Origin of the sequence: Planotetraspora sp. A-T 1434, from assembly GCF_025420585.1 — a bacterium.
GTDB lineage: Bacteria > Actinomycetota > Actinomycetes > Streptosporangiales > Streptosporangiaceae > JAOEGB01.
Window position 1 is genome coordinate 1 of the sequence record NZ_JAOEGB010000012.1, and the last position, 55,265, is coordinate 55,265.

Annotated in this window: 59 protein-coding genes, 2 tRNA genes and 1 pseudogene (1 of these 62 running past the window's edge); 27 read left to right on the plus strand and 35 right to left on the minus strand. The window is 68.9% G+C overall.

Annotated elements, in window-relative coordinates; translation table 11 throughout:
* Both N5079_RS16880 and N5079_RS16885 read left to right on the plus strand, forming a co-directional pair.
* The coding region (locus N5079_RS16880; protein ID WP_261584791.1) for a hypothetical protein at nt 1–217 on the plus strand (217 nt) is incomplete at its 5' end.
* Between the two features lie 89 nt (nt 218–306).
* Nucleotides 307–582, plus strand: a complete 276-nt coding sequence (locus N5079_RS16885) for an isoamylase early set domain-containing protein (RefSeq protein ID WP_261584792.1) — start codon at nt 307–309, stop codon at nt 580–582.
* Nucleotides 583–631: 49 nt separating this feature from the next.
* Here N5079_RS16885 and N5079_RS16890 read toward each other — a convergent pair whose 3' ends face one another.
* Nucleotides 632–1,282 (minus strand): winged helix-turn-helix transcriptional regulator, encoded by a 651-nt coding sequence (locus N5079_RS16890; protein WP_261584793.1) that lies wholly within the window; start codon nt 1,280–1,282, stop codon nt 632–634.
* Between the two features lie 123 nt (nt 1,283–1,405).
* Between N5079_RS16890 and N5079_RS16895 the strand changes: the two genes are divergently transcribed.
* Nucleotides 1,406–1,591 (plus strand): hypothetical protein, encoded by a 186-nt coding sequence (locus N5079_RS16895; RefSeq protein ID WP_261584794.1) that lies wholly within the window; start codon nt 1,406–1,408, stop codon nt 1,589–1,591.
* 16 nt (nt 1,592–1,607) lie between these two features.
* On the opposite strand, the gene N5079_RS16900 is transcribed toward N5079_RS16895, so the two are convergent.
* The 5 genes from N5079_RS16900 to N5079_RS16920 all read right to left on the minus strand — a co-directional run bounded on the left by N5079_RS16900 (nt 1,608) and on the right by N5079_RS16920 (nt 6,352).
* Nucleotides 1,608–2,456 carry a metal ABC transporter permease gene (locus tag N5079_RS16900; RefSeq protein ID WP_261584795.1) on the minus strand — a complete coding sequence of 283 codons (849 nt, stop codon included), beginning with the start codon at nt 2,454–2,456 and terminating at the stop codon, nt 1,608–1,610.
* Nucleotides 2,453–3,361, minus strand: a complete 909-nt coding sequence (locus tag N5079_RS16905; protein WP_261584796.1) for a metal ABC transporter permease — start codon at nt 3,359–3,361, stop codon at nt 2,453–2,455. The genes N5079_RS16900 and N5079_RS16905 overlap by 4 nt, the downstream gene beginning before the upstream one ends.
* Complete coding sequence (locus N5079_RS16910; RefSeq protein WP_261584797.1) at nt 3,358–4,128, minus strand: metal ABC transporter ATP-binding protein; 771 nt, start codon at nt 4,126–4,128, stop codon at nt 3,358–3,360. Before N5079_RS16910 ends, N5079_RS16905 begins: the two co-directional genes overlap by 4 nt.
* Nucleotides 4,125–5,084 carry a metal ABC transporter substrate-binding protein gene (locus N5079_RS16915; protein ID WP_261584798.1) on the minus strand — a complete coding sequence of 320 codons (960 nt, stop codon included), beginning with the start codon at nt 5,082–5,084 and terminating at the stop codon, nt 4,125–4,127. Before N5079_RS16915 ends, N5079_RS16910 begins: the two co-directional genes overlap by 4 nt.
* 158 nt (nt 5,085–5,242) lie before the next feature.
* A complete protein-coding gene (locus tag N5079_RS16920; RefSeq protein ID WP_261584799.1) occupies nt 5,243–6,352 on the minus strand; it encodes a glycerophosphodiester phosphodiesterase in 1,110 nt (369 codons plus the stop codon).
* A gap of 212 nt (nt 6,353–6,564) precedes the next feature.
* Between N5079_RS16920 and N5079_RS16925 the strand changes: the two genes are divergently transcribed.
* From N5079_RS16925 to N5079_RS16955, 7 genes are all read left to right on the plus strand, one after another.
* Nucleotides 6,565–7,929 carry an alpha-L-fucosidase gene (locus N5079_RS16925; protein ID WP_261584801.1) on the plus strand — a complete coding sequence of 455 codons (1,365 nt, stop codon included), beginning with the start codon at nt 6,565–6,567 and terminating at the stop codon, nt 7,927–7,929.
* Nucleotides 7,930–8,086: 157 nt separating this feature from the next.
* Nucleotides 8,087–8,644: a GNAT family N-acetyltransferase gene (locus tag N5079_RS16930; protein WP_261584803.1), complete on the plus strand. Its 558-nt coding sequence runs from the start codon at nt 8,087–8,089 to the stop codon at nt 8,642–8,644.
* Between the two features lie 284 nt (nt 8,645–8,928).
* Complete coding sequence (locus tag N5079_RS16935; RefSeq protein ID WP_410007797.1) at nt 8,929–9,954, plus strand: glycosyltransferase; 1,026 nt, start codon at nt 8,929–8,931, stop codon at nt 9,952–9,954.
* Entirely contained in the window at nt 9,954–10,118 is a 165-nt protein-coding gene (locus N5079_RS16940; RefSeq protein ID WP_261584805.1) for a hypothetical protein, read from the plus strand. Before N5079_RS16935 ends, N5079_RS16940 begins: the two co-directional genes overlap by 1 nt.
* Nucleotides 10,112–10,765, plus strand: a complete 654-nt coding sequence (locus N5079_RS16945; RefSeq protein ID WP_261584806.1) for a class F sortase — start codon at nt 10,112–10,114, stop codon at nt 10,763–10,765. The genes N5079_RS16940 and N5079_RS16945 overlap by 7 nt, the downstream gene beginning before the upstream one ends.
* A 246-nt stretch (nt 10,766–11,011) precedes the next feature.
* On the plus strand, nt 11,012–11,410 hold the full coding sequence (locus tag N5079_RS16950) for an STAS domain-containing protein (protein ID WP_261584807.1): 399 nt from the start codon (nt 11,012–11,014) through the stop codon (nt 11,408–11,410).
* Between the two features lie 83 nt (nt 11,411–11,493).
* A complete protein-coding gene (locus N5079_RS16955) occupies nt 11,494–11,721 on the plus strand; it encodes a hypothetical protein (protein ID WP_261584808.1) in 228 nt (75 codons plus the stop codon).
* Nucleotides 11,722–11,732: 11 nt separating this feature from the next.
* On the opposite strand, the gene glnII is transcribed toward N5079_RS16955, so the two are convergent.
* Nucleotides 11,733–12,746 carry a glutamine synthetase gene (gene glnII, locus N5079_RS16960; protein WP_261584809.1) on the minus strand — a complete coding sequence of 338 codons (1,014 nt, stop codon included), beginning with the start codon at nt 12,744–12,746 and terminating at the stop codon, nt 11,733–11,735.
* 239 nt (nt 12,747–12,985) lie between these two features.
* Here glnII and N5079_RS16965 point away from each other — a divergent pair, with 239 nt between their 5' ends.
* Entirely contained in the window at nt 12,986–13,546 is a 561-nt protein-coding gene (locus tag N5079_RS16965; RefSeq protein ID WP_261584810.1) for a hypothetical protein, read from the plus strand.
* A gap of 145 nt (nt 13,547–13,691) precedes the next feature.
* Here the strand turns inward: N5079_RS16965 and N5079_RS16970 are convergent, their stop codons facing one another.
* Nucleotides 13,692–14,465 carry a DUF72 domain-containing protein gene (locus tag N5079_RS16970; RefSeq protein ID WP_261584811.1) on the minus strand — a complete coding sequence of 258 codons (774 nt, stop codon included), beginning with the start codon at nt 14,463–14,465 and terminating at the stop codon, nt 13,692–13,694.
* A 96-nt stretch (nt 14,466–14,561) separates the two neighbouring features.
* Between N5079_RS16970 and N5079_RS16975 the strand changes: the two genes are divergently transcribed.
* Nucleotides 14,562–15,107 carry a type 1 glutamine amidotransferase domain-containing protein gene (locus N5079_RS16975; RefSeq protein WP_261584812.1) on the plus strand — a complete coding sequence of 182 codons (546 nt, stop codon included), beginning with the start codon at nt 14,562–14,564 and terminating at the stop codon, nt 15,105–15,107.
* Nucleotides 15,108–15,314: 207 nt separating this feature from the next.
* Nucleotides 15,315–16,193 carry a sugar kinase gene (locus tag N5079_RS16980; RefSeq protein WP_261584813.1) on the plus strand — a complete coding sequence of 293 codons (879 nt, stop codon included), beginning with the start codon at nt 15,315–15,317 and terminating at the stop codon, nt 16,191–16,193.
* An 86-nt stretch (nt 16,194–16,279) separates the two neighbouring features.
* On the opposite strand, the pseudogene N5079_RS16985 reads toward N5079_RS16980, so the two are convergent.
* Nucleotides 16,280–16,381 (minus strand): annotated as a pseudogene (locus N5079_RS16985) (glycine cleavage T C-terminal barrel domain-containing protein); the annotation flags it as partial.
* 220 nt (nt 16,382–16,601) lie between these two features.
* On the opposite strand from N5079_RS16985, the gene N5079_RS16990 reads away from it, so the two are divergent.
* Together N5079_RS16990 and N5079_RS16995 are read left to right on the plus strand one after the other, a co-directional pair.
* A complete protein-coding gene (locus N5079_RS16990; RefSeq protein WP_261584814.1) occupies nt 16,602–16,937 on the plus strand; it encodes a hypothetical protein in 336 nt (111 codons plus the stop codon).
* Between the two features lie 10 nt (nt 16,938–16,947).
* Nucleotides 16,948–18,498: an amino acid permease gene (locus tag N5079_RS16995; RefSeq protein WP_261584815.1), complete on the plus strand. Its 1,551-nt coding sequence runs from the start codon at nt 16,948–16,950 to the stop codon at nt 18,496–18,498.
* A 106-nt stretch (nt 18,499–18,604) separates the two neighbouring features.
* On the opposite strand, the gene lipB is transcribed toward N5079_RS16995, so the two are convergent.
* From lipB to N5079_RS17010, 3 genes are all read right to left on the minus strand, one after another.
* Nucleotides 18,605–19,246, minus strand: a complete 642-nt coding sequence (gene lipB / locus N5079_RS17000; RefSeq protein ID WP_261584816.1) for a lipoyl(octanoyl) transferase LipB — start codon at nt 19,244–19,246, stop codon at nt 18,605–18,607.
* A 129-nt stretch (nt 19,247–19,375) separates the two neighbouring features.
* Entirely contained in the window at nt 19,376–19,567 is a 192-nt protein-coding gene (locus N5079_RS17005) for a PspC domain-containing protein (RefSeq protein WP_261584817.1), read from the minus strand.
* Nucleotides 19,568–19,678: 111 nt separating this feature from the next.
* Nucleotides 19,679–20,704, minus strand: coding sequence for a YbhN family protein (locus N5079_RS17010; RefSeq protein ID WP_261584818.1), 1,026 nt, complete (start codon nt 20,702–20,704; stop codon nt 19,679–19,681).
* A 228-nt stretch (nt 20,705–20,932) separates the two neighbouring features.
* On the opposite strand from N5079_RS17010, the gene N5079_RS17015 reads away from it, so the two are divergent.
* The 3 genes from N5079_RS17015 (at nt 20,933) to N5079_RS17025 (ending at nt 23,452) form a co-directional block, all read left to right on the plus strand.
* The gene (locus tag N5079_RS17015) at nt 20,933–21,511 is read left to right on the plus strand and encodes a hypothetical protein (RefSeq protein ID WP_261584819.1); all 579 of its coding nucleotides are present in this window, start codon (nt 20,933–20,935) and stop codon (nt 21,509–21,511) included.
* Between the two features lie 491 nt (nt 21,512–22,002).
* Nucleotides 22,003–23,154, plus strand: coding sequence for a transcription termination factor Rho (gene rho, locus N5079_RS17020; RefSeq protein ID WP_410007798.1), 1,152 nt, complete (start codon nt 22,003–22,005; stop codon nt 23,152–23,154).
* Nucleotides 23,155–23,176: 22 nt separating this feature from the next.
* Nucleotides 23,177–23,452, plus strand: coding sequence for a hypothetical protein (locus N5079_RS17025; RefSeq protein ID WP_261584820.1), 276 nt, complete (start codon nt 23,177–23,179; stop codon nt 23,450–23,452).
* Nucleotides 23,453–23,777: 325 nt separating this feature from the next.
* Here N5079_RS17025 and N5079_RS17030 read toward each other — a convergent pair whose 3' ends face one another.
* From N5079_RS17030 to deoC, 3 genes are all read right to left on the minus strand, one after another.
* Nucleotides 23,778–24,668, minus strand: coding sequence for an aldehyde dehydrogenase family protein (locus N5079_RS17030; protein WP_261584821.1), 891 nt, complete (start codon nt 24,666–24,668; stop codon nt 23,778–23,780).
* Between the two features lie 179 nt (nt 24,669–24,847).
* Entirely contained in the window at nt 24,848–26,275 is a 1,428-nt protein-coding gene (locus N5079_RS17035) for an aldehyde dehydrogenase family protein (protein WP_261584822.1), read from the minus strand.
* A gap of 10 nt (nt 26,276–26,285) precedes the next feature.
* A complete protein-coding gene (deoC, locus tag N5079_RS17040) occupies nt 26,286–27,224 on the minus strand; it encodes a deoxyribose-phosphate aldolase (protein ID WP_261584823.1) in 939 nt (312 codons plus the stop codon).
* A 252-nt stretch (nt 27,225–27,476) separates the two neighbouring features.
* On the opposite strand from deoC, the gene N5079_RS17045 reads away from it, so the two are divergent.
* Nucleotides 27,477–27,641: a hypothetical protein gene (locus N5079_RS17045; protein WP_261584824.1), complete on the plus strand. Its 165-nt coding sequence runs from the start codon at nt 27,477–27,479 to the stop codon at nt 27,639–27,641.
* Nucleotides 27,642–28,003: 362 nt separating this feature from the next.
* Nucleotides 28,004–30,892: an ATP-binding protein gene (locus N5079_RS35365; protein WP_315967855.1), complete on the plus strand. Its 2,889-nt coding sequence runs from the start codon at nt 28,004–28,006 to the stop codon at nt 30,890–30,892.
* Between the two features lies 1 nt (nt 30,893).
* Here the strand turns inward: N5079_RS35365 and N5079_RS17060 are convergent, their stop codons facing one another.
* From N5079_RS17060 to N5079_RS17095, 8 genes are all read right to left on the minus strand, one after another.
* Entirely contained in the window at nt 30,894–31,463 is a 570-nt protein-coding gene (locus tag N5079_RS17060; RefSeq protein WP_261585076.1) for a TMEM165/GDT1 family protein, read from the minus strand.
* Between the two features lie 626 nt (nt 31,464–32,089).
* Nucleotides 32,090–33,139 (minus strand): UDP-N-acetylmuramate dehydrogenase, encoded by a 1,050-nt coding sequence (locus tag N5079_RS17065; protein ID WP_261584825.1) that lies wholly within the window; start codon nt 33,137–33,139, stop codon nt 32,090–32,092.
* 194 nt (nt 33,140–33,333) lie between these two features.
* On the minus strand, nt 33,334–34,971 hold the full coding sequence (locus tag N5079_RS17070) for a hypothetical protein (protein ID WP_261584826.1): 1,638 nt from the start codon (nt 34,969–34,971) through the stop codon (nt 33,334–33,336).
* Between the two features lie 62 nt (nt 34,972–35,033).
* The gene (locus N5079_RS17075; protein WP_261584827.1) at nt 35,034–35,462 is read right to left on the minus strand and encodes a MaoC family dehydratase; all 429 of its coding nucleotides are present in this window, start codon (nt 35,460–35,462) and stop codon (nt 35,034–35,036) included.
* 2 nt (nt 35,463–35,464) lie between these two features.
* A complete protein-coding gene (locus N5079_RS17080) occupies nt 35,465–35,914 on the minus strand; it encodes a MaoC family dehydratase N-terminal domain-containing protein (RefSeq protein WP_261584829.1) in 450 nt (149 codons plus the stop codon).
* A gap of 468 nt (nt 35,915–36,382) precedes the next feature.
* The gene (gene rpmG, locus N5079_RS17085) at nt 36,383–36,547 is read right to left on the minus strand and encodes a 50S ribosomal protein L33 (protein ID WP_203881979.1); all 165 of its coding nucleotides are present in this window, start codon (nt 36,545–36,547) and stop codon (nt 36,383–36,385) included.
* A 79-nt stretch (nt 36,548–36,626) separates the two neighbouring features.
* A tRNA-Met gene (locus tag N5079_RS17090) sits at nt 36,627–36,700 on the minus strand.
* 257 nt (nt 36,701–36,957) lie between these two features.
* Nucleotides 36,958–37,395 (minus strand): ester cyclase, encoded by a 438-nt coding sequence (locus N5079_RS17095; RefSeq protein ID WP_261584830.1) that lies wholly within the window; start codon nt 37,393–37,395, stop codon nt 36,958–36,960.
* Between the two features lie 225 nt (nt 37,396–37,620).
* Between N5079_RS17095 and N5079_RS17100 the strand changes: the two genes are divergently transcribed.
* Nucleotides 37,621–38,580, plus strand: coding sequence for a MerR family transcriptional regulator (locus N5079_RS17100; protein ID WP_261584831.1), 960 nt, complete (start codon nt 37,621–37,623; stop codon nt 38,578–38,580).
* Nucleotides 38,581–38,785: 205 nt separating this feature from the next.
* Here N5079_RS17100 and N5079_RS17105 read toward each other — a convergent pair.
* The 3 genes from N5079_RS17105 to N5079_RS17115 all read right to left on the minus strand — a co-directional run bounded on the left by N5079_RS17105 (nt 38,786) and on the right by N5079_RS17115 (nt 39,698).
* Nucleotides 38,786–38,861, minus strand: a tRNA-Thr gene (locus N5079_RS17105).
* Between the two features lie 103 nt (nt 38,862–38,964).
* Nucleotides 38,965–39,429 carry a hypothetical protein gene (locus tag N5079_RS17110; protein ID WP_261584832.1) on the minus strand — a complete coding sequence of 155 codons (465 nt, stop codon included), beginning with the start codon at nt 39,427–39,429 and terminating at the stop codon, nt 38,965–38,967.
* A gap of 59 nt (nt 39,430–39,488) precedes the next feature.
* Complete coding sequence (locus tag N5079_RS17115; protein WP_261584833.1) at nt 39,489–39,698, minus strand: transposase; 210 nt, start codon at nt 39,696–39,698, stop codon at nt 39,489–39,491.
* 154 nt (nt 39,699–39,852) lie between these two features.
* Between N5079_RS17115 and N5079_RS17120 the strand changes: the two genes are divergently transcribed.
* Nucleotides 39,853–40,557, plus strand: coding sequence for a hemerythrin domain-containing protein (locus N5079_RS17120; protein WP_261584834.1), 705 nt, complete (start codon nt 39,853–39,855; stop codon nt 40,555–40,557).
* Nucleotides 40,558–40,611: 54 nt separating this feature from the next.
* On the opposite strand, the gene N5079_RS17125 is transcribed toward N5079_RS17120, so the two are convergent.
* The 4 genes from N5079_RS17125 to pnuC form a co-directional block, all read right to left on the minus strand.
* Complete coding sequence (locus N5079_RS17125) at nt 40,612–43,902, minus strand: BTAD domain-containing putative transcriptional regulator (RefSeq protein WP_261584835.1); 3,291 nt, start codon at nt 43,900–43,902, stop codon at nt 40,612–40,614.
* A 56-nt stretch (nt 43,903–43,958) separates the two neighbouring features.
* Nucleotides 43,959–44,474: a C40 family peptidase gene (locus tag N5079_RS17130; RefSeq protein ID WP_261584836.1), complete on the minus strand. Its 516-nt coding sequence runs from the start codon at nt 44,472–44,474 to the stop codon at nt 43,959–43,961.
* 293 nt (nt 44,475–44,767) lie between these two features.
* The gene (locus N5079_RS17135) at nt 44,768–45,880 is read right to left on the minus strand and encodes an AAA family ATPase (protein ID WP_261584837.1); all 1,113 of its coding nucleotides are present in this window, start codon (nt 45,878–45,880) and stop codon (nt 44,768–44,770) included.
* The gene (pnuC, locus tag N5079_RS17140; protein ID WP_261584838.1) at nt 45,877–46,542 is read right to left on the minus strand and encodes a nicotinamide riboside transporter PnuC; all 666 of its coding nucleotides are present in this window, start codon (nt 46,540–46,542) and stop codon (nt 45,877–45,879) included. Before pnuC ends, N5079_RS17135 begins: the two co-directional genes overlap by 4 nt.
* 179 nt (nt 46,543–46,721) lie before the next feature.
* Between pnuC and N5079_RS17145 the strand changes: the two genes are divergently transcribed.
* Nucleotides 46,722–47,264: a GNAT family N-acetyltransferase gene (locus N5079_RS17145; protein WP_261584839.1), complete on the plus strand. Its 543-nt coding sequence runs from the start codon at nt 46,722–46,724 to the stop codon at nt 47,262–47,264.
* A 257-nt stretch (nt 47,265–47,521) separates the two neighbouring features.
* Here the strand turns inward: N5079_RS17145 and N5079_RS17150 are convergent, their stop codons facing one another.
* From N5079_RS17150 to N5079_RS17165, 4 genes are all read right to left on the minus strand, one after another.
* The gene (locus N5079_RS17150) at nt 47,522–47,854 is read right to left on the minus strand and encodes a YnfA family protein (RefSeq protein ID WP_261584840.1); all 333 of its coding nucleotides are present in this window, start codon (nt 47,852–47,854) and stop codon (nt 47,522–47,524) included.
* Nucleotides 47,855–47,958: 104 nt separating this feature from the next.
* On the minus strand, nt 47,959–49,338 hold the full coding sequence (locus N5079_RS17155) for a serine hydrolase domain-containing protein (RefSeq protein ID WP_261584841.1): 1,380 nt from the start codon (nt 49,336–49,338) through the stop codon (nt 47,959–47,961).
* A gap of 941 nt (nt 49,339–50,279) precedes the next feature.
* A complete protein-coding gene (locus tag N5079_RS17160; protein WP_261584842.1) occupies nt 50,280–50,921 on the minus strand; it encodes a GNAT family N-acetyltransferase in 642 nt (213 codons plus the stop codon).
* Nucleotides 50,922–51,453: 532 nt separating this feature from the next.
* Nucleotides 51,454–51,633, minus strand: coding sequence for a nuclear transport factor 2 family protein (locus tag N5079_RS17165; RefSeq protein WP_261584843.1), 180 nt, complete (start codon nt 51,631–51,633; stop codon nt 51,454–51,456).
* A gap of 19 nt (nt 51,634–51,652) precedes the next feature.
* Between N5079_RS17165 and N5079_RS17170 the strand changes: the two genes are divergently transcribed.
* From N5079_RS17170 to N5079_RS17185, 4 genes are all read left to right on the plus strand, one after another.
* Nucleotides 51,653–51,811 (plus strand): hypothetical protein, encoded by a 159-nt coding sequence (locus N5079_RS17170; protein ID WP_261584844.1) that lies wholly within the window; start codon nt 51,653–51,655, stop codon nt 51,809–51,811.
* A 35-nt stretch (nt 51,812–51,846) separates the two neighbouring features.
* Complete coding sequence (locus N5079_RS17175; protein ID WP_261584845.1) at nt 51,847–52,782, plus strand: AraC family transcriptional regulator; 936 nt, start codon at nt 51,847–51,849, stop codon at nt 52,780–52,782.
* A 60-nt stretch (nt 52,783–52,842) separates the two neighbouring features.
* Nucleotides 52,843–53,412: a flavoprotein gene (locus tag N5079_RS17180; RefSeq protein ID WP_261584846.1), complete on the plus strand. Its 570-nt coding sequence runs from the start codon at nt 52,843–52,845 to the stop codon at nt 53,410–53,412.
* A 370-nt stretch (nt 53,413–53,782) separates the two neighbouring features.
* Nucleotides 53,783–54,202, plus strand: coding sequence for a hypothetical protein (locus N5079_RS17185; protein WP_261585086.1), 420 nt, complete (start codon nt 53,783–53,785; stop codon nt 54,200–54,202).
* Nucleotides 54,203–54,785: 583 nt separating this feature from the next.
* Here the strand turns inward: N5079_RS17185 and N5079_RS17190 are convergent.
* Nucleotides 54,786–55,265, minus strand: partial view of a hypothetical protein gene (locus N5079_RS17190; RefSeq protein WP_261584847.1) — the 3' portion only. Its footprint extends 330 nt past the window's final position; the window shows 480 of its 810 coding nt (coding positions 331–810); the start codon falls outside the window, past its right edge; its stop codon occupies nt 54,786–54,788.

The window sequence follows — 55,265 nt, forward strand, 5'->3', positions numbered from 1 at the left end:
ACTGAGCAGCAACAGCGCGACGCTGAGCTACTCACGGCCCCTGCCGAAGCGGCAGGGGCGTTGCTCCACCACGCTGTCGGCGCAGTCGGAGAACATCCAGCGCAAGGCCAAGTCGGCCAGCCCACCCCGAGTCGCCGACCACGACCTGGACCGGGCGAGCCGTTACCCGAACCCCGAAGCCGAAAAGCGGAGACCACAAGTCCTAAAACGAACGTGAATATTGTGTTACGCGTCGCGCGTCCCATGCCTTGTAGACCCTCTGACACGGAAAGCTATGGTCATCCCGGCTACAGGGGAGGATCTCCAATGCTCCGGCGCACGCGGCTTTTCGGACAGAAGACCCGAGTCACCTTCACGCTGCCCCTCGACGAGCCCTCCGGCGTCGTCAGCGTCGTCGGCGACTTCAACGACTGGCGACCCGGCCGTCATGAGCTGCTGCGCCGCCGGAACGGCACCCGCACGGTCTCGATCATCCTCCCGCCCGGCGTCCACCGTTTCCGCTACCTGGCGACGGGTGGCCTCTGGTTCGACGACGAGACGGCCGACCACGTCGATCACCTCGGCAGCCTCGTGCACCTTTAGCGACCTCTGGCGACCTTTAACAACCTTTCGCGACCTTTGGCGAAACGACCTAGCTGTCGAGGGACAGGATTCGGCGGACGTGGGCGACCTTGTCCGGGTCGCCCACGACGGTGAGCCGCCCGGCCGTCTTCGCCTCCGCCGTCGTCGCCGGGTCGCGCGCGATCTCGGCCAGCGTCGCCGCGTCCGCGGTGATCACGACGTCGGGATGGTCGGCGGCTCCCGGCCGCGTCATCAGGATGCCGTCGTCGATGACGGCGCACAGCGCGCCGTCATCGGTGTGGAACTGGACGGTCAGCGCGACGCCTCGGGCCCGGTCCGCGCGGAAGCGGATCTGCAGCGGCAGCGCCAGCCAGTGCACGCGGAAGGTGTCTGAGGGATCCTGCGCGCGGAGGAGTCGCATACCGAAGCGCGCCAGTTCGGTCATGGCGGGCGCGAGGGCCCGCCCCTCGGCCGTCAGCTCGTAGACCTTCGAGGCAGCGGGAGGCGGCAGCGTGCGCCGGCTCACGAGCCCGGCGTTCTCCAGGTCGCGTAGCCGCGTCGCCAGCATGTCGGTCGAGACTCCCGGCAACCCGCCGAGCAGGTCCGTGTAGCGGCGGGGGCCGTCGAGCAACTCCCGGACGATCAACAGCGCCCAGCGCTCCCCCACCACGTCCAGCGCCTTCGCGATCGCGCAGTGCTGGCCGTACGTACGTGCCCTCATGAACGTAGGCTACCTGTCCAGACCCGTTTCCAAGCACGGACTTGGAAGTTCCAAGCATAATCGCAACGAAAGGGGTAGTATCCAGGCCAGAACTTGGAAAATCCAAGGCGACTAGGAGTTGGGATGATCGACACCACAGTCCTTCACACGGCGATCACGCTGCTGCTGGCCTTCACCGCCATGGTGGGCGTCGCGGGAGCCGCCGCGGTCGCGGTCGTCCGGTCGAAGACGCACCTCGAGCCCGCCCCCATCCACACGCACACGCAGCGGCGGGACACCCGCACCTCCGCCACCCTGGCAAGGCGGTAGCCGTACCCGGATCTGGCTAGGCCCGCGCCTCCTCGGGAAGGGGCCCCGGCATGGCCGTCCGCCTCGTCCGGCCACGTACGGCGGAGCCGAGGAACGCCACACCGAAGACGAGGCCGACCAGCAGGGCGATGGACGCTCCGGCCGCGACGTTCCACTGGGTCGAGATCCAGACCCCGGCCAGGGCGCAGCAGACGCCGATGGCGGCCGCGACGGGAAAGAGCACGGCGAGCCGGTCACTGAGCAGCCGCGCGGTCGCGGCCGGGCCCACCAGCAGAGCCACCGTGAGGATCGCCCCCAGCGCGGGCACGGTCGCCACCACGGTCACCTCAATGATCGCCAGCAGAGCGAAGTCGAGAACGGCGGTGGGCAGGCCCAGGGCCGACGCCCCGGCGGGATCGAAGGCGGCGAGGAGCAGCTCCTTGCCGACCACGGCCAGGACCAGCGTCACCGCCACGGCGACGACGGCGGTTGTCACCAGATCGGCGGAGCTCACCGCCAGGACGTCGCCGACCGTGTAGGCCGTCAGATCCTTGCTGAAGCCGTCCTGCGCCGAGATGAGCACGACGCCGAGCGCGAACCCGCCGGACAGCGCGATCCCGGTCGCGGCGGTGAAGTCCTGCCCCCGCGCCCGGGAGAAGAGCACCACGGCCAACACGACGAGCAGGCCGAAGACGCCTCCCCCGAGGTAGAGGTCGACCCCCAGCATCGCGGCGATGACGATCCCGGGGAAGGTCGCGTGGGTGAGGGCCATCGTGAAGAACGGCAGCCGCCGCACGATCACGAACACCCCGACCACGCCGCCGAGGGCGCCGACGAGGGCCGCCTCGATCATGGCCCGGTGCACGGTGGAGTCGAGCCAGCTCATCGGGCGGCCTCCAGCTCCGGCTCGTCCAGCCGCGCGCCTTCCTTGGCGCGGCCGCCCTGAAGGAGAGGCACCCGTCTCCGTACGGTCCCCGCGAGGGTCGCCAGGCCGTACATGACGACGAGGACGAGCACGATGGTGCCGCCCGAGGCGAGCCGCAGGCCGTAGTGAATGGACGCGTCGAAGCTCACGGCGAGCCCGAGCCACCCTCCGGCGGCGGCGATGAGACAGGCGAGGGGCACGATGACCATCAGCCGGTCCGACAGGGCACGGGCGGCGGCGGCCGGGACGATCAGCAGCGCGATGACGAGGATCGTGCCGACCGCCCGCACCGCCGCCACGATCACCAGGGCGATCGCGACGTTGAGCACCAGGTCGAGCAGGCTCACCCGGACGCCCGCCGCCGCGGCTCCCTCGGGGTCGAAGGCGCGCAGCATGAGCGGCCGTCGCAGCACGGCGAGCAGCCCCACGACCAGGACCGTCACGACGCCGGTCTGGACGAGCTGCTCCTGGGTCACCGTGAGCACCCGGCCGAACAGGAACGCCGTCAGATCGGAGGTGTAGCCGGTCTGCCGGGAGACGAGCACCACCCCGACGGCGAACAGTGAGGTCAGCAGCATGGCCAGGGCGGCGTCCTCGCTCACGCGGCGCCGGTGCGTGAACACCGTCAGCAGCACCGCCGTGACGATGCCGGCGGCGAGCGCGCCCCAGAAGATGCCGCCGTCCCCCCCGAGCAGATAGCCGATGACGACGCCGGGGAACACGGTGTGGGTCAGGGTGTCGCTGGCGAACGCGAGGCGGCGCAGGAGGACCAGCACGCCGACCGTGCCGGCGAGCACTCCGAGGATGACCAGCTCGGCCAGCGCGCGGGCCATGAACGGCAGGTGGAAGGGGTCGAACAGGCTCATGTCTGCGTCACGATCACTCGGTCTCCGCGCAGCTCCAGCGCGCGCCCGCCGTACGTCGCCCGAAGCCGCTCGGGCGTCAGGACCGTGCCGGTAGGCCCGAAGCCGAACTGCTGCCGGTTGAGCAGGCACACCTCCTCGCACGCCAGATGCGCGATGGCGAGGTCGTGGGTGCTGACCACCACGGCGGCGCCCCGGGCCTTGAGCGCGGCTATCGCCTCCAGGAGGGAGTGCTGGCTGACCGCGTCGACGCCGTTGAACGGCTCGTCGAGCAGCAGCATCCGGGGCTGGGCCGAGATCGCCCGCGCGAGCAGCACGCGCTGCCGCTGGCCGCCGGACAGCGTGCCGAACCGGTCGCGGGCGCGGCCGCTCAGGCCCACCTGCTCCAGCGCCTCGGCGACCTGGGCCCGGTCGGCAGCGGAGGGACGGCGCAGCCAGCCGATCCTCCGGTAACGGCCCATCATCACCACCTGCTCGACCGACACGGGAAAGTCGGGATCGAGGGTGTCGGCCTGCGGCACGTATGCCACGTCGCGGCGCGCGTGCGCCGGAGCGACGCCGAGCACCTCGATCCTGCCGCGCACTGTGGGGACCAGGCCCAGGATGGCCTTGATCAGCGTGGACTTGCCCGCCCCGTTGGGGCCGATCAACGCCACGGCCTCGCCGGCGTAGACGGTGCCGTGCAGTTCCTCCAGCACCGGCACGTCCCCGTAGGCGACGCTGGCCCGGTCGAGCACCAGCGCGGCCGTACGGCCCGCCTGCCCGGTCATGCCGCGACGCCCTTGAGAGCGCTGACGATGGTGTCGGTGTTGTGGGTCTCCATCTGGAGGTAGGTCGCGCCGGACGATCCCTCGGGGCCCAGCGTGTCGCCGTACAGCGAGTCCTCGCCCGCTTCGACCTTCACGCCGGCCTCGCGGCCGATGGCCTCCGCCGTCTTCGGCGGCAGGGAGGACTCGGAGAAGATCGCGGCGACGCCGGTCGCCTTGATCTTGGCGACGATGTCGGCGATCTGCTTTCCGGACAGCTCCGCCGAGGTGTCGAAGCTCGGGACGATGGAGCCGGCGAACGTCAGCTTGTAGCGCTCGATGTAGTAGCCGAAGGCGTCGTGGTTGGTCACCAGCTTCCGCCGATCGGCGGGGACAGAATCGATCTTCCTGGCGATCTCCGTGCCGAGCGCGTCGAGCTTGGCGTCGTAGGCCGCCAGGTTGGCCTCGTACGCCGCGGCGTCCGCGGCGTCCTTGGCGGCGAAGGCCTTCTCGATGTTCGCAGCCATGATCTTGACGTTCAGCGGGTTGTGCCAGATGTGCGGATCCCCCGCCGCTTCCTCCTTCGAGCCGTCCCCCTTGCGGAGGGCGACCCCCTGGCTCGCGTCCACCACCGTGCCGCTGAAACCGGCCGAGGCGATGACCGGGTCGAGCCACTTCTCCAGGCTCACGCCGTTCTTGACGACGACGTCGGCCTCGGCGATCGCCTGGATGTCCGCGGGGGACGGCTCGTAGTCGTGAGGATCGACGTTCGGCTTGAGTATCTGGTGGATCACCGCCTTGTCGCCGCCTATGTTGCGGGCGAAGTCGGCGACCTGGGTCGTGGTGGCGACGACCTTGAGGGCCTTGGTGCCAGCGCCGTCCGCCTGCGCGAACGACGAGGTGTCCGTCCCGCCGCAGGCTCCCGCGAACAAGGCGGCGAGGGCGACGGCCGGCAGCGATCGGGCAAGGGGCGAGAGCACGAGGGCTCCTCTACGAGATAAGCGTAATGGGGGGAACCCTTCCGAATCTGCCGCAAATGAAAATGATTGTCAAGTTCGTTATGGGAGACCCGTCGCGCTCGACCTGATCTGTCCCACCAGATCGAGCGCGGGGCCGGCCAGTCGAAACGGTCAGGTCGTCAGTGACGCCCGCGGGCGGCCAGCACGGCACGCGCCACGCCGGGATCGTCGGAGAAGACGCCGTCGACGCCGAGGTCGTACAGCTTCGCCAGCCAGCCCGTCACATTGCCGGTGGCACGGGGATAGGCCGGGTTCGCCGGGTTGCCGAGCCGGAAGTCCACCGGGAGCTGCGAGTTCTCCGGCCGGATCGTCCAGGTGTGGACGTCGAGGTGGGCCCGGTGGGCGTCCTGGATCAGCGTCGTGGGCGGGAGCAGGCGGCCGTCGGCGCCGACCGGCACGATACGTGAGGTCGCCACGCCGACACCGTCGGCGTAGGTCGCCACATCCTTGAGCCCGGCCGGCGTGACCATCTGGTCGTACGTCAGCGGATCGCCCGCCGCCACCCGGTCGTACGGCGCGCCGGAGGCGTTGACGAGCTGGATCAGGTGCAGCCGGGTCTTGCCGCGCAGTTCCCGCAGGTTGGCGGTCTCGAACGACTGGATGAACACCGGGTCGCGCCTGCTCTGCCAGCCATGCCGGGCCAGGGTGTCCAGCAGCGGCTCCTCGAGCGAGAGGCCGATGGAGTCGAAGTAGGTGGGGTGCTTCGTCTCGGGGTAGACGCCCACGCCGTACCGCTGGGCCAGCTCGATGACCTCGTCGAACGTGGGGATCTGCGCCAGCCCGTTGAAGGCCGTGTTCTCCGGGCGCAGGTCCGGGATGCGCTCCTTGGCGCGCAGCGTGCGCAACTCCGCCAGCGTGAAGTCCTCGGTGAACCAGCCCGTGATCTGGACGCCGTCGACGGTCTTGGTGGTGCGCCGCGAGGCGAACTCGGGGTGGTCCGCGACGTCGGTCGTGCCGGAAATCTCGTTCTCGTGCCTGGCCACCAGCACGTGGTCCTTGGTGGAGACCAGATCGGGCTCGATGTAGTCGGCGCCCAGGGCGATGGCCGTCTCGTACGACAGCAAGGTGTGCTCGGGCCGGTAGGCGCTCGCGCCCCGATGGCCGATGACAATGGGCTCGCGGTCACGCCTGTCGGCGGTCGCCGGTCCGGGCTGAAGGAGCACAGCGGCCACCGTACCGCCCGCGACGACGGCCAGCGCACCGGCCACAAATTTACGGATCATGGTCATGGCCGGGACCATAGGGATCCCAGGCGTCTCCAACGTGACGACGCGATGCATACCGGGCGAAACCTCATCACACAAGCGTCGCCGGGGGCCGGTGCCTCCGCCGCCGCAGCCCCAGACCGTCGCAAACAGTCATCCGATGTATCGCGCGGAACGGACCCCCACCGCCGAGATCCACCAGGACAGACCCTAAGGTACCTGGTGGAATCAATCCGATGTATGAAGAGGCCTGCACCATGACCAACCCCCATCCCGTGTCCGACCGCCCAGTTCCCTCCTGGTTCACCGACGCCAAGTTCGGCATATTCATCCACTGGGGCGCGTACTCGGTGCCGGCCTGGGCCGAGCCCACCGGTGAGCTGGGGGCCGTCGACCCAGAGGTGTGGTTCGCCCACAACCCGTACGCCGAGTGGTACTGGAACACCAGCCAGATCGAGGGCAGCCCCGCCCATGAGCACCACCGCACCGTCCACGGCGGCCGCCCCTACGACGACTTCCTGGACGAGTGGAAGGCTGAGCTCTTCGACCCCGCGGACTGGGTGGACCTGTTCGCCCGCGCCGGCGCCCGCTACGTCGTCCCGACCACCAAGCATCACGACGGGATCGCCCTGTGGGACGCTCCCGGCACCCGCACCCGCAACACCGTCCACCGCGGCCCGCGCCGCGACCTGATCGCCGATCTCGCCACCGCCGTCCGGGCCAGAGGGCTACGTTTCGGCACGTACTACTCCGGCGGCCTCGACTGGTACGCCGGCCGCCGGGCCGTCATCCGCCATGAGGACCTGATCGACGACTACGGCCGCGCCAACGAGGCCGCCTACGCCGCCTACGCGCTGCGCCAGGTCCGCGACCTGATCGACCGGTACGGGCCGGACGTGCTGTGGAACGACATCGGCTGGCCCGACCTGGGCATGGCCGACCTGCCGGGGCTGTTCGCCCACTACTACGCCACCGTTCCGGAAGGCGTGGTCAACGACCGCTGGGACGGTGCCCACGCCGACTACCTGACCAGCGAATATCAGGCGGGCCGCGAGAACGAGACGGCGGCCTACTGGGAGAACTGCCGGGGCGTCGGCCTCTCGTTCGGTTACAACAGCAACGAGGGCCCGGAGCACCTGCTGGACCCGGCGAGCGCCGTCCGCCTGCTGGTCGACGTCGTCTCGCGCGGCGGCAACCTGCTGCTCAACGTCGGCCCGAAGGCGGACGGCACCCTGCCGGGCGAGCAGCGCGCCGTCCTGGAGGGCATCGCGTCCTGGATGACCCACCACGCTTCCGCCGTACACGGGAGCAGGCCGCTGGAGCCCGGCGCCGCCGTGCCGCACGACGGCGGCCCGTGGATCCGCTGGACCCGCGACGACCGCCACGCCTACGCGTTCCTGGCCGACGTCCCGGCCTCTGGCCAGGTTCTTTTGAAGACCCGTCAGGGGCTGCTGGACCCCGGCACGGCGGCCCGCCTGGACGGCCGTGCCGTACGGGCCGAAGCCGTGCCGGACGGCGTGCTGGTCACCTCGGCCGAGCTCGGCGCACCGCTGCCCGCCGTGGTCCGATTCGCCCTGGCGACAGGCCCGTCCGCCGGCTGAGGATCGCCACCACCGGCCGGAGCTCGCGGCTCACGAGCGCCGGCGCCGGCGGCCGCGGCACCGGCTGGAGAGGGGGACCGGGCGTGAAGTAGCGTCACCGTTCATGCGGGCCTGAGACGGCGGAGCCAGGCACCGGCAGTGCGAGCGAGAGGTTCCCATGACCACCGATCACGGCCACCGGCGGGCGTTTCCCGCCGCGGTCCATCTCACCGGCCACGGCGTCGTGCTGCGAGAATGGACCGACCGGGATCTGGTCGCGATGGTGGGCCTCTTCGACGACCCGGCCGTGGCCTACTGGACCCCGCTCGTCTCACCGTTCGATCTGGCCGCCGCCCGCGCCTACCTGCGAAGGGCGCGCCGCGCCCGCGCCGCCGACGAGCGCCTCCATCTGGCGATCACGACGGACGGCCACGAGCCCAGGGGCGAGGTGCTGCTCAGCCGGTGGGTGGGCGGCGAGGACGAGGCGAGCATCGGCTACAGCGTCGGGGCCGCCCACCGAGGGCAGGGACTGGCGATCCGGGCGGTGAACGTGCTGGCGGAGTTCGCCCTGACGACGCTGGGCCTCGCCCGCGTGCTGCTGGAGATCGAGCCGGGAAACGCCGCCAGCGTCGCCGTCGCGCGGGGCGCCGGTTTCCATCTGACCGACACGCCACCGGTCGAGGAGATCGAGAAGGGACGCCCGATCACTCTTCTCACCTGGGCCCGCGATCACTAGCTGGACCCCCGGCTCTCCGGCTGCCGGATGTGGCTTGGCGGTTAGATCACCGTCACCATCGTCGGCACTTCCCGGCGGTCGGCGGGCCGGCCGGGGACGGCCGTCGGCGAGCGTTGTCGTCGCTGCACAGGAACGAAATAGCGGCCTCCGGACGGATCCCTCACCGGCACCTTTACTCAGCCCAGACAACTATTTTGACCGGACTTTGCTGAACAAAGCTTGATTTATCAGGATTTGTCTGGGCACTGCTCAGGCCCATGTCCTCTTGTCGTCTAACTGTCCTCGTGCCGGCGCACAACGAGGAGGACCAGATCGCGGAGACGATCGGCTCCTTACGGGCGCAGGACCGGCAACCCGACGAGATCATCGTCGTGGCCGACAACTGCACGGACGCGACCGTCGATATCGCCACCTCGCTCGGCGTCCGCGTGATCGAGACGGAAGGCAACCGGCACCGCAAGGCGGGCGCGCTCAACCAGGTCCTCGACCGGCTCCTGCCCGGAACGGGAGAGCGCGACGTGGTCCTCGTGATGGACGCCGACTCCGCACTCGATCCGGGCTTCATCAGACATGGCCTGGACAAGCTGGCGAACGGGCGGCTCGCCGCGGTGGGAGGCACCTTCTCCGGCAAGCCCGGGGGCGGCCTCGTGGGCATGTTCCAGCGCAACGAGTACGCCCGGTATGCCCGCGACGTCAGGAGACTGCGCGGCAGGGCCCTCGTGCTGACGGGCACCGCGACGATGTTCCGCGCGAGCACTCTCCAGAAGGTCGTGGCGGCCCGCCGCGACGGCACGCTGCCCGGCGGCGACCACGTCTACGACGTGCGGGTGCTCACCGAGGACAACGAGCTGACCCTCGCGATCCTCCACCTCGGCATGCGCATCCTCTGCCCGCCCGGGTGCACCCTGAAGACCGAGGTCATGCCCACCTGGCGCGAGCTCTTCCGGCAGCGCTTGCGGTGGAAGCGCGGTGCGCTGGAGAACCTCGCGGACTACGGCTGGACGCCGGTGACCCGCGCGTACTGGGGCCGCCAACTGCTGTCCTTCGTCGGCGTCATCGTCCTCCTGCTGTACCTGACCAGCCTCGCCTGGTCGGTCATGGTCGTCGGCGCGGTGACCATCGCGCCGATCTGGATCGCCATCACGGCGATCTTCATCGTCGAACGCATCGTCACGGTTCGCAGCCGCGGGCCGGCTCAGATGGCGATCGCCGCAACCTTGGTGATCGAGATGGTGTTCGACGTGTTCCTGCAGGCGGCCCAGGCCAAAGCGTTCTGGGACGCCTTCTCCCGCACAGAAAGGAAATGGTGATGTACAACACTCCTGTAGGTGGAGTGGCCGCCGGTTTCGGCGGGACGGCCGCCGTGGCCTCGCCACTGTTCGGCATGAACGGCATCTGGCTGGCGCTGGCCCTCTTCGCAGTCGGGTCGGCGGTTCTCGCCGTCGTACGCATCCTCCCCAAGCGCGGATGCTGAGAGGACGCCCGGTCGCGCTCGTCCTGGGCGGACTGGTGACGGCCTTGTCCGCCTGTGCCGGGGGCGCGGCCCCCGCAGGGCGGACAGCGGATGTCGCGACCGCCCGGCCCCCGGCTGAGGCGACGGCTCCGTCCTCGCCGGAACCGGCCGTGACCCCCGCCGCCACGGCGGCGGGGGTCGTGCCCCTGCCCGCGTCGATTCCGGTCAGGCTGACCATCGACAAGATCGGCGTCGAGACTCCACTGCTGAAGCTGGGGTTGAACCCGGACAGAACGCTGGAGACACCGTCCATGGCGAACGTCATGAAGGCGGGCTGGTACACGGGCGGCCCGACCCCCGGCCAGAACGGCACGTCGGTCCTGGTCGGGCACGTCGATTCCAGGAACGGCCCGGCGGTCTTCTACCGCCTGCGCGACCTGAGACCGGGTGACGCCGTCAAGGTGACCAGGAAGGACGGCTCCACTGCGGTGTTCACGGTTTACAAGCGGGAGCAGGTGCCGAAGAACCGGTTCCCCACCCAGCGCGTGTACCGCCAGGCCACACGTCCGGAGCTCAGGCTCATCACCTGCGGAGGCGGTTTCGACAGGTCCATCGGCCACTACGTGGACAATCTGATCGTTTACGCGCGCCTAACCGGATCCGCCTGACCGGGCGGGCCGTACACGCTCTTCAGGGAAGTCCATGACCCTGCCGCGGGTCTCGGCCGCTGCGGGGCCGGGGCGGGTCGAACCCGGGGGCGCCGGACGGTGGCTTGCCGCCACCGGACGCTGCTCCTGAGGGACCATGGCGGCAGATTTGCTAGATGTTTGCGCAGGTGAGAGCCTTCGCGGGCGGCAATCTGCTAGCAAGGTGACATTCCCAGCAGTTCCTTGAGCTGATCTCTGGAGGTTGGGATGGAGTGGCTGAATGTCACCGTGGAAACCGCAAATCAGCAGGCCATAGCTCACCCGTGTGGCGAGATCGACATAGCGACCGCCGAGGACCTCAAGAGAGCGCTCGAAGCCTCGATTCAGGGGGCCGCGATCTCCCGGCTTGAAGTGGACATGAGCCGTGTCTCCTTCATGGACTGTTCCGGGCTGCGCGTGCTCTTCGTGCTCAAGCGTCGGCTCCAGGAGGCAGGCGGCGCGTTCGCCCTGACCAACGTCACGCCGGCAGTCGATCGGCTGCTGTCCACCGCCGGCCTCGATCACTGGCTTGAGGACGCCATGTTCCCGATTGTCGACCCGGTACGGCGGGGCCGTTCCCCCACGCACCAGGTCGTCCGCGGATGGTTGGGCGCGACCTCGAGATAGCGTCCAAGTTCGCCTTACCGAGACGAGACGGCGGCCCGGGGAAGCGGTCCGACATCGGACTCCCGCCCGGGCCGCTTCTCGGCATGACGCTGTCCAGGCCCGGTCCCGCCCCGGAGGTCAACGCGTCGGCCGCGACCCCCGTGGCGAAGGCATGGACCGCCTTGTACAGCAGATCGACGATCAACTCCTGGCGCGGCCACGTCCGCGGAGGCGCCCCGGTCGCGTTCTCCAGAATCCGATCGGTCACAGCGCGCAGCCCACAAAGCAGTACGGCTCCCGCCGGGGAGGCGGGAGCCGTACGGGATGGCTGAGGAGATCCGGGTCAGACCTGGCCGGCCTTCTCCAGGGCCGAGCAGCAGGTGTTGACGATCAGGCGCGTGACGACGTAGGGGTCGATGTTCGCGTTCGGGCGACGGTCCTCGATGTAGCCCTTCTTGTCGACCTCGACCTGCCACGGGATGCGGACCGACGCGCCGCGGTTGGACACGCCGTAGCTGAACTCGCTCCAGGGCGCGGTCTCGTGGTGGCCGGTGAGGCGCTGCTCGATGCCGAAGCCGTAGCCCTTGATGTGCTCCAGGGCCTTCTCGCCCAGGGCCTCGCAGGCGGTGATGATCGGCTCGTAGCCCTCGCGCATGGCCTTGGTCGAGAAGTTGGTGTGCGCGCCGGCGCCGTTCCAGTCGCCCTTGGCCGGCTTGGGGTCGAGGGTCGCGGAGACACCGAAGTCCTCGGCGATGCGGTAGAGCAGGTAGCGGGCCATCCACAGGTGGTCGGCGGCCTCCACGGGGCCGGCCGGGCCGATCTGGAACTCCCACTGGCCGGGCATGACCTCGGCGTTGATGCCGGAGATCTTGAGGCCGGCCTCGATGCAGGCGTCGAGGTGGGCCTCGACGATGTCACGGCCGACGACCTCGTCCGCGCCGATGCCGCAGTAGTACGGGCCCTGCGGGCCGGGGAAGCCGCCGACCGGGAAGCCGTAGGGGCGGCCGTCCTTGAAGAAGGTGTACTCCTGCTCGATGCCGAACCAGGAGTCCTGCTCGGCGAACTGCTCGGCGATCGGGGTGAGGAGCGCGCGGGTGTTCGTCGAGTGCGGCGTCATGTCCGTGAGCAGGACCTCGCACAGCACGAGAACGTTGTCGCCACCGCGGATCGGGTCAGGACAGGAGAAGACCGGCTTGAGCACGCAGTCGGACGCGTGACCCTCGGCCTGGTTGGTGCTGGACCCGTCGAACCCCCAGATCGGCAGCTCGGCGCCGTCGGCAAGGATCTTGGTCTTCGACCGGAGCTTCGCGGTGGGCTCCGTGCCGTCGATCCAGATGTACTCGGCCTTGTAGGTCACGTCGATCCCTTCATAGAAGAGGCAGACTGGTGGTTATCCGCCACGCCGAGGTTGCCGTACAGCCGTTTCAAACCCTTTGCCCATCTGTGAACACAGTGTTAACCGCGAAACTTTGCCTTTCGCGGGGTTTAAGGAGAGCGGCTCCCCAGACTCGTTCGGATCCTCGCACATGATCCGCGATTTCCCGGGCAGTCGGACTTCGCCCACGAATCAGCAACCGCAGCTTGGGGTGAGGTCAAATGGTCTTGCTGGGCCTTCTTCTCATAGTGGTCGCGGCGGCGGCCATGATCGAGGTGTCGGTCAACGACGCCGCGAACACCACGCCCATCACGATATGGGAGCGCACGTTCAACCTGAGCCCGTTCGAGCTGTTCATCGCCGGTGCGGTCACGGCCGCGGTGTTCCTGATCGGCCTTCTCCTGGTCAGTGGCGGCATGCGCCGGGCGGCTGTGAAGCGCAAGCGGCTCCGCGAGGCACGGCTGGCCGAGCGCGACCGTGTCTCCCGGCTCGAGGCCGAGAAGCGCGACCTGGAGCGCCGTCTGGAGACGGAGAACACGACGACCGACGTGAGGGATGGTGTCGTCGACCGTGACCGGGACGGTGTGGACGATCGCGAGGAGACCGCGACCGGCCGGAACCTCCGTCCGGCAGCCGATCGAGACGCGGACGGCGTCGACGACCGCGACGAGGCCACGACGCCCCCCGGGCGGCACCACGTGTCGGTCCCGGCTCAGCAGGCGTCCGACCAGCTCGTGGCCGGAGGCCGCCGCTCGTCCGAGAACCCCGCCAACCGCGCCTGAACCGGCGGGCCACCCATCCCGCCAGCCCGGCGGGCCGGCTCATGGGTCGATCTCACGGCGGTACGGCTCTCCCGGGGCCGTATCGCCGTGAGCCATGTCTTCACCCGGGTAAACCCGGTAACCCGGGATGACCCGATCTCCGATGTCAGCCTGATGTCGACACGGTCGTGAGCTCGTCGAGGGATCTGACCCGGCTCACGTGGCGACCGGCCTCGGCGGCAAGATCGGCGAACCTCATGGCGTTCCGTACGGCGGCGCCGCCCGGGTCGTTGTTGAAGTAGACGTAGGCGTCACCCACGTCACCCAGCCGGTCGATCCACGTCTTCAGCGACTGATCACCATAAGACGGCCACGGCTTGGCCCGGCCCTCGTGGAAGCGCAGATAGGCCCACTCCGCCGTCCGCCAGAGCGGGCTCGACGGCCGTCCCTGGCGGTCGGCCCAGCAGAGCGCCGCGTCGCGCTCGGCGAGCAACTCCCGGATCTCGTCCGTCCACCAGGAGGCGTGCCTCGGCTCGACGGCGACTCTGACCTTGGCCGGGAAACGGGCCAGGCAGCGGCGGAGCCGGTCGGCGTCCACCTCCAGCGTGGGCGGCAGCTGCAGCAGGATCGGGCCCAGCTTCGGGCCGAGCCCCTCGGCGACGCCCATCAGGCGCTCGACCGGCTCCTCGGGGTCCTTCAATCGCTTGATGTGAGTGAGGAACCGGCTCGCCTTGACGGCCATGACGAAGTCGCCGGGCGTCCGCTCCCGCCACGCCTCGAACGTCTCCCGTTTCGGCAGCCGGTAGAAGGCGTTGTTGTTCTCCACCGTGGCGAACGCCTCGCCGTACTTCTCCAGCCAGACCCGCTGGGGCAGGCCGGGATACAGCACGTCCCGCCAGTCGGCGTACTGCCAGCCGGAGGTTCCCACGAACATGGGCATGTCATCCCCCTACCCCGCCAATGGAATAGATCGCAGATAGCTGGGCAGGCGATTTTTGGACTGACAACTGACCAATCGCAACGGAAGGGGCGAGTGATGATCCAGGGAAAGACGATCGCGTTCCTGGTCGCTCCCGAGGGAGTCGAGCAGGTCGAGCTGACCGAGCCGTGGAAGGCCGTCGAGCAGGCGGGCGGCACGCCGCGTCTGATCTCCACCAAGCCGGGCCGGATCCAGGCGTACAACCACCTCGACAAGGCCGACACCTTCCCGGTCGACGCGACGGTAGACGACGTGTCCGCCGCGCAGTTCGACGGGCTGGTCCTTCCCGGTGGGGTGGCCAACCCGGACATACTCCGCATGCATCCGAAGGCGGTCGAGTTCGTCGGGGCGTTCTTCGACTCCGCCAAGCCGGTGGCGGCCATCTGCCACGGGCCGTGGACGTTGATCGAGGCGGACGCGGTGCGCGGCCGTACGCTGACGTCGTGGCCGAGCCTCAAGACCGACCTGCGCAACGCCGGGGCGAAGTGGGTCGACCAGGAGGTGATGGTCTGCACGGGCGGCGCCAACGTCATCGTCACCAGCCGCAAGCCTGACGACCTGAAGGCGTTCTGCCAGGCGGCGATCGACGCGTTCGGGTCCTGATCGGCATACGCCTTTCCCGGGCGGAACGACCTCTGCCATGCTTGCCCGCGTCGCGGATCGCCAAGGACCGATCACCAAGGACGGCCGGAGGCTGATCGGACGATCCCCGGAGAGCCGGTTCACTCAGAAACGGTTTGAGAAACGGTTCGCTCAGAAACGGCTCCCGGAGAGACGGCTCGTAAGAAACAGAGCGCGGAGAAGACTGGCATGACCGAGGTGTTCACGCTCGGAGAGGCGCTGGGCGTCGTCTCGGCCGACCGGATCAGGCACGACATGACCGCGCGTCTCGACGTCGAGGGCGCCGAGCTCACGGTGGCGGTGGGGCTGGCGAGGCTCGGTCACACCGTCACCTGGCTCGGCCGGGTCAGCGTCGACGAGCTCGGCGTCCGGACGCTCACCGTGCTGCGGGGCGAGGGAGTCGACGTCTCCCATGTCCGGATCGACGAGACCGCGCCGACCGGCATCGTGATCCGCCAGCGCCGGATCGGCCGCCTGTCGCACGCGGTCCACTACCGGGAGGGCTCCGCGGGGTCGCGCCTTTCCACGGGCGACGTCCCCGCGGAGGCCATCCAGTCGGCGAGAGTTCTGCACGTCACCGGCATCACCCCGGCGCTCAGCGGATACGCCTGGAGCGCCGTCCACCACGCGGTCAAGCTGGCGACAGACGCCGGAGTGCTCGTCTCCGTGGACGTGAACCACCGCCCCCATCTGTGGGAGAGCGTGGAGGAGGCCCGGCAGGCACTGAGCGAGCTGGCCGTCTCGGCCGACATCCTCTTCGCCACCCAGGACGAGTTGCAGCTCGTGGACACGGCGCTTCCGGGGATCCCCGAGCTGGTCGTCACGCGTGGCGCCAAGGGCGCGAGCGCGACCGTCGACGGTCTGCGCTACGACACCCAGGCCGCCCCCGTGACCGCGGTCGATCCCACCGGAGTCGGCGGCGCCTTCGTCGCCGGATATCTCAGCGCGCTCCTCGACGGCCTGCATCCCGCCGACCGGCTGAAGCGCGGCATCTCGCTCGCCGCCTTTTCCGTGGCCGGTCCCAGCTCGTGGCAGGGCCTTCCCACCCGTGCCGAATTGCCGCCGTGATCACGCGTTCCAGGGCTCGCTCCTGACGCGGGCGTTGCCGGGGTCGTAGAGAGGCTCGCGAACGATCTCCGCGCCGACCCCCCGTTGATCCCGATCTCCACGCGGGTGCCGGCCCCTGTGTCCATGGGCAGGTGCGCGTAGGCGATCGAGCCGCGGACGCGGTAGCCGTACCCGCCGCTGGTCACCCGGGAGACCGGCTGTCAGTCCAGCCAAGCCGGGCCAAGGGGTATGGCCACGCCGCATCCGGCCACACCCCCGCCGATCACCACTGCTTGGGCTTCCACGGAGAGTTGTGACGTTGGTACCGTCCCAGCTACCTGAGAAGTCGGCATGAGGTTGCTTGTTTCTGTAACACCCGGCCCAGACAATCGGATCAATGGTCTGAAGGTAGACCAAAAGGAGCCGGGCATGCCAGATGCCGTCAATGACGCGCTGGATCTCGTCGCGGGCCGGGCCGGACGGCCGGTCACCTCGCGCTACGTGAACGACTTCTCCATCTTGATCATTTCCAACCTGGCGTGGACGCTCTGGTTCGCCGTCCACCAGCGGCTGGTCCGCGACCGGGCTCTTCCCCAGCGGCTGGTCCGCGACCGGGCTCTTCCCCAGCGGCTGGTCCGCGACCGGGCTCTTCCCGGCTTCGACCACAGCGCGGAGGCCGCGGACAAGTTCGCGCAGGCCGTTCGCGACATCGAGGATCCGAGCTTCGGCCATCTCATCGACGGCCGGATACCGCCCACGAACTAGAGGAGGCCTGATGGCGCAAGCCCTCGACGACGACGCCCAACGACTTGCCGAGCTCGGTTACAAGCAGGAGCTCTCCCGGACCTGGAGCGGGTTCTCCAATTTCGCGATCTCTTTCTCCATCATCTCGATCCTGGCCGGCTGCTTCACCACCTTCGGCCAGGCGTGGAACAACGGAGGGCCTCTCGCCATCTCCGTGGGCTGGCCGCTGATCTCGGCTTTCATCCTGATCATTGGTTTCTGCATGTCGGAGCTGGTCTCGGCATACCCGACCGCAGGCGGCATCTACTGGTGGGCGGCCAAGCTGGGCAGGCCGATCCACGGCTGGTTCACCGGCTGGCTCAACCTCGTGGGGCTGATCGCGGTCACCGCGTCCGTGGACTACGGCTGCGCCACGTTCCTCAACATCACGATCGGCCGGTTCAGCGACAGCTGGGCCAAGGGCGACGCGCTGCGGCAGACGTTCCTGCTGTTCGCGATCATCCTGGTGCTCCACGCGCTGATCAACATCTACAGCCACCGGCTGATCTCGGTGCTCCAGAACGTCTCCGTCTGGTGGCACGTGTTCGGAGCGGCGGCGGTCGTCCTCATCCTGATCTTCGGACCGTCGAAGCACCAGAGCGTCAGCTTCCTGTTCGAGCGGTTCAACAACTCGGGCTTCGGAGACGGCACCACCTCAGGGCCGACGTTCTGGCTCTACGTCCTGCCGCTGGGCTTCCTGCTCACGCAGTACACGATCACCGGGTTCGACGCGTGCGCGCACGTGTCCGAGGAGACGCACGGCGCCGCCAAGACGGCCGCCAAGGGGCTGTGGCAGTCGATCTTCTACTCCGCGATCGGCGGCTGGATCCTCCTGCTGGCCTTCCTGTTCGCGGCCACGGACGTGGACGCGGTCAACAAGGAGTTCGGCTTCGTCGGGGCCATCTTCACGTCGTCGCTGTCGTCGAGCCTCGCCACGGTGATCTTCGGGATCTCGACCATCGGGCAGTTCTTCTGCGGCATGAGCTGCGTGACGTCGATGTCGCGGATGACCTACGCGTTCTCCCGTGACGGCGCGGTCCCCGGCTGGCGGCTGTGGTCGCGCGTGGACAAGAACCGGACCCCGGTCAACGCCATCATCGGCGGCTGCGCCGTGGCCCTGCTGATCACCCTGCCCGCGCTGTACGCGCCTCCCGGGAGCGCCACCCCCGTGGCGTTCCTCGCGGTGGTGTCCATCGCGGTCATCGGGCTCTACCTCGCGTTCCTCATCCCGATCTGGCTTCGGCTCCGCGCGGGAGACTCGTTCCAGCCGGGGCCGTGGACGCTGGGCGGCAAGTACAAGGTCCTCGGGTGGATCTCCGTGGTGGAGATCGCCATCATCTCGATCTACTTCATCCTGCCCATCGCACCGGCGGGCGTTCCGGGGAACAAGGGCTTCACCTGGACCTCCGTGAACTACGCGCCCATCGCCGTGGGCGCCGTGCTCATCGGCATCGCCCTGTGGTGGGCGCTGTCCGCCAGGCACTGGTTCACCGGCCCGCGCCGCACCGTCGAGGACGCCGAGGCCGCCGAGCCCGTCGCCTGACCCTCCCCGACCCGTCCCGGCTGTCCCTGTCTGTCCCTGTCTGTCCCCGACTGTCCCGTACGGCCCGCCCCGCCCGGAGCGGGCCGTACGGCTGAGCGGGAACGGATCAGGAGGCTTCGAACGCGCGGGCGACGGTGACGCGGGTCTCGTCCATGGAGGCCTCGCCCAGCTCACGCGCCACGGAGGTCATGTCCACGTCGGGCATCCCGCAGGGGATGGCGAGGTCCCACGGCGTGAGGTCGCCGTCGACGTTGAGCGCGAAGCCGTGGCTGGTGACCGACCGGCTGGACCGCATGCCGATCGACACGATCTTGCGGGCCGTGTCGCGGGTCCAGACGCCGGTGAGCAGCTCCGACCCTGGCGGGGTGTCACGCCTCTCCGCCGGGACGCCCAGCTCGCCCAGCGCCTCGACAAGCCGCAACTCGACCTCGCGGATGTAGTCGACGACGCCTTCGCCGGCACGGAGCTTCACGATGAGGTAGCCCACGAGCTGCCCGGGGCCGTGGTAGGTGAGCTGCCCGCCCCGGCCGGTCGTGACGACCGGGATGCCGGCCGAGGGGTCGGGCAGGTGCGCCGCCAGCGTGCGCTTGCCGACGGTGAAGACCGAGGGATGGCTGAGCAGCCAGAGCGTGTCCGGCCGCTCGTCGTCCTGCCGTTCCTGGACCAGCGCCTCCATACGTTCCATGGCCTTGTCGTAGTCGACCAGCTCGTCCTGGATGAGTGCCAGCGGCCTTGCCTGCATATTCATGTCACCTCTTCCTTTGCGAGCATAGAGCGCCGCTCCGGAACCCACGCGCCCGGCTCCGCCCAGACCCCGCCCCGAAGGCTCCGCCCAGACCCCGCCCCGAAGGCCCGGCTGGACGGCAGCCGGGCGGCCTCAGCGGTAGCCCGCTCCGACCGGGGCCTTGGGCACCGCGATCCACATGATGAGGTAGATGACGAACTGCGGGCCGGGCAGCAGGCAGGAGAGCAGGAACAGCAGCCTCACGGCGGTCGGCGTCATGCCGTAGCGCTCCGCGATCCCTCCGCAGACACCGGCGATGATCTTGTGCTGTCTCGATCGGTACATCGGCGAACCCCCTTCGTCATGCGGTTCAACTGTCATACGGTTCAACGAACCGCTCAGGAGACCCCGTTCCGCAGGAGACCCTGAGAAAACCCTGACTCGGGATCAGGCGGCTCAGCGCCAGAGGTCGCAGGAGCTGTACGCGGCGGCGCAGGGATCCATGACCACGTTCCCGCGGATGAAGGCGATCCACAGCCGGTGCCCGGCGACGGCCAGGCGGGCGCGGAAGCCGTCGAGGAGCAGCAGCCAGGCCAGCCAGCCCGCCGCCAGGACCGCCCAGTAGGAGATCAGCCGGTAGAGGAGCACCACGGCCGCCGCCGCGCCGCCCGTGACTCCCGCCGCGATCAACGTGCCGGCCAGACCGAGCTCTGTGACGCCGAGCCCTCCGGGGATGAGGGCCGGAACCGCGGCGGCCTTCGCGGCGACGTAGGCGAGCAGCACCGTGTGCGGCCCGATCGTCACCCCGGCCGCCGCGCACACCGCCGCCAGGCACGCCACGTCCAGCAGCCAGTTGGCGAGCGCGAGGCCGATCAGCGCCAGCCGGTCGCGTCCGGCGAGCCTGATCGCGCCCCTGGCGGCCCGCAGTTGGTCGAACGTCCCGGGGCTGCGCCGTCGCAGCCAGTCACGCAGCCCCCGGGGGCGCAGCACGACGGCGGCCGAGGCGGTCACGGCGAGCGCGGCGAGGGCCAGCACGGTGGGCACCCTGGTGGAGGGCTGGCCCAGCAGGGCAATCAGGCAGAGCACGCAGAACGTGGCCGTCGAGTAGACGCCACTCAGCACGAGCGTGGCCGCGGTCAGCGGCTTCGCCGCCCCGAGCCGGGCGAACTGGCGCGTGGCGTAGGCGATCGACAGCACCGGCCCCGCCGGAAGCGAGTTGGACACGGCGTTGCGCGCGTAGGTGAGCGCCACGGCCCGATGAACCGTCAGGTGTGCTCCGCCCAGCGTGAGGAGGCGGCGGGTCAGCCGGGCGAAGGTCGCCATGGACATGGCCTCCGCCACCACGGCGACGCCGAGCCAGCCGGGGCGGAGGCCCGTCATGGAACGCGAGAGCTCGTCGCCGTCGGGGATCTTGTCCTTGAGGACGAACAGCGCCAGCCCGGCCGCGCCGAGCACCAGTGCCCATCTCAACGGGCGAGACATGGGGACTCCTTGTCTTCTGTGCGGTCCCGCCGGTGGTGACCGGCCGGACCGCGTTCCACGGGAATGGTGACTCCCGAGGCGGGGGTGGGGCGATGCCGGATCTGCGGCAATTGCCCCATCCGAGATTGCCAGGTTCCGGAAATCGGCCGGCAAGCGCCCCCACCCTGGAACCTGATCTCCGCCTGCATCCGCGTATAGGGTGTAATCACACCCCCTATGGAGATTCACATGGATATCTCGAACCTTCAGGCGCAGACTCGGCTCATCCTGCGTCAGAAGATCACCATGATGGTGAACCGGTACGTCGTCCATGTGGCCCAGCCCGACGACTCGGAAGGGCCGACCGTCGCGTTCGCCGAGCAGAAGCGGCTGGCCTTCAAGGAGCAGGTGACGCTCTACACGGACGAGTCACGGCAGCAGGCACTCTCCGGGTTCAAGGCCCGCAAGGTCATCGACCTCGGGAGCGGGTACGACGTGGTGGACCACACCGGCGCGCCCATCGGCATGTTCCGCAAGGACTTCGGCCAGTCGCTGCTGCGCTCGACGTGGCACCTCCAGCAGCCCGGCCTGCCGACCCTGACCGGCCAGGAGCGCAACTTCGCCGTCGCGCTGCTGCGCCGCTTCGCCGACTCGTTGTCGTGGCTGCCCTACCACTTCGACTTCAGTGTGGGCGCCTCCATCGCCTTCTCCGTGGACCGCCGGTGGGGCCTGCGGGACCGGTACGTCATCGACATCCACGACCCCCGCCTCGACCGCCGGCTCGTCATCGCCATGGCCGTGGCCCTCGACGCCCTCCAATCCCGCTGACCTCGGCCGATGCCCATCTCCGTACGGCATGCCGTACGTCGGGGAATCGAGAGGGGACGCCCCCTGTTACAGTTGACGGAAGTCGCCGATGCGAAGCAGTGGCCCATAGAGCCTATGGAGCGGCCTCGCGTCGTCTGTTACATTGACGATAGATCGCATGGTTCTGGCCCCATCTGCGGCCCATGCGCTCCCCCTCGGCGTGATCATGCACGAACTCCTGGAGTAGCCGTCTGAGCTGCTCACATGGTCGCCGTGATCTGGCACAAGTTCCTTGGTGCCGGCGTTGACCTGCGAAAGCCCCGTTCGTGATCACGCGCCGCCCTCTCATCTGGCGGCTCCGGGAGCAACGCGTCGGACTCCTCCTCCATGTCGGCGCCCACCGCACCGCCGAGGAGGCTCCACGCGACCTACGTCGCGACACTCTCACGCCGCCGCCCGGTCGCCCCTCCCATGGAACCTGGGCCGGCATCCCAACTCAAAAGGAAACGATCATGACAACTACCCTCACCGCCGCTCCGCGGTCCCGCGTGGACGGCGGCAAAACCGGGTCCGGCCGTACGGCCGAGCGGCCCGCGAAACCCGTGTCCAGCACGGGCGTCCTCGACGTCACGGCGAAGAACGCCGTCCTCCGCGCCCGCGGATACCTGCCGGGGCCGAACGACGTCGTCGTCCCGCTCACTCTGGTGCGCGACCACGGCCTGCGCTCCGGCGATGTCGTCTACGGCACGTCCCAGGGAGGCAGGCTGACCGCTGTCGACACGGTGAACGGCCTCCCTCCGGGGCGGCCCCGTCCCGACTTCGCCGACCTCGTCCCCTTCCATCCCGACGAACGGCTCCGCCTCGAAACCTCGCCCGGAGTGCTCGCCACCCGCGTGATCGACCTGCTGGCGCCGATCGGGAAGGGGCAGCGCGGCCTGATCGTGGCGCCGCCCAAGGCAGGCAAGACCCTGCTCCTCAAGGCGATCGCCAACGCGATCACCACCAACCACCCCGAATGCCATCTCATGGTCGTGCTCGTCGACGAGCGGCCCGAAGAGGTCACCGACATGCGGGAATCCGTCAAGGCCGAGGTCATCGCCTCGACGTTCGACCGGCCCGCCCAGGAGCACATCGCCGCCACGGAGCTCGCCGTCGAGCGGGCCAAGCGCCTCGTCGAGCTCGGCTACGACGTGGTCATACTCATCGACTCGATCACCCGGCTCGCCCGCGCGTACAACATGGCCGCCCCCAACGGCGGGCGCATCCTGACCGGCGGCCTCGACGCGCGAGCCGTACACCCGCCGAAGCGCGTGCTGGGCGCGGCCCGCAACGTGCTGGACGGGGGCTCGCTCACGATTCTCGCGACCGCGCTCATCGACACCGGCTCGAAGATGGACGACTACCTCTTCGAGGAGTTCAAGAGCACCGGCAACATGGAGCTGCGGCTCAGCCGGAGCCTCGCCGAGAAGCGGGTCTTCCCCGCTGTCGACGTCACCGGATCGGGCACCCGGCGGGAGGAGCTCATGCTCGACGCCGCCGAGCTGCCCCTCGTCTGGAAGCTCCGCAAGGCGCTGCACAACCAGGAGTCGTTCGAGCCGTTCCTGGCCACGATGAAGAACACCGGCTCGAACGCCGAGCTGCTCCTCACCCTTCGGAACGCCTGAGCTCCCTGGCATGATCGCCCCTATGAGCCAGTGGCGCGTCCTCATCGAGGAGAACATCGGCATCGGGGACCGCAAGGAATGGCGGATCTCCGACATCTACGAGGTCAAGGGCGAGCGCGAAGAGGCGCGCTCCATCGCGAGGGAGCTGGCCGTTCGGCACACGCCCAAGCACCCGGCCCTCCCGCAGGAGCGGGCGGTGTACCGGATCAACGACGACATGTGGCTGACATTGATCATCGGTCTCACGGCGCGCTCCCACTACCGCGTCACAGTCGCCGAGCTCCTCCTCCGCGACTGACCCCCGCCCCCACCCACCTTCAGCGTGATCATGCACAAAGTCCCGATCATAGCCGCCGGCCAGGGCCCACTCCTTCCGTGATCATGCACGGGTTCCCCGTCATGGCGGCGGCCTGCGGCAACGTCCGGGTGATCATGCAGTTCCGCACCCCGCATGATCACGGGCGGCGTAAACCCAGGTAGCGAGGGACATGCCGGAACCTGCGCATGATCACGACGCGGGTTTGCGCAGGACACGCAGTCACGCGGGGAACCTGTGCATGATCACGACGCGGGTTTGCGCAGGTCAGGAAGGCCCCGCGGGAATCTGTGCATGATCACGGCGACTAGGTGCCGATGGGGTGCCAGACGGTTTTGGTTTCGAGGAATGCCGTCATGCGGCCGGTTCCCGGGTCCGCCAGCCAGTCGACCTTGGCCGCGGGCGGCCGGAGGACGCGCTTGAGGTTCTCGGCGGCGAGTTCCTCGCACGTGACCGCCAGCTCCGCGTCGGCGCCCGTGAGGTCGATCGCGTTGACGTCCATGTGGCCCGCCAGCCACGGGGCGATCTCCGCGGCCGAGCCGGTGAGGATGTTCACCACGCCGCCCGGCAGGTCGGACGTGGCGAGCACCTCGGCCAGCGTGATCGACGGCAGCGGCGCCCGCTCCGACGCGACCACCACGCACGTGTTGCCCGTGACGATCACGGGAGCGATCACGCTGACGAGCCCGAGCAGCGGGCCCATCGGCGGAGCGACGACGGCCACCACACCGGTCGGCTCGGGGCTCGAGAGGTTGAAGTACGGCCCGGCGACCGGGTTGGCTGAGCCCTGGATCGCGCCGATCTTGTCCGACCACCCGGCGTACCACACGAGCCGGTCGACGGCCGCGTCCACCAGCTCGGCCGCCTTCTTCGCCGAGACGCCGTCGGCGTCCACCACCTCGGCGACGAACTGGGCCCGGCGACCCTCCAGCATCTCCGCGACGCGGTAGAGGATCTGGCCCCTGTTGTACGCGGTGGCGCCCGACCAGCCCGGGAACGCCTTGCGGGCGGCGGACACGGCGTCCCTCGCGTCCTTGCGGGACGCCTTGGACGCGTTCGCCAGGAACTCACCCTTTGAGGAGGTCACCACATAGGACCTTCCGCTCTCCGATCGCGGGAACGCGCCGCCGATGAACAGCTTGTACGTCTTCCGCACGGCCAGACGCTCCATTGCCTGGGCGGCCACACGCTCACTCATCGAAGGATCCAATCTGGAGTGGCCGGGCCGGCCGGTAGGTCTGGCCGCACCGGCAGACTCCGCCCCGGTGGGCGAACCAGCCATGCCGTACGGCGAAGCGCTTCGAACGCTGGGCACGCGTGTAGCCGTAACCCGCGCCGGCCCTGGCCCGGCGGACGAGGCGACGGCGGCGTCTGTCGTCACACTGCAAGGTACGCCTCCAGACCGTGCCGCCCGCCCTCACGGCCATAGCCGGACTCCTTGTAGCCGCCGAAGGGCGACGTGGGGTCGAAGCGGTTGAACGTGTTGGACCAGACGACGCCGGCCCGGAGCCGGGACGCCATCCACAGCATGCGCGACCCCTTCTCCGTCCAGACACCGGCCGACAGCCCGTACGGCGTGTTGTTGGCCTTCTCCACGGCCTCGGCGGGAGTGCGGAACGTCAGCACGGACAGGACCGGGCCGAAGATCTCCTCCCTGGCGATGCGGTGCGACTGCGCGACACCGGTGAAGATGGTGGGCGGGAACCAGTACCCCTTGTCGGGGATCGGACACGCCGGAGACCACCGCTCGGCCCCCTCCGACACACCCGCCTCCGACAACTCGCGGATCTTGGCGAGCTGGGCGGCCGAGTTGATCGCGCCGATGTCGGTGTTCTTGTCCAGCGGGTCGCCGAGCCTCAGCGTGGAGAGCCGCCGCTTGAGCGCGTCCAGCAACTCCTCGGCGACCGACTCCTGGACGAGCAGCCGGGAGCCCGCGCAGCAGACGTGGCCCTGGTTGAAGAAGATGCCGTTGACGATGCCCTCGACCGCCTGGTCCAGGGCCGCGTCGTCGAAGACGATGTTCGCGGCCTTGCCGCCGAGCTCCAGGGTGACCTTCTTCCTGGATCCGGCGACGCTCCGGGCGATCTGGCGGCCGACCTCGGTGGAGCCGGTGAAGGCCACCTTGTCGATGTCGGGGTGGCGGACGAGCGCCGCACCCGTCTCGCCCGCCCCAGTCACGATATTGACGACGCCGGGCGGCAAATCGGCCTGCTGGCAGATCTCCGCGAACGCCAGCGCCGTCAGCGGCGTGGTCTCGGCGGGCTTCAGCACCACCGTGTTACCGCAGGCCAGCGCGGGAGCGATCTTCCAAGCCAGCATGAGCAGAGGGAAGTTCCACGGGATGACCTGCCCGGCGACGCCCAGCGGCTTGGGGTCGGGGCCGAACCCGGCGTAGGACAGCTTGTCCGCCCAGCCCGCGTAATAGAAAAAGTGCGCCGCGACCAGCGGCAGGTCCACGTCGCGCGACTCGCGGATCGGCTTGCCGTTGTCGAGCGACTCCAGGACGGCCAGCTCACGGGCACGTTCCTGGATGATCCGGGCGATCCGGAAGATGTACTTGGCCCGCTCGGATCCCGGCATGACCGACCAGACGGCGAACGCCTTCCTGGCGGCCTGCACGGCCCGGTCCACGTCGGCCTCGCCCGCCCAGGCGACCTCGGCCAGAGCCTCCTCGCTCGCCGGGTTGACGGTCTTGTGCCGCTCCTCGGCGAGCGGCTCGGCCCACTCGCCGTTGATGAACAGGCCGTACGACGGCTTGATGTCGACGATGTCCCGCGACTCCGGCGCGGGTGCGTACTCGAACATGGTCGCCGCCTCAGTCCAGGGTGAAGTAGTCGGGACCGGCATACCGGCCGGTGGCCATCTTCTGGCGCTGCATCAGCAGGTCGTTGAGGAGCGACGACGCGCCGAGCCTGAACCAGTCCGGGTCGAGCCAGTCGGGCCCGGCCGTCTCGTTGACCAGCACCAGATACTTGATCGCGTCCTTGGTCGTCCGGATGCCGCCCGCCGGCTTCACCCCGACCTTCCGGCCCGTGGCCGACAGGAAGTCGCGGACGGCCTCCAGCATGATCAGCGTCACGGGTAGCGTCGCGGCCGGCGACACCTTGCCGGTCGAGGTCTTGATGAAGTCGGCTCCCGCGATCATCGCCAGCCAGGACGCCCGGCGCACGTTGTCGTACGTCGCCAGCTCGCCCGTCTCCAGGATCACCTTCAGATGCGACTGCCCACAGGCGGCCTTGACCGCCGCGATCTCCTCGAAGACCTTGACGTGGTCACCGGCGAGGAACGCGCCGCGGTCGATCACCATGTCGATCTCGGCCGCCCCGGCGGCCACCGCGAGCGCGGTCTCGGTGACCTTCACCTCCAGCGACGAGCGGCCGCTCGGGAAGGCCGTGGCCACCGACGCCACCTTCACCCCCGAACCAGCAAGGGCCTGTACGGCTGTCGCGACCAGGTCGGGGTACACGCAGACCGCCGCTACGGCGGGGACGGAGGGGTCCATGGGGTCTGGCTGCATGGCCTTGGCGCACATCGCCCGGACCTTGCCGGGGGTGTCCGCGCCTTCGAGCGTCGTGAGGTCCACCATGCTGATGGCCAGGTCGATGGCCTGTTTCTTGGCCGTGGTCTTGATGGATCGCGTCGCCAGCATCGCGGCTCTGGCGTCCGCGCCGACCCGGTCCACGCCGGGAAGGCCATGCAGGAACGCCCGTAGCGTCGAGGCGGAAGAGGCGACCTCCGCAAGCGGAGTAGTCATAGTTGACACCGGTCCAGCATCGCTGACCGGTCCGATTGATTCCAAACTGGCCGCAGCCGAGGTGCTGCCGCTTTCTTTGGCAGTTCTGCCCGAAGCGATGGCCGCCACCCCATCTAAGGCGGCCATACGCACGTCTTAGGCGACCTACGCCCAAGGTTCCGCCGGAGATAAGGCATCCGCCCGATGTGTCGGCAGGGGTCTTAGACCGAACCTTGAGTGTGTAAGGGAAGGGACGAACGAGGAGACACCGAAATGGGTCCCGAACTGCACTACCAGATCGTCATCAACCGCGCCGCCGAGCTTCAGGAGGAGGCCGCCAGCCACCGCCGGGCCCGCGAGGCCGTAGCCGGCCGGAAGGCTCACCGCACCGGGCAGCGGCGGCTGCGCGCGGTGTTCGGCAAGCCCCGCACCTCATGAAGCGCGTTCGAATGCCCGGCCGGAGCCTCCCTCCCGGCCGGGCTTTCCAGCCGCCCTGACCGCAGCCCTGACCCGCCGGCCCCACGATCGGCCCTCACCCCGCCGCTCCGCAGGCCGTACCAGCCGCCCATGCCGGCACACGCGAGCCCGGGCCGGCACACGCGAGCCCATGCCGGGACATGCGAGCCCATGCCGGCACACGCGAGCCCGGCCGGACACGCCGCGACGTCCATTCGGGGGCACGTCGCGCGCCGTGTTCACGGCAGGCACAACCTCCCGCGATACCGGCACAATCCCGACACACCGTTCACCGACCGATAAATCACGCGAAGCCATACAGAGGGCATGACATGCTTTACGACATGACGCGCCGGGCTGTGAGCCCCGTCTTCGTCGGGCGGGATGCGGAACTGGAGACTTTGGACGAGGCGTTCGGCCAGGCCCGCAAGCAGGCAGCGGCGGCGGTGCTGGTCGGCGGCGAGGCGGGGGTCGGCAAGACCCGGCTGACGAGCCGGTTCGCCGAGCGGGCGAACCAGGACGGCGCTCACGTGCTCATCGGAGGGTGCGTCGAGCTTTCCACCGAGGGCCTGGCCTACGCCCCCTTCACGGCGGCGCTGCGCCAGCTCGTCAGGGAGACGAGCGCCGTGCAGGTGGCCGCCCTCCTCCCCGAGGGCGCCGCCCGCGAGCTCGCCCGGCTGCTTCCCGAGTTCGGCGAGCCCAGTGGCGACGGCGAGACCGAGTCCGCCCGCGCCCGGCTGTTCGAGCTGATCCTCGCCCTGCTGGAACGGCTGGCCGAGCGGCGGCCCGTGGTCCTCGTCATCGAGGACATCCACTGGGCCGACCGGTCGAGCCGCGACCTCATCGCCTTCCTGAGCCGCAATCTCAGGACCGCTCCCGTGCTCATGGTCATGACCTACCGGTCCGACGAACTGCACCGCACCCACCCCCTCCGGCCGGTGCTGGCCGAGCTGAGCCGGGTGGACGGCGTCATCCGGCTTGATCTGCCCCGGTTCACCCAGGAGGAGGTCGCCGCGCAGATGGCCGGCATCCTGGGCGTCACGCCGGAGTTCGCCCGGGTCGACAAGGTCTTCGAGCGCAGCGGCGGCATCCCGCTGTTCGTCGAGGCGCTGCTCGACTGCGGGAACGACGGCTCGTTCCCCGAGTCACTCCACGACCTCATCATCGGCTCGGTCGAGCGGCTGCCCGAGGAGACCCAGCGGGCGCTGCGCACCGCCGCCGCGGGAGGGGTCAGGGTCGGGCACGACCTGCTCGCGGCGGTCAGCGGCCTGTCGGACGTCGATCTCGAAGACGCGTTGCGGCCCGCCATCGCGACGAACGTCCTCCAGGTGGCCGACGGCCGGGCCTACGCGTTCCGGCACGCTCTGATCCGCGAGGCCGTACACGACGAGCTGTTGCCGGGCGAGCACGCGCGGATGCACGCGCGCTACGCGGAGGAGATCGACCGGGACCGGACGCTCGTCCCGCCCGGCCGGGCGGCCATAGAGATAGCGCACCACTGGCACTCGGCGCGCAACGACCTGTGGGCGCTCATCTCGGCCTGGGAGGCGGCGGAGAAGGCGGTCCACGCGTACGCCTACACCGAGCAGATCCAGCTCCTCGAACGCGTGCTGACCCTGTGGAACAAGGTCCCCGACGCTGCCGAGCGCATCGGCGTGGACCACGTCACGGTCCTGGAGCGTGCCTCCGAGGCGGCGTACGTCACCGACGAGATGGACCGCAGCATGAAGTTCGTGAAGGGCGCGCTGGCCGAACTCGACGAGACCACCTCGCCCGAGCGCGTGGCCGCGCTCATGGTGCGGATGGCCAACATCAAGGTCCAGAAGGGCAAGCCGGGCGCCCTCGACGACCTCCGGCACGCCGAGCGGCTCGTCCCCACGCCCAGCGACACGCGGGCCCTCGTGCTCGGGCGGCTCGGCACGCTGCTGATGGTGGCCGACCACGTGATCGAGGGGACCGCGGTGACCCAGGAGGCGCTGCGCATCGCCCGCGAGAGGGGCGACGAGTGCCAGGAGGCCGATCTGCTTATCAACCTGGCGCTCGGGCACTCCATATCGGGAGACCTGGAGCGGACGTTCTCCACGAACGAGCGCGCTCTGGCGATCGGCACCCGCCTGAAGTCCGCCCGGGTCGTCCTCCGGGCGCTGGCGAACAACGTCGACTCGCTCGACAACCTGGGCCGCTCCGAGGAGGCGGTGGCGCTCGCCATCGAGGGCGAGAAGCTCGCACGGGAATACGGCAGGTACCGCCATCAGGGAGTCTTCATCGCCAACAACCGGGCGGAGGCGCTGGAGTCCCTGGGCCGCTGGGACGAGGCGATCGAGGTCGTCCAGCGTGCCATGAGCATGGGTCCGTCCCTGCGGAACCGGTGGCATCTCCTGCGGGTCAGGGGCGACATCGCCATCGCGAGGGGCGAGGAGGACGTCGCCCAGGACATCCTCGCCGAGGTGGGCGCCTTCGCCCGCCAGCCCGAGGAGTGGGCCCAGGAGTGGACGAGCAACACCCGGCTCCTCCTGGCCTGGCATCTCCTCCGGGGCGAGCCGCTGAAGTCGCTCGAGGTGGCCGAAGGGGCGCTGACCAACCCCCCGCTGTCGAAGAAGGCCATGCTGGGCTGGCGGCTGCTCGCCGCGATCCGGATGGCCTGTGACGCCGCCGCGTCCATCGAGCCCGACAGGGTCGCCACCCTGCGGGCCAGGGGTGACGCACTCGCGGTCGACATGTACGGCGGCGGACCGGTGAGCGAGGCCTTCCGCCTCGTCTACGAGGGCGACTTCGACGCGGCGGCCGAGCGGTGGAAGGCGCTCGGGCGTCCCTACGTCCATAGCAAGGCGTTGCTGCACGCGGCCACCTCCGCCGCCGCGTCCGGCGACCGCGACGGCGTGGCCGTACGGCTCCGCGAGGCGTATCCGCTCGCCGTCGATCTCCGGGCGGTCCCTCTGGCCACCCAGATCGAGACCCTGGCCCGCCGCGTCGGCATCGCCCTCTCCGGTTCCGTACGGCACTCCCATTCCGTACGGCACGGCGCCCTGGACGAGCATGCCGCGCTGACCCCGCGTGAGCTTGAGGTGCTGCGGCTCGTGGCGGCCGGGCTGAGCAACCGGGACATCGCGGGCGAGCTGTTCATCTCGGCCAAGACGGTGAGCGTCCACGTGTCGAACATCCTGCCCAAGCTGGGCGTCTCCACCCGAGGGGAAGCGGCGGCCGCCGCGCACCGCCTCGCCCTCCTCGGCTAGCTCATCTGAGCAACGGCTCGGCCAGCAGGAGGACGCCGAAGACGGCGAACGCGGCGGCCGCGCCGTACCTGATCCACTTCTCGGGCAGGTGCGCGCCGAGCAGGCGGCCGACGAGGATGGCGAGGGCGTCGGCGGCGACCATGCCCACCGTCGAGCCGATCCACGTGCCGAACCAGCCGTGCTGGGTGGCCAGCGTGATCGTCGCCAGCATGGTCTTGTCGCCGAGCTCGCTGAGGAAGAACGCGACCGTGACGGCGACGAACGCGTTGCGCGTCGTCCTGGCCGCCTTGCCAGACTCCTCGTCGCTCAGCTCGTCGCCGCGGAGCGTCCACGCGGCGAAGCCGAGGAACGCGATTCCCGCGGCGATCGAGATCGCGGTGGTGGGGAGGGCGTCGCCGATGAGGCCGCCGAGCCCCACGCTCACGAGGTGGACGACCGCCGTCGCGAGCGTGATCCCGGTGAGCACGGGTAACGGCTTGAACCGGGTCGCGAAGGTCATGGCCATGAGCTGGCTCTTGTCGCCGAGCTCGGCTACGAAGATCACGGCAAGGGATATCCAGAACGCCTGCACGGGGTCGCCTTTCCTGGTGCGCGCGACCGGGCCGCCGTTCCGCACCCGGGGAGCTCGGGCACGACCTCGGCCCGGCAGCATGAATCGCATGCCTGTCGGGCCGAAGGTCTCGTCCGCCACGAGGGCCCCACGACCGGGCCTTGAGGAGCCAGGAAAGGCTCAGGCCAGTATGTCGATCAGTGGATTTTGGACTACTCCCCTTCGGGTGTTTCCGTCACAGTCTAACGGCCCCCACCCCGCCCCCCATTCCCCGTGATCATGCACAGGTTCCCGTATAGCGCTCCGACGTGCCCAAACACCGACCGTGATCATGCGCGGCTTCCGGCATGGCGCCCCCGACGTGCCCAAACACCGACCGTGATCATGCGCGAGTTCCCTGAGCAGTGGTCCAGCCTGCGGAAACGCCAATAATGATCATGCAATTCGCGTCGAATACCTACCGCCGCGCATGATCAGGGCAAGGCTCCGGCGGGGCGGCCTGGATTTCAGGGAAGGCGTGCACGATCGCGACCGGCGGTTGCGCTGGCAGCTCAGGAGTCAGGGAAGGTATGCATGATCACGACCGGCGGTTGCGCTGGGAGCTCAGGAGTCGGGGAAGGTATGCATGATCACGCGGGGTTTGGGGGTCAGAGGGAGATCCCCACCATGATCGGCTCGTTCACGAGCAGCACGCCGAACTTCTTCTCGACCCCGTCGCGGACCTCCCGCGCCAGCGCCAGCAACTCGGTGGCGCTCGCCTCGCCCGAGGGGTTGGTCAGGGCCAGCGTGTGCTTGGTGGAGATCCGCACCGCGCCCCGCTCGTAGCCCTTCGGGAAGCCGGCGTTCTCGATCAGCCAGGCCGCCGGCACCTTGACCGAGCCGCCGGGCATGTCCCACCGGGGGTACGCCGGCGCCCGCAGCTCCAGACCGGCGGCCTCCTCGGCGCTCAGGATCGGGTTCGTGAAGAACGACCCCGCGCTGCGGGTGTCCGGATCGTCCGGGTCGAGGACCATGCCCTTGCCCCGCCGCAGCTCCAGCACGGCCTCCCGCACGTCGCCCAGCGGCGCCCGCTCCCCTAGCTCCACACCCAGCGCGGCGGCCAACTCCTTGTACGCGACGGGACCCGACAGCTCCGACCGCTCCAACTCATAGGACACCGCCAGCACCACGTGGCGGCCCGGGTCCTCCTTGAACGCGCTGTTCCGGTAGGCGAACCCGCACTCGGCGGCCGTGAGGTCGCTGGTCTCCCCGGTCATGCGGTCGTAGACGCGGACCCCCGTGATCGTCTGCGAGACGTCCTGCCCGTACGCGCCGACGTTCTGGATGGGCGTGGACCCCACGAGCCCTGGGATGCCCGACAGGCACTCGACCCCCGACCAGCCCTCGGCCACGCACCGGGCGACCAGGGCGTCCCAGTCCTCCCCCGCCTGGGCGGTCACCACCACACGGCCGTCCTCGCCGGAGACCTCGACTCCCGGGCTGGAGACGTGGACCACCAAGCCGTCGAAGCCGTCGTCGGACACCACGAGGTTGCTGCCGCCGCCGAGGACCAGGACCGGCTCCCCGTCGCGATCCGCCTCCGCGACGATCTCGACGAGCTCACCCTGCGAACGGGCTTCGGCGAAGGCGCGGGCCGGGCCGCCCAGCCGCAACGTCGTGTACGGCCCGAGCCGTACTTCTGACAACCGGTCAGCCATGCGTTTCCTCAGCGACTTCCTCAGCGAGACGGGAACCCACCGGGCCGCGGCCGGCGCGGCAACCAGGACGGGACGCCGAGGCGGATCCCACGGCGGATGCCCAGCTTACGATCTCAAGGAGCGCGGCCGGCCCAGCTGGATCTTCAGCAGGACGTCCCGCGCTCAGGATACGCATCCGGGCTGTGCGGGACCGCTCAAGCGGACCCGGCGGACCCGGCGGACCCAGGCGACTCTCCGGACCTGGCGGACCCATCGGACTCTCCGGACCCGGCGGACCCCGTGGAGCGGAGGCGATCGAGGACGCGGGCGTACGTCCGGCGGGACTCGGCCTCCCGGTAGTCCGCGTCCACATCGTGGTAGCCCCGGTGCCGCTCCTGGTGGACCGGCAGCTCCTTGTCGGGCACCACGAGTGTCCCCGGCAGGGCGAGCGAGAACTCCAGGTCGGCGTTCCGGTAGAAGCGCGCCTTCTCCGGGAACCCGCCCACATCCAGCGCCGCGGACCTCTTAACCGCGAACAGGTAGCCGAGCAGGGCCGTGACCTTCCCGGGCCCCGCGTCCTCCCAGTCGCGTCCGCCCGGCGCCGGCTCGGCTCCGCGCCATCCCGCCGCGACCGCGCCGCCGTCGATCGCCTGGACCAGCGGCGTGATCGCGTCGCCGTCGAGGATCGTCGAGGTCTCCATCACCACGTGCACGTCGCCGTCGTCGAGCCGCAGCAGTTTGGTACGGCTCTCGCCCCATCCGGCCGAGCCTCCGGCCCAGTGGGGCCTCTCGGCGACATGCCATTCCTGGATCCGGTCCGGATGGCGCTCGGCCAGCTCGTGGAGGGCGACCCCGGCCCCGTCCACATCGCCCAAGTCCAGCGCGAGGATCTTGGCGTCCGTGTGCTCGATCAGAGCCTCCACGCATCGCCGTACGTCATCGGGCCAGCCATCGACCAGCAACCCCACGGTCACCGCCGTCGTCGTCCCCGCGCCTGCCGTACCGGTCTCGACTGCCGTGTCGGGGGCGGCGGTCGTGGGCCCCCGATCCGCCTCCGTCGTTGGATCGGCGGCGACCCTGGCCTCCGGGTTGGCCCGGGCGATCGACTGGTCGATCCGCGACGTTGCCGAGCTGCCGTCCCACAGGAGCTGCGACGCGACCATCGACGCGGTGCCCGACGGCGTCAGGCCGGTCTCGATGGTGCCGCCGGGCGCGATGTCCTGCTTGACCTCGTGACGTGCGGCGTCGTCGGTCGCGTCGGTGGCTTCCCGGGCGTTCTCGGCCAGAGGCTGCGGCATGGCCGAACCGGTCGCGTCACCGGCGTGCTCGGGCGCCTGGGTCTGCTTCGCCGTCCCGGTGCGGGGATCGTCGTCACTCCCCCTTTGCGAGGTCGCAGGGTCGGAGATCCTGGGCCGCTCGGAGCCACGACCGCCCGTTCGCTCAGAGGCGACACCGCGCCCGGACGTCCCGCCATCGCCGGCGTCCGTCCCGGTGCCGGTCACAGCCTCGGTGCCGGACGGCCTGACGCCGGTCACAGTCCCGTGCGGGGACGGCCCGGCATCGCCTGCCGTACCCAGATCGGTCACGGCGAAGACCGGCAGGGACCGCACGGTCGGCCACACGTCGAACGGGGGCCGCGGGGTCAGCTCGAAGCCGCCCTCGGTGTCCCGGACGTCCCAGCCGTGACCTGCGATCTCGTCGCGCAGGGCGTCGGCGCCGCCGAAATCCCGGCCGGCCCGGGCCTGGGCCCGCCGCTGCGCCAGCTCGATCACGTGATGCGGCGGCTCACTGGTCTGGGGGGTCTGGCAGGTCTGGGTCGCCGGTCCGTTCGATTCACTGATTCGCTCGCTCACGAATCGGACGCTACCCAGAGCCGATCCAGCCAATCACCGGCCGATCACCGGCCGATCAGCCGTCAGGAGAGCTGGACGACGGCCCGCGCTTTCGACAGGACCCTGGAGTCACCGGACCTCGCGTTCACCACGACGACGATCCGCTTGTCCTCCAACTTCTCCTCGATGAGGCCGCTGATCGTGATCGTCGCGCCGTTGTCGTCGTCCGGCACGACCACCATGGACGAGAAGCGGACGCCGTAGTCGATGACCGCGGCCGGGTCACCCGCCCAGTCCGTGACGAACCGGCCGCCCTGGGCCATCGTGTACATGCCGTGCGCGATGACGTCCGGCAAGCCGACGGACTTGGCGAAGCGCTCGTTCCAGTGGATGGGGTTGAAGTCGCCGGAGGCTCCCGCGTACTTGACCAGGTTGACCCGCCGGACCTGGTAGTCGACGGCCGGGATCTCCTGGCCCACCTCGACCTCGTCGTACTTGACCGTCGCAGCCATGGTTACGCCGCCCCTCCGCGCTCGACGATGGTGTTGTAGGTGCGGCAGACCAGCTCGCCCGTGGTGCTGGTGACGTCGCTGCGCAGGGTCAGGAACTCGTTGCGGCCGGCATCGCGGATCTCGGTGATGGTCGAGGTGCAGAGCAGCTCGTCACCGGGGTAGACGGGACGCTGGTACTCGAACCGCTGCTCACCGTGGACGACCATGGCGTAGTTGAGCCCCAGATCGGGATCAGACAGCGCCTCGCTCGCGCCCGACAGGCTGAAGACGATGGGGAAGGTCGGCGGGGCGACCACGTCCGGATGTCCGGCCGCGACTGCGGCCTCCTTGTCGTGATAGATCGGGTTGTCGTCGCCGATCGCGTCGGCGAACTCCTTGATCTTCACACGACAGACCTCGTAGGTGGCGGACGCCTCGTAGGTCCGCCCGACGAAATCACGGTTCAAAGCCATCAGGCCCGTGCTCCTTCGTGGCTGCAGAGCTGTTGAGGCCGACGGTAACAGAACAAGGTTCGGCTGTCGTGGATCGGCTTACGCCCTCCGCCGGCGGAACAACCGTAGCGACCCCGGTGAGCGGACCATCTGTCGTCCGAGGCCAACGAATACCCGTGTCGTCCTGTGCGGACACGACAAACCGGCGTCCCACGAATGGAACGCCGGTCGTACGTATGAAGTGTCGCTGAAGAGCGCACCCGCCCAAGGGAACGCCGCCACAAACTCACGACAGGACTGTGCCGGGTCTCGCGGTGCGCCTGGTGGCACTTGCCCCGTTTGAGAGGGCACAGCGGGCAGTACTTCACAAGTGCCGCCCAGCCGGAGACGCGGCTTAGCGGGTCTCGCGGTGCGCCTGGTGGCACTTGCCCCGTTTGAGAGGGCACAGCGGGCAGTACTTCAGAAGTGCCGCCCAGCCGGAGACGCGGCTTAGCGGGTCTCGCGGTGCGCCTGGTGGCACTTGCAGTTCGGGCAGTACTTCTTCAGCTCAAGCCGATCCGGGTCGTTGCGCCGGTTCTTCCGCGTGATGTAGTTGCGGTGCTTGCACTCCTGGCAGGCCAGCGTGATCTTCGGCCTAACGTCTGTGGCAGCCACGTGGGAGTGCCTTTCTACGTCTGGGACTACTGGACAACCCAGGCCCGGTCGCCTACGAGGAGAGACCTGGCAAGGGTAGTAGCGGAGGCCGGACTTGAACCGGCGACACAGCGATTATGAGCCGCTTGCTCTGCCTGACTGAGCTACTCCGCCTGGACCGGAAAAACAGGGACCGGCCACGCAAGGATACCCGACCTGTACGGCTCTCGCGCACACGCGCGAAGCCATGATCGGGCTCGGGTATCGCGGTGAGGAAACCCCACCACACCGAAAGCCCCACCCGAACGGCTCGGACAGGACTTTCCTCGCTTCATCGTAACGCAGGGCGATCCATGCTCTCACCGTGATTTCCGTACGCCAGGACGGGCAGCACGGCATGGAGGATGAGACGAAGGCGGCATGCCCGGGATCTAGGAACAGGGCACACCCAGCACCAAGCCGAACCCGAGCTGGCTGTACAGCTCCAACTGATCGAAGTACTCCCGGTGCGTGACGATCTTGTCCTTGGCGACATGGGCGGCACATGAGGCCCGGACTGTGACCCGGCGGCCGGTTCCCTCCAGCGTGCGTCCGTCAGGTAGGAGGAAGGGTCCCGTATGGGTACCGGTGATCGTCCATTCCGTGATCGCGGGTTGGTCGCAGTCGACCTCGAACCAAGGCGTCTGGCGGTAGTCCGGGAAGCCCTTGAAGAGATGCGAGTAGAACCAGGCGATCTGCTCATGTCCCTCTCCTATGCCTGCCGGCGTTACGAGGACGGCCTCCGGGCTGTAGCACTCGAGCACCCGGTGCAGGTCGTGAGCATTGACCGCGTCGCACAGCCGGTGTTTGACTTCCCAGGAAGTAGACATGACGGTGGCCTTCGCTCATGCGGGACGAGCCTTTGTCCGCCCGCCGAGGCCCGCTGCCTCGACGGCATCGAAACGACGTTACCAACCCGATCCAGGCGTGGAAAACCCCTGTGCTCGTGATCTGCCCAGCTCAGGTGGCCGAGAGCGATGTCACCCTGAGGGGGTCGATGCGGTCACGCGGATGCGGCTTGAGCCTCCAGTAGGGGGAGGCGCGAGGGTGGGGGCATGGACGGCGACGCGCTCTACTCGATCGGCGATCTGGCCCGGCGGACCGGGCTGACGGTCAAGACCGTCCGGTTCTACTCCGATCGCGGGATCGTGCCGCCCACTGACCGCAGCCCGGCCGGCTACCGCCTCTACGACATCGACGCCGTCGCACGCCTGGACCTTGTGCGGACGCTGCGCGACCTCGGACTCGACCTTCCCACGATCCGGAAGGTCGTGGACCGGGAGATCTCGTTCCCCGAGGTCGCCGCGGCGCACGCGGAAGCACTGGCGACGCAGATCCGGATGCTGCGCCTGCGGCGCGCTGTGCTGACGGCGGTGGCAAGGCGCGGGTCCACCCCTGAGGAGTTGGATCTCATGCACAAGCTGGCCAAGCTGTCCGAGGACGAACGGCGACGCCTGATCGGCGACTTCCTCGACACCGCCTTCGGCGGCCTCGACCCCACCGCCGGATTCGCAGGCATCAGGCGCTCGATGACCCCCGAACTGCCCGACAACCCCGAGACGGAGCAGGTCGAGGCGTGGGTGGAGTTGGCCGAGCTGTCCCAAGACCCGGATTTTCGCGCCGCCATGCGCCGTACGGCTGAGCAGCACGCGGCCGAGCGCGCCCAAGGCGGGGCCGAGGGGCTGCGCCGCGACGCGGCCGCGATCGTCCGTGACCTGGCCGGCCCGGCCCTGGTGGGCGGCATCGACCGGGTCTCGGCCCAGGCCGATCCCGTCGTCGCGGCTGTCACGGCTCAATACGCGGACCTCTCCGGCCGCCCCGACGACGCCGGCCTTCGGCGTCGGCTGCTGAGCATCCTGGAGACCGCGAACGATCCTCGCCGGGAGCGATACCTCAAGCTGCTCGCGGTGATCAACGACTGGCCGGCGCCGGAAAGCCTGGCGCCGGTGTTCGACTGGTTCATCCAGGCATTGCGCGCCCGAATCCCAGGGACGGCCTACTGCGGTGACCAATAATGGTCACCGGTTGTTTCCGCCTCATGTGGCAGGGGGTGGCCGGACAAGGTCGCCGATCAGACCTGCCCGGGCCCACGAACCGCCGTGCTTCGGCCTGATCCATGCCGCACTTGTACCATCACGACGCCTCTCGGGTGGCCAAGCCCCAGACACCAAAAAGGCCGCCTCCGGTGGTCCGGTAGCGGCCTGTTCGCGCTGTTCAGAGTGGAGCCCCCAAACGGAATCGAACCGTTGACCTTCTCCTTACCATGGAGACGCTCTGCCGACTGAGCTATAGGGGCGCGCCCGCCTGCGCTCTCGCGTCGCGGACAGGTGTAACCATACACGTCCACGACGACCGATGCGAAATCAATCGCGCCGCTCTTTCCGAGCCGCCGCCGTGGGTCACGGCGGCTCGGAAGGGGTCGGCAGAGTGCCCGACAAATCGGCTTTGCCCTTCTCCCCTGGGGGGAGCTTCGCCGTGATCTCATATCGGGCGAAATACCCCTTGCCCTTGACCGGGACGATGCTGCTCAGCGTCACGGTCGCGGCGTACGGCTTGTCCAGGCAGTGCGGCAGGCACCAGGTCCCGCTCAGGTTGCCGGCCCCCGAGGCCCGGGTGGGCCCCCACGTCCGCCAGGTCACCTTGTTGAGCGTGCTGAACTCGGAGAGCACCAGATCAGCGGGCCTCTGGTCGGCCCTGCCCTGCTCCGCGCCGTAGAAGTTCAGCACATACACCTCGGTCGCGGTGGCGACAGCCGTACCGGACGAGCCGCAGGCGGTCGCGCCGAGGCCGAGCGCGCACAGGCCGGAGACGGACAGAAAGACGACCGGCAGGCGCGCCCTGCCGGGCGTGGTAGGCAGGCGCATCGGTTCCCCCTCAGGGGTCTGTTTCCCTGACGACGCGGGGGTTACGCCTGTTGTTCCGGCTACCGAACGGCCGTCCGCAGGCCGCCGCCCTCGCGCGGGAACGGAATGACCTCACATAGATCGGCAAGGTCGACGAACCGGGCGACTTCCTCGACCGAGAGGCAGTCGGCGACGAGCCAGCCGTTCCGCCGGACACGGAGCACCTGACGGCCGCAGCGATGCGCCGGCACGATCTCGTATCCCCTCGGTCCCACCCACCGCCTGCTCATAGGTGAACAACCTATCGAATTTCCCCATCCATTTCTTGGATTGACACAGGCCCCAGAGGGACGCCGGTTAAGTCCCGGCCTAACGAACACCAAGTGGTCCGGCGCACATTGGGCGTGACCTTCAGGAACGAGACATCACGATCGAGGAGGAACGATGTCCGCCGACCGGCCTCAGACCCGGCCCCAGCAGGAGTCTCCGCAGGAGTCCCAGTCCCCGCCGCAGTCCGACTCCCCGCAGGAGTCCCAGTCCCCCAACTTGCTGGGCATCCGCATCACCCACCGAGCCATGCGCGCGGACGCGCGCCGCCTCGCCGAAGCCGCCAACGCGATCGCCGATGGCCGCAGGCCCTGCGACGGGCGGCGCGCCGAGGCCATCCGCGGGTTCGTCGTCCAGTTCTGCGATGGCATCCACCATCACCACACAGTGGAGGATGAGGTGCTCTGGCCCATCATCGTCCGGTCGGCGGGCGCCGAGGTGGATTTGAGCGACCTCACCGAGGACCATTCCGAGCTGGACCCGCTTCTCAACGAGATCCGGGCCGCCGCGAAGACGCCGGCCGACCTCGCCGTGCCGCTGACCCGACTCGCGGACCTGCTCGACGAGCACATCGAGGAGGAGGAGCGGCTCATCTTCCCGATCATCGAGCGACACGTGTCCGTGGAGGATTGGGAGCACGTGGAGAACGCGGCCCGCGAGGGTGGCAACATCAGGTTCGACCTGCCGAGGATCGAGCAGTACGCGAAGCCGGCGGAGCTGGTGGAGCTGCGCAAGCTGGCGGGTCCCGTGCTGATCGTTTTCCTGGCGCTGCTCCGCCCCGGACACCGCCGCCGCCAGCGCCTCATCTTCGGCTCCGCCTGAACCGTTGCCCGCGGCCCCAAACCGGCCTGGGGCCTGGTGGGCGGCTCGCCGGGCTCAGCTTCCGGTGGCAGAGGCCCGGGCACGGTCGGCCGTCGCCTCCCAGTGCGGTGAGCCCACCTGCCGGGCGACCTCCGCGGCGCGCTCGTAGTGACCGGCCGCCGCCTCCGGCCTGCCGAGGAACATGGCGAGATCGCCCAGCGTGTGAGCGATCGGGCCGAGCGTGACCGATCCGGTGCTGAACCCGGCCAGCTCTTCATCCGCGGGGAGGAGCAGCCGATAGCACTCCCCGGCCGCCTCGCGGGCGCCCAGCGCGATCGCGTTGTCGGACCGCATCGCCATCGCGAGCAGCCAGTAGTAGTCCCGGCGCGGGAGCTCGTCGGCCGGCCAGACGGCCCGGGCGTCCTCCAGACGGCCGGCGGCGACGAGGGCCCGCGCGTAGTACTCCGCGATCTGAGGGAGGCGTTCCCATACGGGACGGACCTCATCCACCGACTCGTGGGCGCGCCCGCACGCCAGCCGCACCGTGAACCTCGCCAGCGCGCCCATGATGGCGCCGTTCAGGCCACCCGTCTGGGCCATCCGCTCCGCCAGCGCCGTGTAGACCCTCTCGGCCCGCTCGAACTCCCCCTTCACCACCAGATGGAGGGCGTCGAGAAAGGCGAGGATCCCCAGCGCGTGACCGAGCTGGCCGCTGGTGGAGTGCTCCGCGGCCTTGTCGGCGTGCTTGCGGGCGGTGGCCCAGTCGTTGCGGCCCAGCGCGACCATGCACAGGGAGAAGTGGCCGAGCGTCTGATATCCGAGCAGCCCGGCGGACGCCGACACCTCCAGCAGGTCGTGGCCCAGCGCCTCCAACTGGGCCCGCTTGCCCGGCTCGAAACAGGCCCAGTACGCGGCGTTGAGCGCCATGCAGAGCAGACGGGGGTCGCCGGTGCTCCGTGCGAGCTCCAGCGCCTCCGCGCTCGCGGTCTCGATGCGGTCCTGGTCGTATCCCTCGATCAGGTGGCACAACATGACCAGCATGCGGCAGCGGAGCTCCCCCGGCTCGGCCGGCATCGAGTCCTCCACGATCCGGACCAGCTCGCGATCGAGCAGGCCATCCGGCTGGATCGTCCAGATGACGGGCGCGTCGAACGACACCACTGCCCACGCCATGGCCTCCCGGTCGCCGATCCTCCGCGCGACGGACAGCGCCGCGGTCCTGTTCGCCAGCGCCGCCTCGACGTCTCCGGCGTGGGCCTGCGCGGAGACGAGGCCGCACAGCAGGTCGAGCCGGGTCGTCTCGGGCGGGTCACTCGCGAGTTCCAGCGCGCCGAGCGCTCCCTCCAGCAGCGCGGCGGCCTCCCGGTGCGCGTACAGGCCGGACGTCTGGCGGGCCGCGCGCGCCGCGTACTCGGCGGCGGTGAGCGCGGTCGCCGTCGTCGCGGCCGCTAGGGCGTGGTGGGCCAGTGCGCCGACGTCGCCGGGCCGCACCTGCTCCAGCGCCGAGAGGACCTTGCCGTGCATCCTCGTACGGCGGAGCCGGGGGATGTCCTCGTACAGGGTCTCCCGTACGAGCACGTGGGCGAAGCGGACATGCCCCGGGCGCGGCTCCTCCAGCAGCCCGGACAGCACACCGGCCTCCAGGCCGTCGAGCACCGTGTCCTCATCGGCTCCCGGCATGGCGATCAGCACGTCGGCGTCGGCCTCCCTGCCGAGGATCGCCGCGTTCCGCAAGGTCGTCTGCGCCGTCCCGGGCAGGCGGGCGACGCGGCGGCGGATCAGGTCGCGGACACCGGGCGGCAGGGCACGGGCGGCCGACGGCCCGTCGATGGCGAGCAACCGCGCGGTCTCGGTGACGAACAGGGGGTTGCCTCCGGTCCGCTCGGTCACGGTCCGGACGGTGGCCGGGTCCACCTCCATCCCCGATCGTCCCAGGAGCAGCCGCGCCACGTCGTCCTCTCCGAGGCCGCCGAGCGTCACGTTCTCCGCAGCCTGTACGGCGAGCGCGGCGCCGGTGGCCATCAGGTCGAGACCGGCTTCCGAAGGACGGTGGGTCAACACCACGAGGACGGAGGTGTTCGCCAGCCGTACGGCAAGGTGGCGGAGCAGTTGCAGGGTCTCCTCGTCGGCCCGGTGCACGTCCTCCAGCACGATCAGCAGCGGGCCCGGCACGCCTTCCAGGTAGTCGCCGACGGCCCTGGCCAGCCAGAACTGGCCGACGGGGGCCGCGCCGTCGGTCAGCAGCGGGGCCAGCCGTACGGCGATCTCGGGAGACGGGGCGACGGTGGCGGACAGGTGACGCAGGACCTCGCTCCACGCCCAGGCGGGCGGCACGCCGCCGACGGTTTCGGGGCATCGCCCCACCACGGTCTGCCAGCCGTCTCCGGACAGGTGCCGGACGAGGGCGCCGGCCAGCGTGCTCTTGCCGGATCCGGCGTCGCCGCCGAGCCACGCCACCCGGAAGCCCTGCCTGGCCTGATCGGCGGCGGCGACCAGCCGGGCGAGCTCCGCCGTACGGCCGATCATCTCCGCGTGCGGGGGCGACGCCGAGCGGGCGGGCCGCGCGGGCGCGGGGGTGGGGGCCGGGGTGGGCGGGGGCACGTGAAGGGAGGGGGCCTGCGCGAGGATGTCCGCCTCCAGGGCCCGCAGCGGCGGGCCGGGATCGACACCGAGCTCGTCGGCCAGCAGTTCGCGGGTCCGGCGCAGCGCCGCCAGGGCGTCCCCCTGCCGCCCAGCCCGGTAGTAGGCCAGGGCGAGCAGCCGCACCGCGTTCTCGCGCAGCGGATGGGCCTTGACGTGGCGCTCCAGCTCCGGAACCACCTCGGCGTGACGGCCGAGCGCGAGCCCGGCTTCGGCGCGATATTCGACGGCGGCCGTCCGCAGCTCTTCGAGGTGGACGGCCTCGGGGACGGCCCATTCCTCGTCGGCGAACTCGGCGTACGCCCGGCCGGTCCACAGCCGGAGCGCCACGTCGGCCGTCTCCAGGGCCTTCGCGGGCTGTCCTTCGGCGAGCGCGGCCGCCGCGGCGTCGACCAGCCTCGGGAACCGCCAGGCGTCGACGACCTCCACGTCGAGGTCCAGCCGGTAGCCGGGGGGCGCGCTGACCAGCACGCGGGCCGCGGTCCGGGGAGCGCGGCCCGGCTCCAGGATGCGGCGCAGGTTGGAGACGTAGACCTGCAGAGCGCCGAGGGCTCGCGGCGGGGGCTGCCCATTCCACAGGTCCTCGATGAACCGGTCGGTCGACACCACCTGTCCCTGCGCGCAGACCAGCCTCGCCAGGACCGCCCGCTGGAGCGACGAGCCGAGGTCGACGGGTTGACCGGCGACGTCAGCCTCGATGCGCCCTAATATCCGCACTCGCACCATAACGGGAGAAGCATAGGACGGGGATGACATGAAAACGGCTTATCGCACAACCCGCTTTAAGCCGGATAGTGGTAGTAACCGACAAGGTCCTTCAGCACGGTGACGTCGTCCATCCGGATTCGCGTGCCCGTCGCGAAAGCATTGATCATCTTTCCGCCGCCGACATAGACGCCGACGTGATGCGTCTTGTTGTCCGTGCCGTAGAAGACGAGGTCGCCGGCCTGGGGAACCTCGACGCGGCGAAGCCTCCGGATATGGTCGTCGGTGTTTCCCCTGCCGAGGACGTCGTCGCCGAAGGCCTGGCGGTAGACCCAGCGGGTGAAGCCGGAGCAGTCGAGCCCGCGCGTCTTCTCGGCGGGGCAGGGCCGTACCGCGCCGTGATAGCCCCGGCACGTCCCCCGCGAAGGCCCAGGCAGCGCCCCGTGACCGCCCCCCCAGGAGTACGGCACGGCGCCCTGGGTGGCGTACGCGACCGTCACGGCTTTGCTGAGCTCGTCATTGAGCGGCGCCGACGCGGCGGCCAGCGCCAGCACGGCGACGCCAAGAGTGAGCCACCCCCTGACCGACCCCATGAAACGTGACAATAGCCGCTGAACCGCTTTTGTGTGGCGATGGGAATCCAGGGCCCTCTACTTACGGCGATCGGCGCTGCGACAACCTACTGTTACTCTCGGTAATTGAATGGCCATGCAGGCGTCTCCGTGGCGCCGTTGGTCCGGAAATACGTCCACGGCGACGAACACCTCAGATGCCGGCGGAAAGGGATACCACCGTGGAGACGTGGGGGGAACGATCCCTCGCCCGGTGGGCGGTGGTGAGTTGCGCGGGGAGCTCGATCTCCACGCCGCCGGTCAGGCGCTTGTGGTCAGGTGAGGGGCCGGGTGAACGTCCAGCCCGCTTCCAGCAGCGCGTCGACCGCCCGTACGGCTGCCGCGAGCCGGTCGTCCGGGGAGCCGGTGACCACCACATGGGGAAGCCCCCTGTCCGTGAGCTCCTGGCGGAACCGCCGGTCCATGCCATGGCGGATGTGCTCGCCGTCGCGCCAGCCGTCCTGCTCGAACGGCACCTCCTCGGCGGACGTGTGGATCCACAGGTCATGCCGCGCCCGCTCGTGCATCCGGAGGACTTCCCCGGACACTGTGCCGAGATAGCGCTCGTGCCACAGGGACGTGGCGAGGGCGTCGGTGTCGCAGACGAGGAGCGGTGAGCCGGCACGGGCCGCCGCGTCCTCCCAGACGAGCTGCCGCTCCGCGATGACGGTGAACTCCCCGGAGTCCCATCGGAGGTCGTCGAGCCACGGCTCCGGCCGGCCGCTCTCCTTGGCCGCCCGCCGGGCCGACGCCAGTTTCTCCTCGCAGTAGGTCCTGCCGTACTCGGGAACCCAGCGGGTGGCGGCCCAGACGCCGCCGCGCGCGGCGAAGCGGGCGGCCAGCGCCCGGGCGAGGGTCGTCGTCCCGCTCGACTCGGCTCCCACGACCACGACTCGCCGGGCGAGATGGGCGCGCACAGCCGGCCGGAGCCACGGCCAGGCGGCCACGGGGTCCTCCCGCACGAGGGTGCCACTGACCGGGAAGCGCTCGCGCGCCGGGTCGACACCGACGTGGGCGGCGGCGAACCTGCGGGCCAGCTCGGGCCCGTAGGGCTCGGACGAGAACACCGCGTCGATCGCCGGAGCCGAGCCGTGCGCCAGTGCCAGCGCGTGGCGGAACACCTCCACATGCGCCGACCAGATCTCGGGATCGTCATAGTCGATCTCGACGTCGTCGACCACGGGCGCGATGACGACATGCGGTTGCGGATGGGCCTCCCGCAGCCACGCCGTACGGCACGCGAGCGGGATGCTCTCCACGCTGGAGGCGGCGACGACGACGGTGACCTGGGCGCAGCGCTCCGCCGCGGTGTCGATGAGGTGATGGTGGCCGGCGTGCGGCGGATAGAACTTCCCGATCACGAGCCCGTGGGAGAAGGCGGCCGTCATGCCGTTGTCCCCGCCGCGCCCGTCGCGGCGACCGGCAGGGAACGGGCGGCCAGCTCCCGCCGCCAGGAAACCAGCCCCGCGACGCAGAGCCCGAGGAAGAGCACGTAGAGGGCACTGGTGAGGTAGAGCGCCTTGTACGCGTAGAGCGGGATGTAAATCAGATCGGCTGTGATCCACAACCACCACGACTCCACCAGCTTGCGGCACTGGCCGTACGTCGCCATGAGGGACAGCGCGGTGGTCAGCGCGTCCCAGAACGGCACAGCGGAGTTGGTCCACGTGGCCAGGACGGCCGTCAGGAGGACGGTCACCGCGCCGCCGGAGACGATCAGCCACAGCCACTCCACCGGGCGGGTCACGGAGATGGCGAGCCTGCTCCGGCCGGCTCCGCCGTACAGCCACTCCCACCAGCCGTAGAGGCCGAGCACGATGTAGACGATCTGCAGGGCCGCGTCCGCGTACAGGCCGACGGCGAGGAAGACGAGGCCCAGAAAGACCACGTTGGCGATGCCGATCGGCCAGTTCGCCATGTGCTGGCGCACCACCAGCCAGACGGTGAGCACCCCGGTCGCGAAGCCGAGCAACTCGGCCCAGCTCGTGGACGCGCCCATGAACGTGAAGGCGGGCTCCAGTAACGGCCCCAGCAGATCGGTCAGCGCCACCCACGACCTCCTTAATCGTCACAGTGACGATAACAAACGATCAGCGAGCGGGGAACGCCTTTTCGTGGGCGGTCGAGTTTTCCGTGTACGCCCCCGCGGCCTGGCGAGACTTCCGAACGCGCGCCAAACGATCTTGCCGTGGCTCCGCCACTGCCGGAGGCACCTGACAGGCTGTCGCCATGACGCACCAGGACGCACCAACCTTCATTCAGGTCAGCGGCCCGCAGGCGATGTCTCCTGAGCTGAGGCGGGAGCTGATCGACTGCTGGGTCGTGGTGAGCAACGCAGGTGGCGCGGCGGGCTTTCCTTTCCCTCCGGTCACTTTCGACGAGGTGGCACCGGTCGCCGATCAGCTGATCGGCGGTCTCGACCCACAGCGCAGCCGGCTCCTCCTGGCCTTGGCCGGTGGGACGGTCGCCGGCTGGCTGAATGTGCGCCGGGACATCAATCCGCTGATCGCACACTGGGGGACGGTGCACCATGTCCAGACACATACCGGCCACCGCGGGACGGGGATCGGCGCCGAGTTGATGCGCCGCGTGCGTGACGTGGCACGTGAGCAGATGGGCCTGGAGCAACTTCACCTCGCCGCGCGGAGCGGCATGGGGCTCGAGGATTTCTACGGCCGGCTGGGCTGGAAGGAGATCGGCCGGTGGCCCGGCGCCCTGCGGCTCGCTCCCGGCGACGACCGAGACGAGATCCTCATGGCGCTCAAGCTCTAACCGCCCGGTGCGGGGCTGCCCTGGAAGCGAGCGACTTCCGAGGGCAGCGCCGCCGCGATCCACGTTTATAAAAAGATCGGGTTCGTCGAGGAGGGACGGGCACGCGAGTCCTTCCGTCGCGACGGCAAGTGGTACGACATGATCATGATGGGCCTTCTTGAGCACGAGCTCGTCGGCCTCTGAGCTTGAACGCCCGCGTGCCCGGCGGCCGGCGCTGTGGCAACATGGCCGCCCCCCGTCGGCAGGTGAAAAGGGCGCTAGCCGCGAGGCGCGTACATGATGATCAGGACGCCCAGTATGCAGACGATCGCCCCGATCGCATCCCATCGATCAGGGCGAAAGCCGTCCACCACCATGCCCCACACCAGCGAGCCCGCCACGAACACTCCCCCATAGGCGGCGAGGATCCGGCCGAAGTTGCCATCCGGCTGAAAGGTCGCCACCAGCCCATACAGGCCGAGGATGACGAACCCGGCCCCGGCCCACAACAGCCCGCGCTGCTCCCTCACCCCCTGCCATACCAGCCAGGCCCCGCCGATCTCGGCGAGCGCGGCCAGCAGGAACAAGACCAGGGAACGGGCGACGGTCACGGATGCGACTGTAAAGGAGCGCCCACCGCGCCCTTACGCCGCCAAGGCAACGCGAGCAGGTCCCAGTGCCGGCCGTACCCCGTCATACGACGGCCGCCCCGCACTCAAGACTTGAGGGCCATCGTGGCGAGGTGGCGGGCGATGCCGTTCGTATCGGTGTCCTGCACGTTGCTGAGCACGACTACTTCGATGTCGTCATCGGGCAGGTACATGTTGCTCGCCGCGTAGCCCTGGAGAAGACCCGGATGGTACCGGAGCCGGTGCCCCTGGAGCCGGTCGACGAGCCAGCCGAAGGCGTACGCGCTCGACGGCAGGTTGAGGCAGCCGTTGGAGGGGCACGGCGCCTGGGGCGTGAACGCCTGCTTGACGGTGGCGGGTGGCGCGACCAGGTGCGCGCCGAACGCGCGGTCCCAGCGCGCGATGTCGTCGGCGGTGGAGTAGATGCCGGTCGCGGAGAACGCCTCGGAGCCGTTGATGGGCGGGGCCGCTGATCCGAGCGTGAAGTAGCCCTTCGCGTACCCGTCGGGCGGATTCCCCCTGCTGTAGCCGGTGTGCCGAAGCTTCAGCGGGCCGGTGATCAGCTTGTGCAGCACGGTGCCGTACGGCTTGTGCGTCACCGACTGGATGATCGCGCCGGCCAGGATGAAGCCGGAACTGCTGTACTTCCAACTGGTCCCGGGCGCGAAGTCCAGTGGCAGGTTCACGAACCGCTGGATGAGCTCCCGGGTCGTGGTCGGTTGCGACAGCTTCTCGAAGAAGCCGGGCAGCCCCTGGATGTCGGGGATGCCCGAGGTGTGCGTGAGAATCTCGCGGATCGTGATGGGCCGCCACGCCGTCGGGCAGGCGTTGATGTATGCCGGGACGAGATACGGACAGACCGGATCGTCCAGGTCGAGCAGCCCACGGTCGCGCAGCTTGAGCACGAGCATCGCGGTGAACTGCTTGGTGACCGAGGCGAGCCGGAAAACCGTGTCCGGCCGGTTGGGGATGTGCTTCTCCTCGTCGGCCTCGCCTGCGGCGAAACGCGCCAGCACCTCGCCACGACAGACGACCAGGGCCGAGCCGGTGAACTTCTTCTTCGCGGCCAGATCCCGCAGGTACGCCCGCATCGCCGGAGCGGTCCCATCACACTGCCGTGCCGGTGAGGTGACCGCGTGCGACTCCTGGGTGGGGTGGCTCGTGGCGTCCGACACGCTGTCCTGATGGTTGTAGGAGTTCGCGCTCGTGTCCGCCTTCTGCCAGTTGTACGGCAGAGCCCGCGAATCCGTCTCGCCCTTCTGGGCCGGCGTCACGACAAGCGTGATATCGCGGAGCAGGTGCTGACGTTGCCGCTGCCGCTCGCGCTCCAACTGCCGCTGCTTGTTGCGTTGCTTGGCGGGATGGGGCTCATGGGCTCGGGCATAGTTACGAGGGGCCGGGTGATCGACGCCGAGGCCGGTCACGACGGTGCCCCCGGCGGATGCCGCGATGGCAGGAGTGCCCAAGGGTATGGCCCCACTCGTTAGTGCGGCGCTGATCGCAAGGCACGCGACAACTTTAGGACACTTGGGCATTTTCTCCCCTTGAACGTACCACTGTCCCGAAAACTTCCGACATTTCTCCGAATCGGGTGGGCCCCGTTCGAGAACACCCGGCGGACCATTCTTCTGGGGGCCTTGCTTTCCGTTCACTGGAGTCACAAACGGCGATCGACGCCTTTTTCCTTCCGCATATCTCTTTGTTAACGCTACTCGATGGTCACTGGCCGCCTCAGCCGAAAATGTCAGTTATTTCCGGACCCGATCGGCAACCGACCTGAATTACACGCCACGAAAGGCGCTACAGAAGGACATTGCGACTATAGGCGGGCCTACCAGGGCCTACAAGGGAAGGACGTGCATACCGACTATATGATCTTAGGGCGACGTTCGAGGAGGTGGCGGACGCCCCGCCATACAAAGGTGGTCCTCCGAGAGCGTGATGGCGGCGTCGTTCCCTGAGTCTGTGATTACAGCCCCATCCCGGTCCACAAGCCCAGACCGGCAGCCCCTCGAGATGAGCAAACCATCGAAGCACCGCTTCCTTCGTCGCGGAAATGGTGGAATTTAATCCCGTACGCCCCGGGCGGCGAATACAGTACACCTCGGGGCGGCAAATCTCGTATGCCTCCGATGGCGAATCGCGATCACCATCTTTCCCTGAGGCGTGAGGGACTGTTGCAGTACTCGTTGCAGGAGTAATGGCACGCGAGTCGTCGCGGTGGACGGGACAGGAACCCAAACCGCATTAGCGGCGCCATCCTTGACCGGCTCCTACATCACTGAGTGGTCCTCGCGATCAACAGACCCAGCTACCACCTTAAGAACCACTGGCCGCCGTCGATACCCACATCACTACCGCCGGCTAGCTACAAGCTCCTGTGAGAGTTGGCAGAACGGGACCGTAATCATCGCAGGCCAAAGTGTGGCAGGCATGGCTGCAGGCCGTGAATCTCCACCGGGACCGGATTGGTGAAACTGTCTCGATCGAGGCGCAGGCGCTGCTGAACGGCCCGCTGGCCGCGCACCTGGTGCACCGACAGGCCGTCGGGCTGGTAGCCGAGCTTGCCGGAGACGGCCAGCGAAGCTGGGTTATCCAGAAAGGCGCTGGACGCCGCCGTCTGCGCACCGAGCCCAGCGAAGGCCAAATGCAGTACAGCGGCACGCATCTCGGTGCCAAGACCGTGGCCCTGATGAGCGCGGCCCAGCCACGAGCCGGTATGCACCTCACGGGTAACCAGAAAGTCGGAGGCGGATACGTCCTGAGTACCGACAACGCGTCCCTTATGAACGACGACGAAGTTGCAGCACCAATGCTCCGGTCGCCACCGCGAGATAACGCCGAGATGAAACCGGACGATGTTGCCTGGTAGCTCGTCTACGGGGGCGTCGGTCCAGGGGATGCCAAAAGGCATCAAATCCGGGTCGTGGATGCCCTCCAGGGCTCGGTCAGCCAGTTCGTCGAGATCGTCCAGAGTTGGCAGTCGCAGTTCAAGCCGAGGCGTGGTCAATCGCAGGTTAAGCAGGGGCCAATGGCGCATACTGTCCATTGTTCCGATCTTCCCCGATGCGGTCATTCGAATTACTGGCGTCTGGACGACCTGGCCGTGGCCGGCCATGGCGGTGAGCCGTCTCGACAACGGAGACGAGCCGCCAACCCCGCACTCAGAACACGCATAGCCGGCGCCCGGGGGTCGAACCCTGAACCTATGGATTACAAAGAAGTCGGCACAGCGACGCACCACGCGACCGATCCCGCTTCACCACACCGTGCCCGAAGCCTGTGCGCGGCTGGCGCCCGGTCAACCCCCCGAAGGCCACCGACAGGGCGATGGAGGCGGCGCTCGCCAGGGCCCGGAAGCTTCCCGGGTACGCGGGCAGTTGGCTGGACCAGAGCTCGCCGGAAGATCGGGCGCGCCTCGTCCTCGGTCTTTCCGTACGGGGCATGGAAACCGTCCTTGCCGAAGTTCATGGTGCCCAGTGACAGGCGGCTGACCCGGAGCCCCGCGCGGCAGCGCTGCCCGTGGATCTGCTCGGCGATCACGACGTCGCCGTTCACGGCCTGATGGACGATCTCAAACTTCACCTGCTCGAAGCTGGCACCCCCTTCCACAGGCGCACGACCGCCTCGCGGCCGTGGACCTCGTCGCCGTAGCCGTGGAAGACGACGCCGGGGTGGAGGCAGGGGGCGAGCTCGTCGGCGTTCTTGGTGTTGAAGGCCGCCAGGAAACGGCGTGCCAGAGTGTCGTTGTCGTGGCTCATGGAGTCGGGATGGAAAAAATTGGACCCGCAAGTACAGAAAACCGCCCTGGAGTCGGCACCGATCGAGCGGGACGGTGACCGGGCCGGGCTCCAGCCCGCGGCCGAGGCCGTCCGGGAACTGGTGCACCGGCACCTGGAGCACGAGGAGCCACTGCTGTGCGCTCAGCACTTGTCGTAGTCTGACGGCTGCCGACGAGAGTTGGAGGAGCACGAGTGGATCACCTCGGCACGACCACCTGGTCCACTTCGGACGTCGCACCCCGGGAGGCCACCGAGTACTGGCGCGATCTCGTGTGCGCGACCTTCGTGCAGGTTCGGGTCGATCCGCTGGGGGCCACCGATCTGACGGGGACCGTGAGCCACTCCCAAATCGGCCGGATGGGCGTTTCGCGGTTGACCGCCGGTGCACAGAGCGTGCACCGGGACAGGTCAGTCATCGCCAGCGGCGACGACGAGTACCTGCTCGTCAACATCCAGCTCGACGGGCGCGGTCTGGTGGGCCAGCACGGACGGGATGCCGTCCTCTCGCCTCGTTCGCTGGTGTTCGTCGACAGCAGCCAGCCTTACTCGATGAAGTTCACGGACACCTTCGCGCAGCTGGTGATCCGGATTCCGCAGTCACTGGTGCCCAGGCGCGATCTGCGCGCGGCCACGGCGGTGGAGCTGCCGGGCACCGGGCCGGCCGGGGTGGTCACGACCTTCCTCGCCGGCATCGGCGGGCTCGAACCGTCGCAAGCCCATGAGCTCGTGCCCCACGCACTGGGCCTCATCGACACTGCTCTCGGCTGGGCGGCTCGCACCACGTCCGGTGAGGACGCCGGTCCTGCCTACGTGAGGGAACGGATCCACCAGTTCCTGCGCCTGCACGCCGCGGACCCGGAGCTCGACGCCGACCTTGTGGCGGCGGCGTGCGGGGTCTCCCGGCGCACGCTCTTCCGGGCGCTGACGGGCGGGGAATCGTTCGGCAGGCAGCTGCGCCGGCTGCGGGTCAGCATGGCCCAGGATCTGCTGCGCGGCAAGCCGTCCTGCCCGCTGGACGTCGTGGCGGGGAAGTGCGGGTTCAAAGGCGCGGCCCAGTTGCACCGCGCTTTCAAGGCGGTCACGGGCCTCACACCGGGGGAGTACCGCGAGGCTACCTGGCACTCGTAGTCACACGTCCGGGCACGGATCGTCAGATCACCAGGGATGCATCCGGTGATACTCGGGGACATGTCCGAGAATTCGTCCACTTTCGACGGTCGGCTGCTGATCGGCGCCAGCGGATCGGCCGCCGTCGCCCTGTTGCCGATGTTCGTTTCCGCGCTGCGCGGCTCCTTCACCGGAACCATCACGGTGCTCATGACCTACACCGCCACGAGGTTCATTCCGGCGTCGACGGTCGCCTTGTTCGCCGACAAAGTCGTCACCGGTGACGATCCGGCCACCTTTGCAAGGGAGAACCACCAGAGCCTGACGGCGGAGAACGACCTGCTGGTTGTGCTTCCGGCGACCGCGAACCTGCTGTCGGCGGCCGCGGCCGGGGCCGCGCCCAACCTGCTGACCGCCGCGATCACAGCAGCACCCGCGCCCGTGGTGTTCTTCCCGGTGATGTCATCGGAAATGTGGGCGAACCGCGCGGTGCGGCGCAACGTCACGCAGTTGCGTGAGGACGGGCACGTCGTCGTCGACCCGGCCATGGCTCCCCGCTACGACGTGGCGGCCGGGGCGTTCGTGGAGAGCCCCGCACCGCCGGCACCGCCGCGATTCGTCGAGCTCGTCCGGGAGCACCTCGAGCCGTGACCGAAGATCGTCGGCGGTCCGAATACGCCTGACGTCCAGCTCGGGTGTATTGAAACGAAATGCACGTGATTTTGTGCTTGTGAGTCCATTTCCTGGGGTCTACCGTTCCGTTGGCGTAGGACGCCGGCGCCGACGACGTTCTGGTGTCCAGTGGGGGTGGTTTCGCGGACCAGGTGCGGGAGTTGACCAGCGGCGAGGGCGCGCACGTGGTGTACGACGGCATGGTTAGAAGGGCACTCTTCCCCGCCTGGGACCTGACTTGGCTCACGTTTCAAGATCATCGTTGAGTGCAAGGCGCTGACCTCGCGGTTTCCAGTCGGGAACGGCGAAAAGTGCGCACTAAGTCGATCACATCTCTACTCTGGTGGGCGTGTCTCCGTGCGTGCGGACGGTGAAGACGGCCTCAGGCGCCCGGGCGGTGCAGGTCGTCCACTCCTCCCGCCGCGGGTCCGGCCAGATCGAGCACATCGGGTCGGCGCACGACGACACCGAGCTGGAGACGCTCAAGGCGGTGGCGCGTCAGCGACTGGCCGCCGGCCAGCACGAGCTGGACTTGGGGCTCGACGACGGGCCGGCGGCGGGCGGGCCGCTGGAGATCGTCAGCTCGCGGATGGAACGGATCGAAGGGTTCATGGCGGCCCACGATCTGCCGGACGTCACGATCGTGGCCGACGCCGGGATGATCTCCGAGGCGAACAAGCAGATGGGGACTGGTTGCAGCCCTCGCGGGGTGATGCGGAGCCGAACACGACTGACGATCCAGGCGGCCCATGAATGCCAGGATGCCTAATAACCGTTACGCCGCCCTGACTTGCGAAAACGCCACCAAGGTCATTGCACGGATATTGGTGGACCGGCGACACATGATCGCTCGAGGCGGCCTACGGCTGCAAAGGCCGGAGAAACAGAAGAGGCCCCGTAGGGCCTCTGAGCTGTGGTTCTGCTGGTGGCAGGTGCAAGGTTCCAACTTGCGTAGGCTGAGCCGACGGTTTTACAGCGCGTGACCATTCCCGGTTCCTCGATGCTCTTGACCTGCGTCGGAGCCCGCTCGTTCGGCCCTGTCCGGCAAGATCATTGCACATATATTGCACGGCTAACGCCCCCTCGACCTCTGCCTCCCACGTTCGCCAACAAGCAGGTTGATCACCGGTGCCACCTCACGATCTGCCCTGAGGCGCATACCGAGAATAAGTTTGTGGGTCTACATCAGCGGAGGATCTTGCGATCGAGCCCACGAGAATAAGTCCTCACGGGCCGCCGAAGGAAATCGGGCATCGGCATCAGAAGACCTCCGGGCCCTTCTATATTTCACTTGCGGCAATGCCTAGCCTGGTCGCAAGCTCTGATGCAATATGGTCGCTCACACCGGCTTGCTAGGGAGTTATAGAGACCTTGGGGGCCGGCGATTTCTTTGGATCAGTGCCACAACAAGTGACGTTAGGAGTCTCGATGAAGTCGACGAGCCTTGACTCGTCGTGATCTATGGTGAGAATTTTATCGTTCGCATACAACTTTACCCTGACCCGATACTTCGTACCAACCGAAGGATTATGCAGCCAACAGCGAAACGTAAGGCCGGCCGCCCTAAATGTGGCCATCTTCACATCGCAGGTCGATACAAGCAACGATTCCTTTTCCTCATCGTAGGGATACGACGAATCCGAGCTGGCTTCCAACACCTCGGCTGTAGCCGAGTAGAGGCTATCGCTCATCCCGCGGACGTCAGCCTTTACTATTACAACAATCCCCTTCTCGTCAAACGGAGGCTGCGGGAAGTGGGCGTCGCCATTCCTAAGGATGCCGACCTGTTGACCCCCATACCCGGCCTTCCTTGGGAGAAAGTCATTGTAAGT

Coding starts and splice junctions, on each gene's coding strand:
- N5079_RS16885 (WP_261584792.1), top strand. CDS start 307: ATGCTCCGGCGCACGCGGCTTTTCGGACAGAAGACCCGAGTCACCTTC.
- N5079_RS16890 (WP_261584793.1), bottom strand. CDS start 1,282: ATGAGGGCACGTACGTACGGCCAGCACTGCGCGATCGCGAAGGCGCTG.
- N5079_RS16895 (WP_261584794.1), top strand. CDS start 1,406: ATGATCGACACCACAGTCCTTCACACGGCGATCACGCTGCTGCTGGCC.
- N5079_RS16900 (WP_261584795.1), bottom strand. CDS start 2,456: ATGAGCTGGCTCGACTCCACCGTGCACCGGGCCATGATCGAGGCGGCC.
- N5079_RS16905 (WP_261584796.1), bottom strand. CDS start 3,361: ATGAGCCTGTTCGACCCCTTCCACCTGCCGTTCATGGCCCGCGCGCTG.
- N5079_RS16910 (WP_261584797.1), bottom strand. CDS start 4,128: ATGACCGGGCAGGCGGGCCGTACGGCCGCGCTGGTGCTCGACCGGGCC.
- N5079_RS16920 (WP_261584799.1), bottom strand. CDS start 6,352: ATGACCATGATCCGTAAATTTGTGGCCGGTGCGCTGGCCGTCGTCGCG.
- N5079_RS16925 (WP_261584801.1), top strand. CDS start 6,565: ATGTATGAAGAGGCCTGCACCATGACCAACCCCCATCCCGTGTCCGAC.
- N5079_RS16930 (WP_261584803.1), top strand. CDS start 8,087: ATGACCACCGATCACGGCCACCGGCGGGCGTTTCCCGCCGCGGTCCAT.
- N5079_RS16940 (WP_261584805.1), top strand. CDS start 9,954: ATGTACAACACTCCTGTAGGTGGAGTGGCCGCCGGTTTCGGCGGGACG.
- N5079_RS16945 (WP_261584806.1), top strand. CDS start 10,112: ATGCTGAGAGGACGCCCGGTCGCGCTCGTCCTGGGCGGACTGGTGACG.
- N5079_RS16950 (WP_261584807.1), top strand. CDS start 11,012: ATGGAGTGGCTGAATGTCACCGTGGAAACCGCAAATCAGCAGGCCATA.
- N5079_RS16955 (WP_261584808.1), top strand. CDS start 11,494: ATGACGCTGTCCAGGCCCGGTCCCGCCCCGGAGGTCAACGCGTCGGCC.
- N5079_RS16965 (WP_261584810.1), top strand. CDS start 12,986: ATGGTCTTGCTGGGCCTTCTTCTCATAGTGGTCGCGGCGGCGGCCATG.
- N5079_RS16970 (WP_261584811.1), bottom strand. CDS start 14,465: ATGCCCATGTTCGTGGGAACCTCCGGCTGGCAGTACGCCGACTGGCGG.
- N5079_RS16975 (WP_261584812.1), top strand. CDS start 14,562: ATGATCCAGGGAAAGACGATCGCGTTCCTGGTCGCTCCCGAGGGAGTC.
- N5079_RS16980 (WP_261584813.1), top strand. CDS start 15,315: ATGACCGAGGTGTTCACGCTCGGAGAGGCGCTGGGCGTCGTCTCGGCC.
- N5079_RS16990 (WP_261584814.1), top strand. CDS start 16,602: ATGCCAGATGCCGTCAATGACGCGCTGGATCTCGTCGCGGGCCGGGCC.
- N5079_RS16995 (WP_261584815.1), top strand. CDS start 16,948: ATGGCGCAAGCCCTCGACGACGACGCCCAACGACTTGCCGAGCTCGGT.
- lipB (WP_261584816.1), bottom strand. CDS start 19,246: ATGAATATGCAGGCAAGGCCGCTGGCACTCATCCAGGACGAGCTGGTC.
- N5079_RS17005 (WP_261584817.1), bottom strand. CDS start 19,567: ATGTACCGATCGAGACAGCACAAGATCATCGCCGGTGTCTGCGGAGGG.
- N5079_RS17010 (WP_261584818.1), bottom strand. CDS start 20,704: ATGTCTCGCCCGTTGAGATGGGCACTGGTGCTCGGCGCGGCCGGGCTG.
- N5079_RS17015 (WP_261584819.1), top strand. CDS start 20,933: ATGGATATCTCGAACCTTCAGGCGCAGACTCGGCTCATCCTGCGTCAG.
- rho (WP_410007798.1), top strand. CDS start 22,003: ATGACAACTACCCTCACCGCCGCTCCGCGGTCCCGCGTGGACGGCGGC.
- N5079_RS17025 (WP_261584820.1), top strand. CDS start 23,177: ATGAGCCAGTGGCGCGTCCTCATCGAGGAGAACATCGGCATCGGGGAC.
- N5079_RS17030 (WP_261584821.1), bottom strand. CDS start 24,668: ATGAGTGAGCGTGTGGCCGCCCAGGCAATGGAGCGTCTGGCCGTGCGG.
- N5079_RS17035 (WP_261584822.1), bottom strand. CDS start 26,275: ATGTTCGAGTACGCACCCGCGCCGGAGTCGCGGGACATCGTCGACATC.
- deoC (WP_261584823.1), bottom strand. CDS start 27,224: ATGACTACTCCGCTTGCGGAGGTCGCCTCTTCCGCCTCGACGCTACGG.
- N5079_RS17045 (WP_261584824.1), top strand. CDS start 27,477: ATGGGTCCCGAACTGCACTACCAGATCGTCATCAACCGCGCCGCCGAG.
- N5079_RS35365 (WP_315967855.1), top strand. CDS start 28,004: ATGACGCGCCGGGCTGTGAGCCCCGTCTTCGTCGGGCGGGATGCGGAA.
- N5079_RS17065 (WP_261584825.1), bottom strand. CDS start 33,139: ATGGCTGACCGGTTGTCAGAAGTACGGCTCGGGCCGTACACGACGTTG.
- N5079_RS17075 (WP_261584827.1), bottom strand. CDS start 35,462: ATGGCTGCGACGGTCAAGTACGACGAGGTCGAGGTGGGCCAGGAGATC.
- N5079_RS17080 (WP_261584829.1), bottom strand. CDS start 35,914: ATGGCTTTGAACCGTGATTTCGTCGGGCGGACCTACGAGGCGTCCGCC.
- N5079_RS17095 (WP_261584830.1), bottom strand. CDS start 37,395: ATGTCTACTTCCTGGGAAGTCAAACACCGGCTGTGCGACGCGGTCAAT.
- N5079_RS17100 (WP_261584831.1), top strand. CDS start 37,621: ATGGACGGCGACGCGCTCTACTCGATCGGCGATCTGGCCCGGCGGACC.
- N5079_RS17110 (WP_261584832.1), bottom strand. CDS start 39,429: ATGCGCCTGCCTACCACGCCCGGCAGGGCGCGCCTGCCGGTCGTCTTT.
- N5079_RS17115 (WP_261584833.1), bottom strand. CDS start 39,698: ATGAGCAGGCGGTGGGTGGGACCGAGGGGATACGAGATCGTGCCGGCG.
- N5079_RS17120 (WP_261584834.1), top strand. CDS start 39,853: ATGTCCGCCGACCGGCCTCAGACCCGGCCCCAGCAGGAGTCTCCGCAG.
- N5079_RS17125 (WP_261584835.1), bottom strand. CDS start 43,902: ATGGTGCGAGTGCGGATATTAGGGCGCATCGAGGCTGACGTCGCCGGT.
- N5079_RS17130 (WP_261584836.1), bottom strand. CDS start 44,474: ATGGGGTCGGTCAGGGGGTGGCTCACTCTTGGCGTCGCCGTGCTGGCG.
- N5079_RS17135 (WP_261584837.1), bottom strand. CDS start 45,880: ATGACGGCCGCCTTCTCCCACGGGCTCGTGATCGGGAAGTTCTATCCG.
- N5079_RS17145 (WP_261584839.1), top strand. CDS start 46,722: ATGACGCACCAGGACGCACCAACCTTCATTCAGGTCAGCGGCCCGCAG.
- N5079_RS17160 (WP_261584842.1), bottom strand. CDS start 50,921: ATGGACAGTATGCGCCATTGGCCCCTGCTTAACCTGCGATTGACCACG.
- N5079_RS17165 (WP_261584843.1), bottom strand. CDS start 51,633: ATGAGCCACGACAACGACACTCTGGCACGCCGTTTCCTGGCGGCCTTC.
- N5079_RS17180 (WP_261584846.1), top strand. CDS start 52,843: ATGTCCGAGAATTCGTCCACTTTCGACGGTCGGCTGCTGATCGGCGCC.